Source organism: Patescibacteria group bacterium (genome assembly GCA_041662965.1).
Taxonomy (GTDB): domain Bacteria; phylum Patescibacteriota; class Patescibacteriia; order Patescibacteriales; family GWC2-42-12; genus JACPHD01.
In genome coordinates this window covers 113,734-170,247 of sequence record JBAZRI010000002.1, presented here as the reverse complement: position 1 = coordinate 170,247, position 56,514 = coordinate 113,734, and the positions used below count along the sequence as shown (strand labels likewise).

Sequence of the window (56,514 nt, the reverse complement as noted above, 5' to 3'; positions counted from 1 at the left end):
TTAACTACTACCCCCACCATAGGTATAGGTATCATACAAATTTTCAAATTCCAATTTTCAATTTTCAAAAATAAAATTAATCCTCCGCTAATAACTATTTAACTATTAATTCTAATTAAAATCTATGACCGAGCAAAAAGCCAAAGCCTTAATCGGCTTTAAAAAAACCAAAAGCCTCTTAGAAAAAATTATTCAAATGGTGCAAGCCGACGAATACTGCGTGAATATCATGCAGCAAAATCTGGCGGCCATCGGCTTACTGCGCTCCGCTCATGAGATGCTTATGGAAGGGCACTTAAACAACTGTTTTAAATCCGCCTTTGAAGCTAAAAATATAAAAAAACAAAAAGACATGACCGAAGAAATTTTAAAAGTAACTAAATTATTTAATAAATAAAAATATATTATGATGTACTATAATCAGTTTTTTCCCGGCCTGTTTATGCCATTTTTCATGATAATCGTTTGGATTATCATCATCGCCGGCATCGCGCTTTTAATTAATTGGCTAGCCAAGCAAAGCCGATCAAGCCGGACTGACGGCAATTCCGCCCTAAATATTTTAAAAGAACGGTATGCCAAAGGTGAAATTGACCAGAAAGAATTTGAAACTAAGAAAAAAGATTTAATATAACTAAATATGCCTAGTCTAAACAAATTCAACTTGCCTATAAAAGGCCTGCGCTGCCAGTCTTGCGAGATTCTGGTTGAAAACCGGCTTAAAGAAGTTGCAGGCGTAGTTAAAGCAGAAATCAGCCAGCGCCTAGGCCTGGCGGAAATTTATTATGATAAAGAAAAACCCGAGCTTAACCAAATCGCCGAAGCTATAAAATCAGCCGGCTACAGCCTGGGCGAAGAAGAGGCCAAAGGCTTAATCAGCAAAAACTTAGCCGACTATAAAGATCTGGGCATGGCTTTGCTTTTTTTACTCGGCCTTTATTTTTTACTTAAAGGCTTAGGCTTGGCCAATATTAATATTCTGCCTTCAGACAATGGCGGCGTTACAATGCCATTAATTTTACTCATCGGTTTAACCGCCGGCATTTCCACTTGCATGGCTTTAGTCGGCGGCTTGATTCTCGGGCTGGCGGTTAAACATAATGAACTTCACCCTGAAGCCAGCACAATCGAAAAATTCCGACCGCATTTATTTTTTAATTTAGGCCGGATTATTTCTTTTGCTTTTTTCGGCGGACTTTTAGGCTTATTGGGCTCTACTATAGAGCTCTCAAGCATGGCTTTGGGAATTTTAACCATCGCAGTCGGCTTGGTAATGCTAATTATGGGCTTGCAACTCATAGAAATTTTTCCTTGGGCGAACAAATTAAAATTAACTCTGCCTAAAAGTATCGGCCGCGCCTTGGGCGCGGGCGAAGATAAAAAAGAATACAGCCATGCCAACTCCATGATTTTGGGCGGCCTAACTTTTTTTCTGCCCTGCGGCTTTACTCAAGCCATGCAAGTATTGGCCGTAAGCACGGGCAGTTTATATTACGGCGCGGCCGTCATGGGTTTGTTCGCTTTAGGCACGGCGCCCGGGCTATTAGGCATCGGCGGCTTAACCTCAATAATCAAAAAATCCTTGGCTAAAAAATTCTTTAAATTTTCCGGCCTGGTGGTTATAGCTTTCGCCATTTTTAATATTTCCAACGGCCTGGGTTTAACCGGCTGGAATTTAACTTTTAGCCAAGCGCGAGATTTTAATGTTAACGACCCTAACGTCATTTTAGAAAACAATATTCAAATTGTTAAAATGAAGGAATTAGCTAACGGCTATTCGCCCAATAATTTCACTGTTAAGCTGGGCATTCCGGTAAAATGGGTGATAGACGCTGAGGCGCCTTATTCCTGCGCCGCCAGCCTGGTTATGGCAAAATATAATATCAGAAAAAATTTGGTTAAAGGCGAAAACATAATTGAATTTACGCCGCGCGCGGCCGGCCGCGTTCCTTTTTCCTGCTCTATGGGCATGTACACCGGAGCCTTTAACGTAGTTGAATAAATAATCACGCTGACCTTAAACATTTATATGAAAAAAATTATTCTAAATATAGCTAACATGCACTGCGCTTCCTGCGCGGCCAATATTGAACACAGCTTAAGAAAAACTAGCGGAGTCATTTCGGCTAACGTTAATTTTGCCACGGAAAAATTAAATTTAGAGTATGATCCGGATAAAGTCAGCCTGGAGGACATAAAAAAACAGATGAAAAAAATCGGCTACGAGGTATTTGACGGCACGGCCGAGGGTCATAATTCCGGGCCTAGCCAGGCCGAAGCTTCAACTAAAAAATTAAGAAAAATTTTTATTTTTTCCGCGCTTTTAGGCTTGCCGATTTTTTATTTGGCCATGGGCGAAATGTTCGCTCTGCCGCAGCCGCCATTATCTTTAAAAATGGAGATAGTTATTCAATTCGCGATTACGACGATTATCATGATCATAAATTACCCTCTCTATATATCCGGCCTGAAAAAACTGATTCAGCTAAACCCCAATATGGATTCTTTGATTGAAACCGGCACCTTGGCCGCTTATTTTTACAGCTTAACCATTTCTTTGCTGATTTGGTTTAAGCCTGATTATGCCGGCGACCATTTATATTATGAAAGCGCGGCTTTTATTTTAATTTTTATCACTCTGGGAAAATATCTTGAAGCCGTAACCAAAGGCAAAGCCGGCGCGGCCATAAAAAAATTAATCGGCCTGCAGCCTAAAGAAGCGACCATCATAAAAGATAATAAAGAAATAATAATTCCCATCTCTGAAGTTAAAGTCGGCGACATCATCCTGATTAAGCCCGGGGAAAAAATCCCTCTTGACGGCGTAGTAATAGACGGCCATACCAGCGTGGATGAAAAAACGATTACCGGCGAAAGCCTGCCGGTAGAAAAAAATATTGGCGACGAAGTTATTGGAGCTACGCTTAACAAAAATGGTAGTTTAAAAATTAAAGCCTTAAAGGTCGGCGGCGATACCATGATCGCGCAGATTATAAAAATTGTGGAACAGGCCTTAGCCACTAAAGCGCCAATTCAACTTTTGGCCGATAGGGTCGCTTTCTATTTTGTGCCAACGGTTATAGTTATAGCCGTAATTACTTTAGCTGCTTGGCTAATTTTAGGATATTCTTTTACTTTTGCCCTAACCGCCTTTGTTTCGGTTTTAATCATCGCCTGCCCTTGTTCTTTGGGCCTGGCCACGCCCACGGCCGTGATGATGGGCACCGGGCTGGCCGCGGCCAAAGGAATTTTAATTAAAAACAGCCGCGCTTTAGAAACCGCCAAACGCATTACCATGGTAGTGTTTGATAAAACCGGGACATTGACTAAGGGCGAGCCGGCCGTCACTGACATTATTGCCATCTCGAGCGGAGTGAAAAATCCATTAAATACTGACCGGATTCTCCAGCTCGCCGCCTCGGTTGAAAAAAATTCCGAGCATCCCTTGGCTGATGCCATAGTCAAAAAAGCCGCTAACAAAAAATTAGAGTTCATGCCGATACAAAATTTTATGGCCATACCGGGCAAAGGCGTCAGCGCTGAAATAAGCGGGCGAAATATTATTCTGGGCACGAGAAAATTAATGGTTGAAAATCAAATTGATATTTTGCCGATTGAAAATAAAACGGCCGAGCTGGAAAAACAAGGAAAAACCACCATGATTCTAGCCGTTGATAAAAATATCGCCGGCTTGATTTCACTAGCCGATACTTTAAAAGATAGCTCCCGCGAAGCCATCGCTAAATTAAAAAGCCTGAATAAAAAAATCGCCATAATTTCCGGAGATAACAAGCGAGTGGCCGAAGCTATTGCCAAAGAGCTGGGAATTGATTATGTTTTAGCTGAAGTCATGCCCGAGGATAAAGCCTTGGAAGTGAAAAAACTGCAAGCGCGAGGCGAAATCGTCGCCATGATCGGCGACGGCATTAACGATGCGCCGGCGCTGGCCAGCTCCGACCTGGGGATTGTCTTGGGCTCGGGCACGGATGTGGCCATGGAAACAGGCGAAATTATTTTAATTAAGGATGATTTAAGGGACGTAGCCGCGGCCATTGACTTAAGCGTTTTTACCTTAAAGAAAATCAAACAAAATTTATTTTGGGCGTTTTTCTATAATATTATCGGCATTCCGATAGCGGCCGGCGTTTTATATCCTTTGACCGGCTGGCTTTTAAGCCCAAGCCTGGCCGCCGCCGCTATGGCTTTTTCTTCCGTCAGCGTGGTTTTAAACTCTTTGTCCATGAAAAATTATAAAGCCTAGGCTCCTTTGTCATTCCCGCGAAAGCGGGAATCCATTTCCTTGGTATAATAAAACTCCCGGCGAAAATCGGGAGTTTTTTGTTATATTTTAAATATTAAAATAAAAATTTCGACACATCGGCTGACATACATAGAAATTACTGATACCTACTTTTTCAGTAATTTATTTAATTCCGAAATAATTTCCACTACTGATGAGGAATCTTTAGCTAAACGATCAGCCAGCGATAGGCTATATTGAGCGATATCATCCCTTTTAATATCGTGCCAAATAGGTAAAACAACTTTCTTATTTCGTTTTTCTTTTGCGAATAAACCGTTTAATTCATATTCTGTCCATTTCTTCTTGGCTAAAAAAGATTTTGACAGAACGACTAAACCATAAAGAGAATTTTTTAAACCATTGTCTATTGCCGGCCGTAAATCATCACCCCAACCAAGCTGAAAATCATCGTACCACACCTCAACGCCAGCCCTCCTAAGTTCTTCGGCTAGTTTTTCCACGAATGATTTATCTTCACTTGCGTGGCAAATAAAAACATCAAATTTTTTTGTTTTTTTAGCCACAACTCGTGAAACTGGAATTTTTTCTCCAAATTTAGGAACCACCCTATCTAAATTTGTACTTTTAGAAGGAACACCTAACTTGCTAAGTAATTCGGATTGCTGGGCTATTTTATCTTTAGTTTGCCCTATAGCCGTCCGGATAATTTGCTCTAAGTTTGAGTTATACTGATTAATCTGTTTATTTACATGCTCGGCCTGTTCAATTAAGTACTTAAGAATCCTATCTTTGTCCGCCTTTATCTTTTCCGCGTCATTATAAAAATTAATTATGTCAAAAACTATTTCCTTATCTTCTATCGCAACTTCCTCAGTCCACATAATTCTTGTGGAGGGCACACAATGCAATAAGCTTTCGTCTCCGTTAAAGGGTAGATGGAATGAAAAAACCTCTTTCGAATAACTTTTCCCTGGATCAACTAGAAAACCGGAGCCAAAATATTCTGATCGGATCATTTCTTCCCTCGTTGTAACCGTTAAATCATCCTGCCTGAATATTAATGCCTGAATTTTATATTTTTCTAGCTGGTCGGCAATATACTTTGCTTCATTTTCTGGGCGTGAAATCTTTACATTTATCTCAACATCTTTTTTAACACGAGAAAATTGCGCATCTAGTGTTGCGCCCAAATCATACTCATTAAATATTCTAAATCCTGACCTATTTACTAGCATAACATTTTTAATTTAAAACTAAATTATATTATAAATTATAATTTAACTTACCAACCTCTTCTTCGCAAACTTCTCAATATAATTAATTACCTCTTCTTTGGCTTCAGCTGGACTTTCCGCCACCCATCTGGCTAAAAGATATATTTCAGACTCCGTGGCCCTAAGCCATTTTTTATTCAAATACAAAAAAATTAAAAGCGTGGCGACAGCGATTCTTTTATTGCCGTTCTGAAAGGGATGGTTTTTAATCAAGAGATAAAATAAAATTGACGCCTTGCCGGTCAGGCCTTTATATAAAAACTTTCTTTCAAATTTTTGAAACGGCGAAGCCACGCAGCTTTCTAAGGCATGCGGAAATCTGGTTTCAAATTCCGGTATAGGCTCGTCCCAGTTCATCGTATCTTTGGCTAAGCGATGGGCAATATTTTTTATTTCTTTGACAGTAATCAATTTTATTTGCATAAATTATTCCTTGCCTAATAATTTTAAAGTCCCCCCATATTCGTTAATTACTTTTAAAACTCCTTTGGCGATTTCCTCTTTTAATTGTTCGGTTAAATCATTATTAAGCATAACGCCGGCATCTTCAGCGGCGATTATATAAATGTTTCCTATTTTTTCCGCTTTAATCTGCCCTTTTTTAATTCTATTAAAAACAGAAACTCGGCTGATTTTCAAAATATCGGCCAGCTCCTTAACTGTATAATATTTTTTATTATTAATTATTTTCATAAAAATCTATGTTAACCTACTTGCTAATTATATTCATAGGTTAACACATGTTAACCTACTTGTCAATGATTAACATAAACTTAATATAATAGCTAATATTAAATATAATATTTTAAATTAAAAAATAAGGCGGTTCGAAATTGAACCGCCTGTTGTTTGTTTTCACGCGAAACCGAGGCTATAGCCCCAGAATCTTTGCTACCGTTTCGGGTTTGCAGTTGCCCGCGTTGATGATGTTTTTCTCCAGGTTGGCGGCGGCCGAATCGGTAAACTTAAGGCCTGTGGCTGTGGAAACCACTACCACCCGCTCCCCCTTTTTGATCCAGCCTTTTCTGACGGCGTTTCTGACCCCTGCCAAGGCGATACCAGTCTGCGGGCAGACGAAATAGCCGTCTTTACCGCAGATGGCCACGGCCTCGTTTAAATCCTCTTCTTCAGCAACTTGCATGGCTCCTTCTGAATTGACAATCTCCCGCATAACCTTATTGCGAGAAACCGGATCACCGATTCTGGCGGCAGTAGCCGTAGTCTCACCCACTTCAACCTTTTGGTACAAATTACGCCATTGGTTCAGAAAGTTGGCATGCGCTCCAAAATTTCCTAGCCTAACCGAGCCCCAAGATTTGGCCAAAGGGTTAGCCGCTCTTGACTGGCAGCCGAGGATTTTGGTGTAATTCGGCATGCCGAATTCGGTCAAAAGCCTTAACGCTTTACCCACAGACGAACTGTTGCTACCGTTGCCGATGGGAACCGCGAACCAGTCCGGCAGCTTCCAGCCGAAATACTGCACCGTCAGGAAAACCGTGGCTTGATGGCCTTCAATTCTGGTGGAATTCAAACTATTAGCCGGGAACGCTCCGTAATCACGAACCAACTCCTGCATGACTTCCATGCAATCGTCAAAGCTTCCGGGCAAGGTTATGACCATGGCGCCGTGAACCAAAGGCTGAGCCAGTTGAACCGGCGTTACCTTGCCTTTCGGCAGAATCACAAAACACTTGATGCCGGCCGCGGCCGCGTATGCCGCCGCCATGGCCGAAGTGTCTCCGGTAGAAGCGCAACCGACCGCCTTGATGCCCATGGCTTTGGCCACGGACATCATGACCGTGCCGCCGAAATCCTTGAACGAACCGGTCGGCCCCAGACCTTCCAGAATGAGATGGAGATCGATGTCACCGCCGACCCAGTCCATTAAATGGCGCCCGGCCTTGACGATAGGAACATTGCCTTCGCCAAGAGAAACGATGTGCTTGTCGGGCAGATACGGCATTATCCATTCCTTGAACCGCCAGACCCCGGATTTCCTTTTCGGATCATCAGTATTACCCGCGCCCGTGGGATTGGCTCTGGCGTCGAAGATCACCACGAGCTCGTCCACAGTTTTACCTAATAATTTAAAATTGTGCATAACATCGAATAGACCGTCGCAACTCGGACACTTAAATTTTCTTTCCGCGAGCAAATACGCTGTTTGCCCGCAACTGATACACTGTAACCACGTCTGCGCCATCAAAAATTGAGTCTTCATGCTCCGTTCCTCCATTCCACGTAAAAATTGTTTTTAAAAAGGACATTCCGTTATCCGCAATCTGACTTTAAAATTTACATTGTTTTACACAAATAGTCAATATACTGCTTGCATCTGTTCAAAAGTCAGCTATAATACAATTATGATGAATTTAGAAAAAATCAGGCAAGATTTTCCAATATTCTCAAAATCAATCAACGGCCAACCGCCGGTCTATTTTGATAATGCCTGCATGAGCCTTAAGCCGCTTCAGGTAATTAAGGCTATGAACGAATACTACTATGACTATCCGGCTTGCGCCGGCCGCAGCGGCCATAAACTCGGCGAAACCGTGACTAAAAAAGTGGAAGCGGCGAGAATCGCCATGGCCGAATTTATCAACGCTAAACATGCCGAGGAAATAATTTTTACCCGCAATACCACCGAAGGCATAAACTTAGTCGCCCACAGCTTAAAATTAAACGCGGGCGATATAATCTTAAGCACGGATAAAGAGCATAATTCCAATTTAATCCCCTGGCAAATTTTATCTGAAAAAATCGGCGTCATCCATAAAGTCATAAAATCAAAGCCGGACAATACTTTTGATCTGGCTAAATTTGAGTCCGAGATGACCGACCGGGTTAAATTAGTCGCCATGGGGCAGACTTCTAATTTAGACGGCGTTACTATTCCGGCCAAAGAAATAATTAAAATCGCGCATCAGCATGGCGCCTTGGTACTCTTAGACGCGGCTCAATCCGCGCCGCACCAAAAAATTGATGTGGCCGGTTTGGACGTTGATTTTCTGGCTTTTTCCGGACATAAAATGCTCGGCCCGACCGGCACCGGCATATTATACGGTAAAAAACATTTACTGGAAAAACTGGAACCGTTCTTGGCCGGCGGCGATACGGTTGAATACTCTACTTATGACGGCCATAAATTTTTGCCCATTCCGGAAAAATTTGAAGCCGGACTGCAGGATTACGCCGGCATTATCGGCTTAGGCGAGGCGGCTGAATATTTAAAAAAAATTGGCCACGATAATATCGCCGCCGAGGAATATAAATTAAATAAATATATTACGGATGAAATAATTAAAATTCCCAAACTGAAAATTATCGGCCCAGCCGACCCGCGTTTAAGATCCGGCATCGTTTCCTTTTATATTGAAGGCATAGATTCGCACCAAATCGCCATACTCTTAGATGAAACCGCCAACATCATGATCCGCGCCGGCCAGCACTGCGTTCATTCCTGGTTTTATGCCCATGGAATTAAAACATCAGCTCGCGCCTCCTTGTATTTTTACAACACTATGGAAGAGGCGGAAATATTCGTTACCAGCTTAAATAAAATAATTAAAATATTATAATTGCCCCTATCTGTCATCCCGGACTTGATCCGGGATCCAGACGTAAACGGTGAAAACAATTAATTTATAATCGCCAGCGTAAACTCATCTTATTACGAGTCTAACCTGGATTCCGGCTCGTAGGCCGGAATGACAAAAATTTATATGTTCTGTATCCTCGCTTTAATCGTTTTCTCAATTTTAGGCGTCTTTAGCGCCACCCACCGCGCTTTAGCGCTAGAGGCTCTGGATTGCGTTTTTAGAAGAGTAACTTTCCGGCCCTGTAATACCGGCTTTAAGGAAAAAATGAAAAATAAAATCTTGGCGAAAATCTTAAATCGCTCTGATTTAGCCGCGCGGTTATTTAATAAACATTTTGAACTCTTGTCTTGGGTATTTTTTATTTTAATGATAGCCAGCACTTTCTGGATCGTTAAAGGCGGTTATAATTTTTATTTATACGGCAGCTGCAACGGCCTAAACCAATCGGGTTTTTGCGCTTTTGATCCGAGCGGCGAAAATAACAAAGTAACCGAGCTGAACGCCGTCGGCATCTGCAGCCCGGAAGCGCAAAATGAAAAAACTATAACGCTTTCGGGAGTGGATTTGTCCGGTTTTCCCGCAATCAGCACCGGTTCAAAAGACACTATTGTTTTTATCGGCTGTTATGAATGCGATTACAGCCGTAAAGCCTATCCGGAAATCCGCGAGCTGGCTAAAAAAGAAAAAACCAATTTAATTTTTGCCCATTACCCGGCCATAACCAATACCAATTATTTATCAGAAGTAGGCTATTGCGCTTACAACCAAAGTCAAGAAAAATTTTGGGCTTTAAATGACTATTTATTTACCGCGGACAAAACAAAACTGTCTGACCAAGCATTTATTAACCAGGCTCTAACCACTTTCGGTTTTAATGCCGATGAAATAAATCAATGCGTAAATAGCGCCGAAGCTAAAGCCGCGAATGAAAAGCAATTAAAAGAACTGCAAAAAACCGACCTTTACGGCACACCAACGATTTTCATCAACGGCCAAGTTTTCGTCGGCCCTAAGCCTTACCGGGTTTATAAAAGCGCCATCAAAAAATTCATTTTCTTTTAAAATAACGGCAATTTGATAAAACAAAAAACTCGGGCTTCGCGGCCCGAGCTTTTTGTTTATGGCGTAAAATTATAATTATATTTTTTTAGGGAAAAGCACCGAAAGCAGCATGGACGCGCCAAGGGCGAAAACGATGATGCTAAGCGAAACAAGCGAAGAAATAGAGAGGCCAATAATGCCGGAAAACATCTTTAAGCCGATAAAAAACAATATGAACGCCAAGCCTTTTTGCAAATGATGGAACCGGTGGAGCAAGCTTTCTATGAGAAAAAATAAAGCTCTTAATCCCATAATGGCGAAGATGTTTGAAGTAAAAACAATAAACAAATTTTGGGTTATGGCGAAAACCGCCGGGATAGAATCAACGGCGAAAATTATGTCGGTCGCTTCAACGATTAAAACGATCATAAAAAGCGACGTAAAATAAAACTGGCCGTTTTCTCTGATAAAAAACTGGCCGTTATGGTGGCTGGCGGTAAAAGGCAGAAATTTTTCGGCCAACTTAACGATTTTATTTTTGCTAAAATCAATATGCTCTTCATTTTTATCGCGCAAAAACTTTATGGCCGTATAAATTAAAATCGCGCCAAAAAAATATAATACCCAATAAAATTGATGGATAATATAAGCGCCGGCTGTTATAAAAATTCCGCGAAAAACTATCGCGCCCATAATCCCCCAGAACAAAGCCCGGTGATGATATTTTTCTTCTAATTTAAAGTAGCTGAAAATCAGCATGATGACGAATAAATTATCCACGGATAGCATCTCTTCGGTTAAATAGGCGCTTAAAAATTCCGCCGCCGAATCTCTTCCCAAATATAAAAAAACCAAAAAACCAAAGCTTAAAGCAACGGCTACCCAAAATAATGACTGCATTAACGCCGCCCTAAATTTTATCTTATGATTTTTCCTGTTAAAATAGCCAAGGTCTATGGCTAAAAAGCCGACGATAATAATACTGAATAAAATAAATAAATTTGTTTCAATCGGCGTAAACATAAAATAATTGCATTTTTATTATAGCGCTAAATTATATTAACCCAAGCGCCAAATAAATAAGTATGGCGCCGCCGATGCCGAAGAAAAAAGTTTTAATCTGATGATATCTAAAACTTTCGGGAAGCAGCTCATGAACTGCGATAAAAAGCATGGCGCCGGCCGCTAAAGACAAAAAAATAGGATTAAGATTTTTAAAAACAGCCAACAAATTAATGGCTAAAACTGACCCTAAAAAAGTAGCCAGCATTGAAAGCGCGGCGGCCCTGTAGCAAAAACCGCGTCCGCCGGATTTTGGCTGGGACATAGTCAGAATATAGCCTTCGGGAATATTATGGACAAAAGTAGCAATCACGACTAGAAAACCGAGTGAAGGAGAGCCGCTAAATGAACTGGGGATAGCGAAGCCTTCCGGAAAATCATGCAAAATCAAGCCGATAGCAATAAGATAAGACATTCGCGCCAAGCATTTATCTTTGCATTTTTTTATTTCTTGCACGGAATGCAAATGCGGAATAGCCCAATTAGCCAGCCAAATTACAAAAATTCCCAGCGCCACCCAAAAAAATAATTTCCCCGCGCTAATATTTTTGGCAGCAGCCGGAATCAATTCAAATATTGATATTAGAATCATCAAGCCGGCGGCAAAACTCGCGCTAAAAATAATATTCTTTTCTGTTTTCTTAAATAAGCTGCCCAAAAAAACTCCGGCCAAAGTGGCCAGGCCCGCGAAACCGGCTAAAAATAATATAGTTGTATCGGACATCTTAATATTTTTTAATTTTACTAAAACCCTAAGAAATTACGCATTCGGCGAGAATCGCTCTATGGTCGGAAATATAATCGCCTAAAGAAACTTTCGTGGCTTCAACGCCGCGGACCAAAAACCAATCCAATTTTAGATTAAACAGCTCCCAGCCGAACGGCGGGATGCACCAAGTTGATTTTAAAATGTCCGTTGCTTCGTGAAATCCGGCCCGGGCGGCAATATCAAGGAAAACGTACCTTTCGTCGCCATAAAAATACTTTCCATTTAAAAAAAGGCTCTCATTAGCCTCTTTGTGAAACCACTGGACGATTTTCCGCTTTGCCCCGGCCGGAGGAATTGTAGTATTAAAATCTCCGCAAATGATAACCGGACCGTCATGTCGGCGAGAATCCGCTAAAATTAATTTCAGCTGATCGGCTCTTTGTTTCGGCCCCGCGCCTAATATACCGAAATGGCAGTTGTAAATTCTAATAATTTTATTTTCAATTTGGATATCCGCCCAAAGCGCTTCTTCCAATGGTCTGTCTGCAAATTGCGGAAAAGCAATTTCACCGCTGGAAATAATCGGAAATTTGCTTAAAATAATATTATTATCGTTAACATTTTTGGGAAAAACACGGTCAAGCGCCCGCAACCTGTTAAAATTATTTAATTTTCCCCTAAGCTCTTGAGCCTCTTGAAAACAAAAAATATCCGCATCGGCTTTCCCAAGGATCGGGGTTACTTTGTTAAAATCGGTTTTTGTGTAATGTCTGGTTCCGTGGATATTCCAATTAAGTACGGAAAAAACCATATGATGCGTTTTAAAAGTAGCCCCTAGGAGAATCGAACTCCTGTTACCAGGATGAAAACCTGGTGTCCTAACCACTAGACGAAGGGGCCAAACTTAAAATAAAAAGCCCTCTAACGGACTAAAAAAATTATAATCTAAAAAATTAATTTAGTCAATTATTCCCCTTAAATAAAAGAGCGCCTTGATAACAAAGCGCTCTTTTATTTAGATTGTAAAAACTTCAATAAATGAAAGGGGGTTGAAATAAATTTCAAACCCCTTGTTTCTATTGGAGCGGCTAAACAAGCGGCTGAATTGATAAATTATTAAGGAACGTATTACTATAACATACCTAGATAATTATGTCAATGTTTATAAACTTAACAATAGTTTTATCTATTTATTTATGATAAAATTACAAATATGATAAAACATAATAAATCCGGCTTTACCTTAATGGAAATTTTAGTGGTGATAGGCATAATAGGCCTATTGGCCGCGGTTTCAGTTGTTTTTCTTACTCCGGCCTTAAAGAAGGGCCGGGATGCTAAGAGAAAAAATGATCTGGCGCAAATCGGGCGTTTTTTATCTTTATCCTGCTATCTGCCTGATGCCGGCGATGGCGAATATGATCTGACTGATATAATGGAAGAGTTTAAAATTAAATATCCGCAATACGCGAATTTTTTAGCGCGAACGCCTAAAGACCCGTCTAAAGGCGGCGACGCCCAATCTTATTATTTCTATAAAGTAATTGATGGCGGCAAAAAATGCGTTTTATACGCTAACCTGGAAAACAGCGGCGAGCAGGTTACTTTACCGTCGGTGTCCGCGCCAACGCCGGGCGGCGGCTCCGGAGTTTATGAAGCCGGCGCGGCTGGCTGGAATGGTACGGCTAAATTTTTTCAATTCTCAAATTAATAGTAAATAAAAAAACAGGATTTTATAAACCCTGTTTTTAAATTGCCTTATTTATTTCTTCTCTTCCTCTTTTTTTCCGCCAGGCCAGCCGCAGCAGCCGTCGCCGCTTTTTTTCCTCATCATATTCAGCCCGATCAGAATCAAAATCACCGGCCAAATCACCGACCAATTTAGCCAGGGCAGAAGATTTAAATTTTCCAAAAGAAAAATTAAACCGACAACAATCAATAACCATGGCATAAACATAAAATTATATTTAAAAAATTATAATGTCGTCATTTCTGACATTATTTTATCACCGGCAACCCGCCTAAATCTTCTTTTTCAATAGTCTGATAAAGAGGATTTTTTTTGAGTGCAGCCTCTCCATTATGCTCCACGACATAATAAGCGAACCCTCTCATTTTTTTCACCAGCTCATAGTCCGCGTGTCCGGGAAAACTGGCCGGGTCCCGATCTTCAAAATCTACCGGACTGTCGTCGGCCGTGGCAAAATATGTTTTTCCGGTATTGGCCAATAAATGCCCGAATTTGGCTGGCATGAATATGGTTTGGCCGGCTTTGACGATAATCGCCTTAAATTCAGAAACCACGCCGGGAATCATTTCTCCATTTTCATCCTCGGCTAATTTTTGCAGAAGCGCCACTCCTTCGCCATAAATGATTTCGTAAGTCTCGCTCAATTCGCCTACGTGATAGTGCCCATAGGTTTTTATATATTCCCCGGAGATTGTTCCCGGTTCCCAGACTGTTATGTTTTTCTGCTCAACTCCGCCTCTAATCATATAATAATGGATAGCCGGTCCGGCGCCGGCCGGATCCATTAAAACTTCTTTCATTTTTTCGTTGGTTCGCGAAGCATAATGCTTGGGAACGTTGTTAAAATCAATTATCATCTTTGTTTTTTATAAATAAATTATATTAACTAACGGATCCTTATTTTTTTAAATAAATTTTTAGCCGTCAAGGTTTATCATAAATTGAATTAACCAGATTGGTTAATTTTTTATTATTAATTTTACGCAAATATTGTTTTATTTTATTTTTATTTAACGGCTTTAAATTCATTTCTTCCGGATCAAATTTGGCATAACCGTTCAATGATAAATAAGCTAAATCAATCAAGGATTTTTCCGGATGAGCGGCCAGAATTTTATCTTTTTTTTCATAACCCCAAAAAAGGCTTTCTTGGAGATGATGATAAATTATAGGATTTCGGCAGGTTGCCAGATTTTTGCTTCTTTTTAAAGTAGCTAGGGTCAGGCCGGCCGGCTGCTGGCTTAAAATATTATATTTGGCCAAAATCCATTCAAAAGATAAATAACTGGGACGATAGCTGGCTATGGCTACCTCTTCCCAATTAATTATAGCATCAGGCAGAGCATACAGCCTATGGCTGGCTTTAATCAAGGCTTCGCTTTTTACCAAACGGCTAAGCGCGACTTTTAGGCTAGCGTCATTCAGGCCGCTTATTTTTCTAATATCAGCCAAAGAAAAATAACTCTTCGGTATTTTATTTATTTTTTTGATTAATTTTTCCATACAATTGCTTAATAATCGGATAATATTTCTTCGGTAAAAATACCTGCAATTCATTTTGAAATTCCCTGGCCGTATATCTCGGCAACCGGCTTGGCAAAATTAAATTAGCTTGCCCGACTTGGGCGATATACCATAAATCAAAAATATCACGAGCTTTTTTCCTGCCGATTAGAGCGTCCTCTTTTAGCCGTTTTAACTCGTTAAGCGTCGGTGTCAAAAGCAACGGCTCAAAAACGGAAATTAGACTTTTAATCAGCCTTAACTCGCTCTCTAACCTAACTTGGTTCTTCGGTTTGTGCGCCTCAATTTTTAAAGAAAAATTATACTTTAGCTTTTCATCTTTGACTAAAATCAAGGCAAACATTGTTTGGCGCTTATCTTTTATGTCTTTCAAGCTCCAATGTTCGTTTTGTTTTATCAGCCGGCCGATGAATTCCTTAAATTCGCCGAATGGCAATGGCTTAATCACTAAAAAATCCAGATCTTCGGAAAAACGCGGCGAACCATAGGCTAAACGCAAAGCCGTGCCGCCGTAAAAAAGCATTTTAGCGCTGATTTTATTTTTGGCTAATTCGTCCAGCACCGTCATTTCCGCTTCCTCGCGCAAAATTTGGTTAAATGATATCCCCAACTCTTTGGCTAATTTTACTAATTGTTCCTGATTCATAATAATGCATAAAAGTTAACATTTTTGTTAACTCTATTGTATCATGGAAAATTAAGCCGGTCAATTTTTAATTTTTTCCAAAACAAAATACAAATTTTCATCCCCTTCACCGGTCGCCAGCTCCGCGCGCCGCATTTCAACGATTTTAAATCCGGCCACTTGCGCCAGCATTTTTATATCCTCTTCCGCATAAGCATAGCGGGTAGCGAAATTCACGCCGTCTGGCGAATCGTAAATCGCGCCGCGGCGATAATTTTTTATCCCTCTGTTTTCCATCTCCCGCCCATACTCTTCCACCATTTTTTTATAGCCGCCCTTTTCTCTGTCGGGGATGTCAAAAATAAATTTTCCGCCCGGCCTTAGAATCCGCGCCGCTTCGCGGAATAATTGGACTTGGTCAACAATGGAATAATCATGCAAAATATTTCTGCCTAAAGAATAAACTGTACCAAAACTTTCGTCTTTAAACCCGGTCTGATGCCAATCGCCCTGCAATACCTTAGCTTCCGCATCTTGTTCTTTGATGATTTCTGTATGCCGTGCTGTAAAGTCAAAGCCGGTGATGTCATAGCCGGCTTTTTTCATTTCCAGCATCAGCCGGCCGGTGCCACAGCCTTCTTCTAAGACTTTTTCGTCTTTGCCGATCAGTTCTTGTAATAACTTCACTTCTCCGGCGTTCATCTCTTGATTAACTTTATAATCTTCAAACTTGATTTTTTCCTGATAGAACTTTTGCAGATTTTCAATGGCGATTTTATCGTGGTTGGGGGTAATTAATATTCGAGCAAACTTTAAATTTCTTAGAGCATACCTATCTTCATTTTCGCTAAGCTTAGCCAGCGCGTTATTCAGCTTCATTCTTATTTCTTCCGCGCTTATCAAATCAATTAAAAAAAGCATCATTTGTTGAATGTGTTCTGGAGAAAATTCCTTGGAAAAATCTTTGTCGAAGATTGTTTTTATAATTTGTTCCGCGCTATATTTTTTGTCTTTTCTTAAAATTTCCGATAACTCCTCATAAAAATATCCGAATCCATAATTTTGAAATATCAAGAAATTTGCCACAAAATCAATTGATTTTTTAGTGCCAGTTTTAATCAAATTATCAAGGCAAATTTTGTAGAAAGGATACTTTTCATTAAGTTGCTCCTTTTCTTTTTCAGATGTTAATTCTCCGCTTTTACCTAAAGCTAAATCTTTTCCTTCGCCAAACCATAAATAATCAATTTCATTTTTATGTTCCCTAATTCCTTCCGGCAAGTATGAGCTCCAATTCATGCCATAGTCAAAGACGTCGTTTTTTAACGCTTCTAGGCAAAAATCTTCTGTCAGAGCTTCAGACTTAGCCATTTTTTTCATCGCCACGGCTTTCATCTCTGAAAAATCGCCGTAATACAAATCTTCCACGATTTCATAAAAATCTTCAAAAGGTGGCCTAACGCCATGTTTTTCGGCAATTATTTTCCATTCTTGCGGTTGTCTTTTTTCAAGATCTTCTGTTTCGCTTATTTTCGTTGTATAAGCGTCGCTTTCAAATTTTTCCAGTGCCAAGTGTTTAAAAAAATTTTCAGCGATTGTTTTTTTATTAGACGGCAGGCTCTGAATATCCAGCAGGTTTTTTGCGATTACTAGGCCAGTTCCATAATCACTAGCTTTATTATAAAGACTTTCTAAATCATCTAAAGCCAATTGCCTATTTGTTAGTTTATCCTTAATAATAGCTTCTTTTATCTTAGAATCTTTTAGCCATAATTCATCAATTAATTTATCCATATCCAAAACGTCCCGCTTTTCCGGCGCTTTCGGCTGATTTAGATGATTTTCCATTGGATTCTCTAGACTCATATATTAATTTTATCACTTTATTGGAAAAGAAAAAAGGCAACTTTGTGGTAAAGTTGCCTGATAATGGTTTATTTCTGAGTACCCTCCGGGAAATGGCCAACATACTGCCATCCCCCTTCCGATTTCCACGCACTTCCCGTGGAAACCCAACAGTACTTCCCAGGACATCGGAGGTATTTTTTCCTCCAGAGATGCCCTTCCCAGGCTATCTCGTCGAAGTAGTCCCCTCCTACTTCGCCGACGAGAACTTTCTCCCGGAAGGTTGGTTTTCCAACCTCCCTTCTTTCAATGGCGCTAATTACAAGCCGCCATTGCTTCTCATCCAGCCCTGGGATATAGGGAGGATGAGAATAGTTTGCATACATCCCCCTTTTTCTGTCTGCGGACAGAAAAAGGGTTGTTATAAATTTATGGGCGGGCTCGAATGTCAAGCCCGTCGAATAAACTTTTTGCCCTTTTTTTGGCAGCCTAACAGGCCTGCCACCATTACAATTTTCACAGGAACAGTAATTGTTCCTGCCGTTTTCTCCATCATAAACTAATTCTCTTTCCATTTTTTCCTCCTTTCTCCCTTTAACGCCAGCGGAAATGGCAAACCGCGGACAGGGAATTTTGAATTGTTTTTCTTTCCAGCCAGTGTAGCTCCCGACCATCCCGCCTTGGCGGGACCGGGCCTTAACCGGAAAGTTTTTTCAACTGAAACGGACTGTCTGAAATTTTGGTAATTCCCAACATTCCGTTTCAGTTGAAATTTATTCAATTGTCAAAGTGCTAATTTAAAAAATGCCAGTTAGCTTAAACGCCCATTAACTATCGGAGAAGAGATTTTCTAATAGTTGGTAGGCCAGCTAACCGGCATTTTTTAAATCTCTTCTCCTTCCGGCTTGGTAAAAAGCCTGCTCCTGCTCCGATTATCTCGGAGCAGGGACCACTTTTTACTTAAGTATGCCCCGCGATTCCGCGGAGCTGGGAAACGTTTATCAAAGAAGCCTTATTATTTCTTTTCTTTCCCCGCTTATTCGGGGCCTCTTCTCCTTTTTTGCCCGATCGCGCTGATCGGGGAAAAAGAAGACTCAACACGGCCTTTGCCCTTGATTCCGTTTTACCCTGGTTTGGAGCGATTATTATGATTACATAATTTTCGCGCCGGTTTAAAGAACTTTTATTCAAGCTTTCTTAGCTTGATTTTACAGTATAACATAGCTTTAGAATATTGTCAAGTATTTCCGACTTTTCATATTATTTATCGGCTAATTTTAGCTTGAATAAATTATTTTAATTATTAACATTTTTGCTTATTTAAAACAAATATTAATAACAATTCTTGACATATTTCATTATTATGCTATAATTAAAATGTCGTCGGGAAATACCGACAAATTAAATAATATGCAAATAAACCAAGCCTTAAAACAGTTTGATCTAAACGACAAGGAAATCCAAGTTTATCTGGCAATGCTGGAATTGGGACAAGCCGGAGTACAAGAAATTGCCATTAAAGCCAATATCAAGCGCACCACGGCGTATGATATTTTAACGTCGTTAATCAGCCAGGGACTGATCGGACAGACGCAAAAAGGCAAAAAACGATTATTTTATGCTGAAGAGCCGGAAAAATTGTATAAATTATTGGAAGAAAAAAGGGAAAAACTAAATGACATTCTGCCGATTTTAAAATCACTTTACAATACGGCCGGATCCAAGCCAAAAATTAGATATTATGAAGGCGCTGAAGGCTTAAAAAACGTTTACCGCGACACTCTGGCTTATCAAGGCGAGATGATCGGTTTTGTCACGGGAAATATAATTCAACATTTAGGTCAGGATTTCGCTAACGAATATAAAGAAAGAAGAAAAAAAGCGTTAATTACCGTCAGGGTAATCGGGCCCGATACGGATGAAATCGTTGATTATAAAACAACGGATAAAGAGGATATTAAGCAAACTCGTTTAGTGCCCCAAAAAAAATTCCCTTTTTCCATAGAAATGAATGTTTATGGCAATAAAATCGCCCTTATGTCTTTTCGCGAACAAATGGGAATTATTATTGAAAGCAACGAGATTTCAACTAACTTAAAATTACTGTTTGAATTAGCCTGGCAAGGCGCGAAAAACGCATAATTTGCGATTTGATTTTAACTTAATTTTCTGTTAAATTAACCTCATCGGCCGTAAGCTGATTTCTTAATAAATTTAATTTTCCATTTTGATTTTTTAACTTTACATTTTTTATGTCCGGACACTCTAAATGGGCAACAACTAAAAGGCAAAAAGCCGTGGTGGACGCTAAAAAGGGCGCGATTTTTACTAAAATCGCCAAACTGATCACTATCGCGGCGCGCAAAGGCGGCGATCCGGAGGTTAATTTCAGTCTGCGCATAGCCATTGATAAAGCCAAAGCCATCAATATGCCCAAAGATAATATTGACCGCGCGGTTAAGCGCGGCACCGGCGAGTCCGGCGGCGCGCAGATTGAAGAATTTACTTACGAAGGCCTTGGCCCGGCTAAAGCGCAATTTATAGTAAAATGCTTAAGCGACAGTAAAAACCGCACGGCCGCGGAAATCCGCCATTTATTTTCTAAACACGGCGGTTCGCTCGGCGCGGTCATGTGGAATTTCACCCAGTGCGGAATAATTATGATTGATAATGAAAAAATAAAAAACAAAAAACTAACCGAGGAAAATTTTGAGCTGGAATTAATCGATGCCGGCGCCGAAGACATTAAAAAAGAAGACGAGGGTTTGATTATTTATACCGCGCCATTGGATTTTCAAAAAATTAAGCAATTTTTAGAAGCTAAAAACATTAAAACCGCATCAGCCGAAGTTGAATACGTGGCTAAAGAGCCGGCTAGCTTAAGTGATGAAGAAAAAATTCAATTAGAAAAATTTATTGAGGAGCTGGATAATAATGAAGATGTTTCTGATTACTACACAAACGCTAACTTATAAATCAAATGCCTATAAAAATTATTCTCGGCATCGACCCGGGCATCGCCGATACCGGCTTTGGCATCATTAAAAATGAAAACAATAAATTAACTTGCCTGGGCTATGGCTCCATAAAAACTTCGCCCAAGCTTAATCTAGCCGACCGCCTGGAAATAATAAATCTGGAATTAACGAAATTAATTAAAAAATATAAACCGGATCTAATCGCCATTGAAGAATTATTTTTTTGCAATAACGCTAAAACCGCGCTGATCGTCGGCCAAGCCAGAGGAGTAGTCGTCTTAACGGCCAAACTGAATAAAATTACCAGCGTGGAATTTACGCCTTATGAAGTAAAACAAGCCGTCTCCACCTACGGCCATGCCAAAAAAGACCAGGTGCAAAGGATGGTTAAAATAATTTTAAATCTTAAAGAACTGCCAAAGCCGGACGACGCGGCCGACGCCTTGGCCATCGCCGTCTGCGCCGTTAATTCCTCTCACATCTCATAACTCGTAACTCATAACTTAAAATGTCAAATTATTTGAGTTGCGAGATGTGAGCTACGAGTTACGAGATTTATTCTATGTCCAAACCGCTAAAAATCGTTTCCATTTCAGCCGAAGTTACCCCGTTTTCTAAAACCGGCGGCCTGGCCGACGTGGCTAAAAGCTTGCCTAAGGCCCTGAAAAGATTAGGTCATGAAATCATTATTATCACTCCGCTTTACGGCCAAATAACCGATGTCAAACAGCATAATTTAAAATTAATTCAAGAAAATGTCGACGTCTATTTAAATTCAGCCGATAAAATTCAGGTTAATTTTTGGCGAGGCTACTTGATGAAAAATCTGCCGGTTTATTTTATTGAAAATAAAAAATATTTCTCCGCCAGAAAAAGCATCTACGGCTCGGCCCATGAAAACGCGCGCTTTTTAGCTTTTGATGTGGCCGCGCTTAAGCTAATATCATTCCTTAAATTTGAGGCTGATATCGTGCATTGCCACGACTGGCATACCGGCCTTATCCCCTATTACTTAAAAACCGATTTCCAATATTCAAAAACCTTAAGCAAGGCCAAAACGATTTTTACTATCCATAATTTGGCTTTTCAGCTCGGCCATAGCTGGTGGGAAATACCCAATAAAAATAAAGATTACGGCCGCAGCCGCCTGCCCCACCTTGATGATCCTAAAATAGAAACCATTAATTTCGCCAAACGAGCTATTCTTTCGGCTGATATTATCAATACGGTCAGCGAACAATACCGCGAAGAAATTTTAACAAAAAAATTCGGCCAAGATCTGCACCGAATTCTCGGCAACCGCGGAGACAAGCTTTACGGCATCATTAACGGCATTGATTATAAAACTTATAACCCGGAAAACGACCAAGGCTTGTTTAAAAATTACGACTATAAAAAAACCCATCGTAAAAAATTAAACAAAGAATATTTGCAAAAAAAAGTCGGCCTGCGCCTTGACCGGGAAGCGCCGATTATCGCCCTGACTTCAAGAGTAACTTTTCAAAAAGGCATGGATTTAGTCTTGGAGATAATAGAGCCCTTGATTAAATTAGGCGTGCAAATCATAATTATGGGCGACGGCGATAAAAATTATATCACCGAACTTAAAAAATATAATAAAAAATACCCGAAAAAAATCGTTTGGCTGTCTTTTAAGGAAAACCAAAAGCTGGAAACGCTGATTTACGCCGGCGCCGATATTTTTCTTCTGCCGTCGCATCATGAGCCTTGCGGCATTAACCAGTTAATCGCCATGCGCTACGGCTGCATTCCGGTCGTGAGGCGCGTCGGCGGCCTATACGACACAGTGACTAATTTTAACCCCCGGACTAACCGCGGCACCGGCTTTAGCTTTACCGGCTTTGATAAATATTCTTTATTCGCCGCCGTTATCAGAGCTTTGGAAAACCGCCAGCATGAAAATACTTGGCGTGAATTAATAGTCAGAGTTATGCAGGAATCAAATAGCTGGGAAATACCGGCGAAAAAATACATCGCCTTATATCGAAAAGCGCTGAAAAACAGCAAATAACTTAAAAAATATTAATTTTAAATTTTGCATTGTCATTTTCCCCGCCCGCCATCGCTACGCTTAGGCGTTAGCGGGCGCGGCATTTTGATATTTACATTTTACATTTTGTATTATATGCCTAAAATAATCTGGATTAACTTTCTCCATTTTTACCAGCCGCCGACCGCCGACAACGAAACCATAGTTGAGGCGGTTGAAAAAAGCTATAAAAGAATAATCAGCGCCTTAAAGCGCAACCGGCAAATTAAATTTACTCTTAATATCGCCGGCTGTCTTTTAAGCAGGCTGGAAATTTTAGGCTATAAAGAACTGATTAACGATTTAAAAGCCATGGTCGCCCAAGGGCAGATAGAATTAACCGGTTCGGCCGCCTTTCATCCGATCCTGGCGCTATTGCCTGACGCGGAGATTATCAGGCAAATTAAAATTAACGAAGAAATTTTAAAAAAATATTTCGGCCGAAAATTTAAAGCCTCGGGCTTTTTTATCCCTGAAGCGGCTTACTCGGCCAGCGTCGCTAAAATAATAAAAAAATTAGGCTATGGCTGGATTATGCTTGATGAAATCAGCTCTGGCCTAAAATCAGACCGGCCTGACAATTCTCATCTTTATCTTGATAAAAATTCCGGCCTTAAAATACTTTTTCGCCAAAGGCAAAATTCACAAAAATACGCGCCGCAGGTGATTTTTAAATTAATAAAAAAATTAGAAGCCAAAACGGTTATTACGGCGACTGACGCCGAGCTTTACGGCTTAAGGCATAAGGATTTTAGCTATACTTTTGAAAAACTGTTGCATCGCCCGGAAATTAAAACCTTAACGGCCGGCGAATATTTAGCCAAATTAAAAGCGACAAAAAAAATCAGCCTACGCGCTTCGTCTTGGGAATCGGCCGAAAAAGAATTAAAAAATAATCTGCCCTATTTTCTTTGGCGCGACAAAAAAAATAAAATTCAAACCCTGCTTTGGCAATTAGCTAACGCCGCTATCGTTAATATTAATAAATACCCTAAAGACCAAAATTATTTTTGGTCAAGGCAGCATTTAGACAGAGGTTTGGCCAGCTGCACTTTTTGGTGGGCCAGCGCCCATGATTTTAGGCTTTACGGACCGCTTGCCTGGAATCCTGATGAAATAGAAAAAGGCGCCAACGAATTAATCAGAAGCGTCCGCGCTTTAAACGATCCGAGAACAAGGCAAGCTAAAATTAAAGCGGAAAAATTATACATAAAAATAAAACAGCTGATTTGGCATAAGCATTGGCATTATTATTGGCTTAAGCCAAGCGCAAAATAATTCTCCGCTATTCTTATTCTCAGCGGCTTAATTAATATCTATCATCATATGAATAAAATTTTACATCTTTTAGACCAGCAATACGTTTTGGCTTTATTTAAAAAAGAAATCTTGCCGAAATATCCGGAATTTTCCGCTATTAAGCAAATTAAAACTACTTTAATTAAAGACAATATCTGGGCTTCTACTTATCATGTGGTAATTGAATATCAAACTACTTTCGTTAATTCAAAAAACCAATCTGAAACTTTGCCGATTTACTGTACGGCCCATAGCGATGAACCGCGCCTTAATTCTTTTGAAGCTTTAACTTTCCTTTGGCAAAACGGCTTTAATAAAGGAAACTTAACCATTCCCCGGCCGCTTTTTTATTCGCCTGATTTTAACGCTTTTTTTTATCAAGGAGTCAGCGGGGAAAATCTTTATCAATCTATACGCCGGAAAGACGTGAAAACCGTAGAAGCCATCGCGGTTAAAGCGGCCGCTTGGTTTGCTAAATTGCATCATCTAAGCGCTACCGCTATTAAAGCAAAAAACTTCAACCCCTTAAACAGCCGGATTGAAACTATCATCCCGGGCATGGCCTACGCCATAGCTAAAGTGCAATCTCAAGAACCGCGCTATTTTGAAATTTGCCGCCGGGCTTACGAAACAATAAACCAAAAAGAAAAAGATTTTTTTTCGTCTACCGAGCGGCGCTGGCTGATCCATGGCGATGCCCATCCGGAAAATGTTATTATTATTGATAAAAATAAAATCGGCGTCATAGATTTTACCGACATCTGCCTGGCTGATTATGCCCGCGACCTAGGAGCCTTTTTGCAGCAGCTGGAATTTATGATGCTTCGTAAAATAGACAATCAGCTAGAGGTAGAAAAAATTAAACAGCTTTTCTTAAATAGTTACTTAAAAAATGCTAAAATAACCTTAGATGATAATCTGCAAAAAAGAATTAACAACTATTATAATTGGACTGCTTTGCGCACGGCGATTTTTTTCCTCTTGAAAGACAGGGCCGAGCCGGAGCGCGCCCATGGGCTCTTGATAAAAATCAGCCAAAATTTAAAATTAGACATTAAAATTTAATCTTATGCTAATTGACTTGCAGGTCCACTCAACTTATTCCGACGGCTATTTAACGCCTAGCCAATTGGCTGATTTTTTGTCGGCTAATAATATAAAAATCGCCTCCTTAACCGACCATAACACGGTCGGCGGACTTGATGAATTCAGGCGGGCTTGTGAAAAGAAAAAAATTAAAACTATTCCCGGAGTTGAGCTTTATGTTAAATTGGGACATAAAAAATTTAACCTCTTATGGTATAATTTTGATTTGCGCGACCCAGGCCTGCATAATCTTTTAAGAGAGAGCCAAGCCAGGCGCCGCCGGCAGATAAGAAACGCTTTAATAAAATTGAAACGGCGCGGCTTTAAAATTGACGAAAGCCGTCTCTTGGATAAATTTAACCACTATATTCCGCTTAACCGCCTGATTGACTGCATTTCTGAAATACCGGCCAATAAAAAACTAATCGTCAAAAAATTAAAAATCGCCAGCCCCAGCCAAGACGAAATATTAATTAAAATTTTTAAAAACCCGGCCTTCGCTAGAATCAGCGAAAGCTATATCGGGCTGAAACAAATTTTAAAATTAAAAAAAACCATCGGCGGACAATTAATTTTAAACCACCCGGGCAAGCATGCGCATCTTGATAGGAAATTTATTGCTAGCATTAAGCGGCTCGGCTTAGACGGCCTGGAAATTCTTACGCCGCACCATTCCCTGGGCGCGGTTATGCATCTAGGGCGCTTAGCCAGAGAATATAAATTAATTATGACCGGTGGCTCTGATTTCCATCGTTTTGAACCAGCGCCGGCCGGCCTGAATAGCTGCTATAATTATTTTAAAATTGACTCTAATTACTTAACCGATATTAAAAAAATAATCGGCTGACAAGATGAAACCACACCATCTAATTTTTGAAGGAGCCGAGCTGGCCGGAAAAAGCTGGCTGATGTCCGAAATTTATGACCGGCTTGAAGTAGAATACAATAAAAGCGGCTATCTTTTGGACGGCTGCCATTGGTTTAACTGTGATGTCGGCGTTTACGGATCTCGCCACGGCAAACCAATTATTGAGTCATACCTAAAAATTTTTACTGAATTAAAAGACAACAACCTATTGGTAGAAAAATTTCATTTATCAGACATTGTTTATAATCGCCTGCACCGTCAAAAAGAAATAAATTATATAAATATAGAGAAACAATTAAAAAAACTTGGGTTTAAAATAATTTTAATAACTCTGCCGCCTGATAAAAAAATAATTAAAGCGAGAATTAATGACCGCTTAAAACTTTGCCCGCATTATAAACGAATTTTACGCAAGCCGGATTGGTATATAAAACAGCAAAAAGAATATCTGAAAGAAGTTAAAAAAACTAACTTGCCTTACTTAATAATAGAAACTAAAAAACTGCCTGATAATAATTTAACTAATAAAATACTTAAATGGATCGGCGAAATAAAATAGCTAATAAAACAATAGAAGAATGCTATAAAAAATCCATTGCTTTACTTTTAAACAACTCCAATCGCTTTGGTATTTTAGCCAGCGCGCCGTCGGGTAGAGCTAAACGAAGAAGTTATTTAAGCATCTTCGGCCGAGATGCCGCGATCTGCTCTTTAGGCCTGGTGGCCAGCAAAAACTCTAAATTAATCACTATTGCGGAAAAAAGCTTAAAAAATCTAGCCGTTTATCAGGCTAATAATGGCCAAATCCCTAATTATATCAAGCCGGAAACTAAAACCGCTGATTTTTGGTACTTAGGCTGTATTGACGCGACTTTATGGTGGTTAATCGCCGTCAAATTTTTTGATAAATATTCTGGTAAAAAATTACTATTTAAAAATCAGCTAAAGCAAAATATAGCTAAAGCAATTTTATGGCTGAAAGCGCAAGAACATCAAAAATTTTATCTTTTACAGCAAAACGAAGCTAGCGATTGGGCGGATATCATGCCTAGATCCGGCTATACCCTTTACTCCAATGCCTTATGGTTTTGGGTAAAAAAATCATATAAATTAAAAAACGCTGATAAAACAAAGAAAAATTTTAATTTTCTTTTTTATCCTTGGCAAAAAATACCCTTAAACTATTTTAATGAAAATCATCGCGCTAAGAAATTAATTAACTATATAAAAAACGGCCGGAAAAAATTACCTCATTATCTTAGTTTTGTTAATTACTCTTTTTGGGGCGAAGAGACTGATGTTTATGCTAATCTGATCGCTTGCCTCTTTGATCTGCCGGATAAAATTTTAAAAGCTGAAATTATAGCTTACTTGCAAAAAGAAAAAAATAATTCACCTTTCCCTATTAAATCCTGTTTTAACTCAATTAAAGAAAATAGCAAACTGTGGCGGCCGTATATGCTAGAACATAAACAAAATTTTCCGGAACAATATCATAATGGCGGAATTTGGCCGTTCATCGGCTGTTTCTGGCCGATGCTTATTTATAAAAACGTCAACCCGGATAAAGCCTGGCAAGAATTAAAAAAAGTCGCTTACGCCAATAGCATAAATAATTGGCAATTCAATGAATGGTTTCATGGCTCGACCGGCAAGCCTATGGGTATGGCCGGCCAGTCCTGGAACGCCGGCATGTTTCTTTTAGCCTATCATTATCTAAATAACGAAATAAAAATCTGATGCCAAAAAAATCTAAAATAAAAATTTTGTTTCTCTCGGCCGAAGTCGCGCCCTTAGCTAAGGTCGGCGGTCTGGGCGACGTGGCCGGCGCTTTGCCTCAAGCCCTGATTAAATTAGGCGTGGATATAAGAATCTGCTTGCCTTTTTACGGCTTAATTAACCAAAAAAAATATCCGACTAAAAAAATTATTAACCGATTAGCCGTGCCGACCGGCGATAAAAATGAAACCATTGACGTCTGGCAAACTAGTCTGCCCGGAACAAAAATTTCTGTCTATTTAATAAAGCATAATTTTTTCAATTTTAAAAAAATATATTTAGGCAAGCCTGCCAACCGGCCCGACGACTTAAAACGATTCACCTTTTTTACCCGCGCCGCCCTAACCACGGCTAAAAAATTGAATTTTAAGCCGGATGTTATTCACGCTAATGACTGGCATACTGGTCTAACCGCTGATTTTATTAAAACCCTTAACCGGCAAAACAATTTTTTTGCTAAAACCAAAACTCTTTATACTATTCATAATCTGGCTAGCCAAGGCAAAGCCAAGCCGGAGATAGTCGGCTATGCAAAAATTGACCGAAACTTAGCCATTATTAAGGTTGACGCCGGAAACAACGACATAAATTTTATGGTTCAGGGAGTTTTAGGCTCTGATTTGGTAAATACGGTAAGCCCAACTTATGCCAAGGAAATTCTCGGACATTATCAAGGCGCTAATTTGGAAAAAATTCTTAAAAAAAGAAAAAGCGATCTTTACGGCATTTTAAATGGCATTGATACCGGATTTTTTAACCCGGCGACCGATAATTTAATCAGCCAAAAATATTCGCTGAAAAATTTAGATAAAAAAACCGCCAATAAGCTGGCCCTACAAAAACAGCTGGGCTTGCCGATAGATAAAAACATCGCTTTAATCGGCTTAATCTCCCGTTTAGTTTGGCAGAAGGGCTTGGATTTAATTACGGAAAATTTCAGCCGGTTAAATTGCCAATTTGTTTTTTTAGGCACCGGCCAACCGGAACTTGAACAACAGCTTTTAGCTTTAGCAAAAAAATTTCCGAGCCAATTCAGCGCCCAAATTAAATTTGACGAAAAATTAGCCCACTTAATTTACGCCGGCGCCGACATTTTTTTAATGCCGTCCCGTTTTGAGCCTTGCGGCCTTGGCCAGATGATCGCCATGCGCTACGGCACGGTGCCATTAGTCCGCGCTACCGGCGGCCTGGCCGATACAGTTAACGGCAAAACTGGTTTTAGTTTTAAAAAATATTCCGGCGAAAAATTATATAAGACTTTATGGCGGGCCTTAAAAATTTATTACGATCAACCGAAAACCTGGCGCCAACTTCAGCTTAACGGTATGCGGAAAGATTTTTCTTGGAAAAAATCAGCTAAAGAATATTTAAAACTTTACAAAAAATTAGCTAACGCAAAAAAATAAAATTTTTTATCCGCCTTGACAAAATACAAAATTTTTGCTACAATTATATTAGATAATACAAAATTATATTATCTAAAAAAATCCGCCTGCGCCTAAAGCTACGGCGGACAAGTAAAAACAAAAACAAAATGTCATTAGCAAAAAATCAGGCCAATTGTTTTAATTTAGAGCATATTGGCTGGAAAAACTACAATACGATAAAAAAGAAAGCAATGGAGCAGGAGTTCAGCTGGTCTGGACTTTTAATAAGCTTGTCCATTGCTTTTTTTATTGTAATCGTGAGCGCCTTTATTCTTAATTTTATTTTTAATTCGGTAGAGGCGAATAAAGCGCAAGCCAACCAAAATATTTATTATTTGGGAAAAACCGGCCAAATAGATTTGTCATCCAGATAAAACATTAAATATATTTATATAAACTGCGGTTAAAACAAATATATACCGCAATCATCGCACTTTAACAAAAACAATAAACTAGGAGGACTAAAAAATATATGTCATAACAACATATAAAAGCTGTGTTAATTAAACAGCCAAGAAGAATAAAAAAACAGAAATACTGCCTAATTAACACAGCTCCCTTTCCTGCTTTATCATCTATTTGGTAAGGCAAGCATGGGGAAAAACACCGCCAGAACTCTAGAGGCGGTGTTTTTTGTTATAACTATCCACTTTCTAACATCGGCTATTTATACTATAATATAATTACCATTGCATTTATTATTAACTATCAAACATTTCCTGGGGAGGCATGAAATGTCTAGAAAAAGAAAGCGCGACAAAGGTTTTCCAAGGAGAAAAAAACCGCCCGGCTATAAAAAAGGCTGGAGCGAACAAGGAAATCATCATTTAGTGGCAAAAAGCCGGGGAGGTAAAGACACTAAGGAAAATAAAAAAAGATTTAGCGGAAAATTCCATTGGTGTTTTCATCAAGTATTTGATACCTTAACCCCAGAAGAATCCCAGTTTTTCCTTTTTATTCTGCTTCAGGGCAAAAAAAGTAAATGGACATCTGGCGAAATAAACGCTTTGCAAACCTTAATTAAGAAGAACCGAATTGATGATGCTAAAAAACTGGGAGAATTGAAGATTGGCTTGCTAGTTTGGGGGTCGCCAAAAATAAAATCTATTACACCGGCGGCTAAAAGTACCTTAAGAAAGGAGGAAACCTGCCATGAGTATGCGCGCGCGATTTAATAACCTGGTTCTGACTTGGCAAAGGAGGTGATCCTAAAAATTTAAACCGCGGCCAAACGTGCCCTTTAGGGCAAATTCAACCATGCGCGGTTGCTATTTCATCTAATGTTTTGCTGGCAGAAACCATAATCATTTCTGCCAGCTTTTTTATTTAAATAAAATATTGTATAATAAAACTATAAATCACCCTCACCCTCTTTAATTAAAGAGGGCTTTAAATATTTATGTTTTTAGAAAAATTGGAAATTCAAGGCTTTAAATCATTCGCCAATAAAAATACTTTAACTTTCCCCGGCATACTGACGGGAAGCCAGCGCGGCCTGACCTCAATCGTCGGGCCTAACGGCTCGGGCAAATCCAATATCGCCGACGCGGTGCGCTGGGCTTTGGGCGAGCAAAGCATGAAAACTTTGCGCGGCAAAAAAAGCGAAGATATAATTTTTTCCGGCTCGGATAAAAAAGGCAAACTAAGCATGGCCGAAGTTTCTCTTTTCCTGAATAACGAAGACCATAAAGCGCCAATAGACTATTCGCAGGTAATTTTAACCCGCCGCATCTACCGCGACGGTGAAAGCGAATATTTAATTAACCAGGCTCGCGTCCGCTTAAGCGACGTGCAAATACTTTTAGCCAAATCAAATTTCGGCCAAAAAACCTACAGCGTTATCGGCCAGGGCATGGTTGAGGGCTTTTTAAACACTACGCTTTCCGAAAGGAAAGAATTTTTTGATGAAGCCACCGGCGTCAAGCAATTTCAAATTAAACGCGACGACTCGCTTAATAAATTAATAAGGAGCTACGAAAATTTAAACCAGGCCTCAATGCTGCTGTCGGAAATTGAGCCGAGGCTCAAAAGCTTAACTAGGCAAGTCAATAAATTAAAAAAACGCGGCGAGATTGAAGCTGAACTGAAAGAATCGCAAAAAAATTATTACAGTAAAATCTGGCATGAAATTAACTCTAAATTCAGCGATTACAATAATAAATTTTTAAACCTTGAGCGCGTTAGGCTGGAAAAAGAAAAGAAAAGCTCGTCTTTAAGCCGCGAATTAAGCCAGCTGGAAAAACAAAATCAAAATAGCGATGAATTCAACGGCTGGCAAAAAGAATTAAGTGAATTCTTGGGCCAAAAAGAAATTTTAACCAAACAGCTGGCTAAATTAGAAGCTGAATTGGAAGTTAAGCTTGAGGCTAGCGGCCAATTTGATTTGTCCTGGCTGATTAATAAAAGTTCGGAAATAGAGAAAGAAATTAAAAAATTAAGCGAAGAAGCTTTAGGCTTGGAAAAAAATGTTGAGCAGGAAAAGAAAATTTTAATTGATCTGGAAAAAGACAAAGAAGCGATAAATTTAAAAATTAACCGGCTTAACGACGAACTCTTAAAGCATGGCTCCAGCCTTAGCGGAGAAGGCATGGAAAAAATCAGCCAAGAATTAAAAAATTTAAAAAAATTATTAGATGAAATTTTTAATATGGACAATTTGGCTAATATTAAAACAATAATAGCGCAAACCCGTGAAAAAATTAAATTAATTTTAGATCTTTCCGGAGATATTTTAGAAAAAGAAAATTTAGAACAAGCGCAAAAAAATTTAATGGCCTTAACCGGCGACAAAGAAGCTATTATGGCGAAAATCAATGAAAGCAGTTTCCGCATTTCCGCGAGATCGGAAAGGGTTAAACTAATAAAAGAAAGAAAAGATCAGCTGGAGGCTGAACTCAACAGCATCAATAACAAGCTTAAATCAAATAAAGGCGCGGCCAATTTAAACGACAATAAAAAAGAGCAGGGTAACATAAAAAACAAGATTGAAGAATTAGAATTAAAAATTAACATTGTTAAAGAAAAGCTGAACTCATTCAACGCTAAAGAAAATGAACAAAGAGCCAAGCTTTTTTCATTGCAGAAAAATCTGCAAAATCTGCAAAATGAAATAAATGATTTAAGCCGCGAGCTTAATGAATTAAAAATAAATTCTACGAGGTTTGAAACGAAGCTGGAAGATTTAGAAATTGAAATTAGAAATAATTACGGCAATTTAAAAGAAATCATGGATAAAATCGTTAATGAACCGGTTAATATTGAAACAGCTTTGGAAAAAATTAATTCGCTCAAAAGGCAGATCGACCAAATCGGCGGAATTGATCCGGAAATTGAAAAAGAATATAACGAAACTAAAGAGCGTTTTGATTATCTGGAAAATCAAACCCATGATTTAAATAGCGCCGTCGGCTCGCTGGAAAAAATAATTAAAGAGCTCGACGCTATTATTAAAGAAAGGTTTGATAAAGAATTTAAAAATATTTCCGTGAAATTTGAAGAGTATTTTAAAATTCTCTTTAACGGCGGCACGGCTAAAATCGTCAAAGTTTTGACCGAAGAATTGTCTGAGAATAAACCTGAAAATAACCACGGCGAGAAAAATGAAAACAATATAATCGAGCCGGCGGCCGAGGCCGAGCGGATTGAAGATAAATTCGCGGCTAATTTAAAACGGATAAAATATTTGCAAAAATATAACGCTACCGGTTTGGCCGGCATTGAAATTTTAGCCACGCCTCCGGGAAAAAAAATAAAAGCTATTACTATGCTGTCCGGCGGCGAAAGAGCTTTAACCGCTATCGGCCTAATCTGCGCTATTATTAGCTGTAATCCGGCGCCTTTCGTAGTCTTAGACGAGGTTGACGCGTCGCTTGATGAAGCCAACTCGGAACGCCTCGCTAAAATTTTAGACGACCTATCGCATAAAACTCAATTCATAGTAATTACTCATAACCGCGCTTCCATGCGCCGCGCCAATGTTCTTTACGGCGTTACTATGGAAGAAAGCGGCGTGTCAAAATTATTAAGCATTAAGCTGGACGAAGTTAAAATGGTGGTAAAAAATTAGCCTTTTTGTCATTGCGCGGAGCTTGCGATGACATTATAATTTATGTCTTCAAAAATTCTCTCTGCCGCCGTAGTCGGACTTGACGCCGAGCTAGTTCAAGTTGAAGCTGATATTTCCAACAATCCTCTAGGAGCTTTTATAATTGTCGGCTTGCCGGACACGGCGGTTTCCGAATCGCGCGAACGGGTCAGAAGCGCGATAAAAAATTCCGGGCTGTATTTCCCAAAAAGAAAAGTCACGGTGAACTTAGCGCCGGCAGACTTAAGAAAGCAAGGCCCGAGCTATGACCTGCCTATTGCCATCAGTATTTTAGCCGCCACTAAAAAAATAAACTGCGAAGATTTTTCCGGCTTTTTATTCGTGGGCGAGCTGGCTTTAAACGGCGAGCTTAGGCCGGTTAACGGCATCTTGCCCATCGCCATCAAAGCTAAAAGCAAAGACCTAACCGCCATGTTTGTGCCAGCGGCCAATGCGGCTGAAGCTAAGCTGGTTAAAGACCTTGAGGTCATACCGGTCAATAATTTAACCGGGCTGATCGCCCACTTAGAAGGCAATGCGCCGATACCCGGCGCGCCTTACACGGAATTTAATTTTACCAACGCTAAAATTGATTTTGACATGGCCTATATTAAAGGCCAGGAACATGTTAAGCGGGCTATGGAAATCTCGGCCGCCGGAGCGCATAACGTCTTAATGAGCGGCCCGCCCGGGTCTGGTAAAACCCTGATTGCCCGCACCATGCCTTCAATCTTGCCGAATTTATCCTTAAAAGAGGCTTTAGAAATAACTAAAATTTACAGTGTAGCCGGAGAATTGCCGGCCGAAACCGCCCTAATGACTTCGCGGCCGTTTAGGGCGCCCCATCATACGGCTTCGGGAGTGGCTTTAGTCGGCGGCGGCACCTGGCCGCGGCCCGGAGAAATTTCTTTAGCCCATCGCGGCGTTTTATTTTTAGATGAGTTCGCCGAATTTACGCGCCAAGTGCTGGAAAATTTAAGACAGCCCTTAGAGGACGGCTCTATTCATGTCAGCCGCGCCGCCAGCAACTTAAGCTTCCCGGCAAAATTCATTTTAGTGGCCGCTTCCAACCCCTGCCCCTGCGGCTATATGGGCGACCGAGAAAAAAATTGCGTCTGTTCTTCGACGCAGATAATTAACTACAAGAAAAAAATTTCCGGCCCAATTTTAGACCGGATTGATTTGCATATTGAAGTGCCGAGAATAAAATTTGATAAACTGGCTTCGGACATAAACAGCGAGGGGTCGGCGGTCATAAAAAAACGGGTGGAAAGCGCCAGAATATTGCAAAATCAACGTTTTATGGACACTAATTTCATAACCAATTCGGAAATGACGCCGGAAGCGGTTAAACGTTTTTGCCGAGTTGACAATACTTCAACTAATCTACTGCATCAGGCTGTTGACCAGATGCACCTATCGGCCAGAGGCTATTTTCGCGTGCTTAAACTGGCCCGGACTATCGCCGATCTAGCCGGTGAAAAAAATATTCTAACGCCTCATATCGCCGAAGCGTTGCAGTATCGGCCGAGAATAGAATAAGGCACGGAGTATTTTAAAATAATGTTATTTATGTTATAATATTCTTAGTTATTAACTCAGTTTAATCAAAAATTTATTTTTAATTTTACATTGTCATTTTGCATTTTTATTTTTACATTTTGAACTTCTAATAAAATTTATGAAAAATATAAATAAAAAAATTATTATTTTATCTCTTGTCTTTATTTTCATAATGACTTCCGGCTTCGGCTGCGCGCTGGTCAATAAGCAAACTCAGGAAGCCATGAAGCCGATTACACTTACTTATTGGCGGGTTTATGACGGCGAAGACGCTTTTGAGGAAATTTTGGCCACTTATAAAAAACTGCACCCTTTTATCACCATAAATTACCGTAAATTGCGCTATAGCGAATATGAAAGCGAGCTTATAAACGCTTTAGCCGAAGACCGCGGGCCGGATATTTTTTCCATCCATAATACCTGGACAAAAAAATATTTAAGTAAAATCACGCCTATGCCGGCGACTATCACTATGGCCTACCCTATAGTCCGCGGCACCATAAAAAAAGAAGTTATTCCGGAATTAAGAACTACTAAAAGCTTGAGTCTAAATGACCTGAAAAATAATTTCGTTGACGCGGTTTATAAAGACGCGGTCGTTTCGGCTTTAGACGAAAAAACTAAACAATACGAAGACAAAATTTACGGCTTGCCGCTATCCGTTGACACTTTGGCTATGTATTACAATAAAGACTTATTTAATAACGCCGGCATAGCCGAACCGCCAACTTATTGGAATAATGAATTTCAGCAAGACGTTAAAAAAATGACTAAACAAAATGATAAGGGAGAACTTATCCAATCAGGCGCTGGGCTAGGCGGCACAAATAATATTGAACGCTCTAGTGATATTTTATCAATTTTAATGATGCAGAACGGAGCGGTAATGATGGATGATAGTGGTCAAGTGCTGTTTAATAAAATCCCGGAAACTTTTAAAGACCAAAAATACAATCCCGGGCTGGAAGCGCTACGCTTTTATTCTGATTTTGCCAATCCGGCTAAAGAAGTTTATGCTTGGAATAAAAATCTTGATAATTCCCTAAATATGTTCGCCCAAGGAAAATTAGGCATTATGTTCGGCTATGCCTACCATTTGCCGACTATAAAAGCGCAAGCTCCAAAACTTAATTTCGGCATAACCAAACTGCCGCAGATTGAAGGCAATACGCCGGTTAATTTCGCCAATTATTGGCTGGAAACCGTTTCCAGCAAAAGCAAATACGCTAATGAAGCCTGGGATTTTGTTCAGTTTGAAACTAAGGCCGATCAAGCTAAAACTTATCTGGCTAAAGCTAAAAAACCTACGGCTTTGCGCGCTCTGGTAAATGAGCAAATTGACGATTTGGATATCGGCGTTTTTACCGAGCAAGTTCTAACGGCTAAAAGCTGGTATAAAGGCGCTGATTCAAACGCTATGGAAAAAATATTCTCCGATATGGTTGACACGGTAGTATCAGCCCAAGATAAAATAGAAAATGCCATTAACTTAGCCGTTAGTAAAGTCGGGCAGACGGTTAATGCGCCAGCCAGCCAATAATAACCATTGTCATTGCGAGAAGCCCCGCCTTGGCGGGGCGACGAAGCAATCTCACAGACATATTCATTTATAAAATATAGCAACTATAATTTAATAAGTCATTCGCGAGATTGCCGCGCCCGCAACGTCAGCAAGCTGGCTTGCGCGGCGGGCGGGCTTCGCTTCTTGCAGAAGCTCGCAATGACAAAAAAATGAATGAAAAACATTTTTAAAATTTCTATTATACTTTTGCTGCTGATCAATGTTTTTGCTATCGGCATTTTAACTGTAAATGCTGAGTCGCTTTTAGATAAAACAAAATACAGTGAAGGCTGTATTGATTCTGGTAATTGCCAGCTAAATGATTTTACTAGAATTGCAGTCAGTATTTCCGGTATTATTTTAGGCATTGTCGGCTCGCTATCGCTTTTGGCTTTTGTGGCCGGCGGACTGATGATGATGCTTTCCGGAGGCAAAGCCGAAATGGTAGCTCGAGGCAAGCAGACTTTAATCGGCGCGGTTATCGGCCTAGCTATCGTTTTTACCAGCTATACCATTATATATTTTATTTTTAAGTCTTTAGGTATAACTGGTTCAAATTGGTTCACGTCTGGATGGTTTAAATAAACAACCAATGTCTCTATTTAAATCCAATAAAATCTATCTGGACTCCGAGATGGTTTCCGAACAACTAAGAAGCGCCCGGCAAGCCAAAAAACTAAAGCTCTCCCAAATTGCTAAAAAATTAAACATCAACGAAAAATATTTAACTGCTTTGGAAAAAGGCGAATACGATCAACTGCCTCACGGAGTTTACGGAAAGAACTTTTTGCGCGAATACGCGCTTTTTTTAGGCTTGGACTATAAAAAACTGGCCGAGGATTACGAAACTGAAACTAACATCATCGAGCCTAAAAGGCAAAAAGAATTATTTTCAAAACAGGTTGTAAAAAAACGCTATCTTTTAGCCATGCCTAAAATTTTAAAGAACGTTTTAATTTTTTTAATTATCTGCGTTTGCTTTATTTATCTGGGCTACCGCGTTAATAAAATAATCTCGCCCCCGTTGCTAATTATAAATAGTCCGGCGGCCGATTTAATCACCGGCCAAACTTCTTTGCAAATCACCGGCCAAACTGAAGCCGAAGCCAGCTTAACAATTAACGGCCAAACCGTCTTAACCGATAAAAACGGCGGCTTTTCCCAGACTATCAGCCTAAAAAATGGCATTAATATTATAACCATAACCGCCAACAAAAAGCAGGGCCGCGGCAGCACTGTCATTAGGCAGGTCTTGGTTAAATGACAAAAATTATTACTTTATTGCCAACCGATTTAAAATAGTCTATTATATAGATAATAGGGGGTTTTGTACCTCTTTTAATTTATTAAATTAATCATTAATATGGAAACTAAAATTAAGGCTGACAAAGACAAAAGCGAAGCTGAAGAAAAAATGCAGGCGGCCGAGACTGCCATAGAGCAAATCAAAGAAAAATACGGCGAAGGCGCGATTATGAGATTTGGCGACGCCAGAAAATCTGACGTTGATGCCGTACCTACCGGCTGTTTATCTTTAGATATTGCTTTAGGCATAAACGGCGTGCCGCGCGGCCGGATTATTGAGATCTTCGGCCCGGAAGCTTCGGGCAAAACCACTTTAGCCCAGCATATTATCGCCGAAGTCCAGAAACTTGGCGGTATCGCCGCTTTTATTGACGCCGAGCATGCCTTAGATCCGGAATATGCGGCAAAAATAGGCATCAACGTCAAAGAAATGCTAATCAGCCAGCCTGACACAGGCGAACAGGCCTTGGAAATATTGGAAACTTTAGTCCGCTCCAACGCGGTTGATGTCGTGGTGGTTGATTCTGTCGCCGCTTTAGTGCCGCAAAAAGAAATTGAAGGCGATATGGGTGATTCTCATATGGGGCTCCAGGCTAGGTTAATGAGTCAGGCTTTGCGCAAATTAACCGGCACCATTTCCAAAACTAAAACCGTGGTTATTTTCATCAATCAAATTAGGATGAAAATCGGCGTCTTTTTCGGTAACCCGGAAACCACGACCGGCGGCACGGCTTTAAAATTTTATTCTTCGGTCAGGATTGAAGTCAGGCGGGCGGCCCAGATTAAGCAAGGCGATAAAATTATCGGCAATCGTGTTAAAGCTAAGGTGGTTAAAAATAAAGTAGCCGCGCCGTTTCGCGCTTGTGAATTTGATATTATGTATAATGAAGGCATTTCTATCTCCGGCGATTTATTGGATACCGGCGTCGTTAACAATGTTGTAAATAAATCAGGCAATTCTTATAGCTATGGCGACATAAAATTAGGCGTCGGCCGGGAAAACGCCAAAAGATTTTTGCGAGCTGACAAAAAATTAATGAAAGAAATCAGAAAACGTATTTTATCTGAAGTAGAAGCGCGGGAAGTTGAAGCCTAAAAAATTAACAGTTATAAAAACTCATATAGTTAACAAAAAACAGAGGTAATTAAACCTCTGTTTTTTAAAATCCATTATTTAAATCTTACGCCCGGCTGACATATTCTCCAGTATCAGTGTTCACAATTACCATATCGCCTTCGTTTATGAACATAGGCGCGTTAATTTGCGCTCCGGTTTCAAGCTGAACCGTTTTAGTGACATTGCCGGCCGAATTGCCTTTAACCCCCGGAGGCGAGCTAGTTACCTTAAGGGAAATTTTGATGGGCAATTTTAAAGAAACCGGATTGCCTTGAAAATATAATATGTCAACATCCGTGCTTTCTTTTAAAAATTTCATCTTGCCGCCGATCTGCTCTAAAGGCAAATTAAACTGCTCAAAACTTTCATTATTCATAAAACAAGCCTCGGCGTCGGTTTTATATAAATAATTCGCTTGGTTGGTTTCGGTCTCGGCTTCTTCGGCCTTATCATTGCCTTGAAAAGTTTTTTCTATAACATTGCCATTAAGCAAATTTTTTAATTTAGTCTTTAAAACCGCCCCGCCCCGCCCCATCTTATGATGATCGGCTTTAATAACCGCGTAAGGCTCATCGGCAATTTTAAGCAAAGCGCCAATTTTAATTTCATTTAAGCTTAGCATAAAACTTTATTTATTAGTGAACGGCAAAATGGCCATAACTCGCGCGCGCTTAATAGAAATTGCTAATTTGCGCTGATGTTTTGAGCAGGTGCCGGTTCTTTTCTTGGGTAAAATCTTACCATAAGAATTTATAAAACGGCGCAGTAAATTAGCGTCTTTATAATCAATATCTTTGACGTTATTCGCGCAAAAATGGCATTTTTTTTCTTTTTTTATTGCATCTTCCATATAAATTATTCTATTTCATGTTATTAAAATGGTATATTTTCAACTCTAATTTCTTCTTCGCTCTCTTTGCTCTCGCCCATGCCGACGGCTTCTTCAACATCAATTACCGGTTCGCTTGGCAGCGGCGCTTCTTCCGAGCGGTTGATTGAACTGCCAGCGCCGGCGCGATCCAACATAATCATATTCTCGGCGATAATCTCCATGCGGTAGCGCTTAACTCCGTCCTGGCCGACCCAATCGCGAGTCTGCATTCTGCCTTCAAGGTAAATTTTTGAGCCTTTTTTTAAATATTGGCCGCAAATTTCAGCCAGTCTTCTCCAGGCGACAATGTTATGGAACTCCGCTTTATCCCTTTTTTGCCCTGATTGATCGGTCCAAACGTAATTGGTAGCGACGGAAAACGAAGCTACCGTCTGCCCGGTTGGCGTAGTTCTAATTTCCGGGTCTCGGGTCAAATTGCCAATGACCATGGCTTTGTTTAAATTCATAAATTTGCTTTTTAGGCTTCCGCCTTTTATCGGCGGATAACCGTAAATAATTTATCCCGAACAAGCGGGGTCCCGAACGCAAAAAGCGGCGGGAGAATTAATTATAATAATTTTTTATCAAATTAAAATTTAATGGCAGTAGGGCTTTGCCCGCTATTAAATTTTAATTTGATACTTTATATTTTTTGAAAATATTAAAAACTTTTTCTAAAAAAGTTTTTAAAGCTTTATAATAAATCGTCGGTTTCTAAAATTTTATCAAGCTTTTCATCCAAATCTTTTAAATCAACTTTTTCTTTATCCGTTTCTTTAATTTTCTCTTTAACCTCTTTTTCTTCTTTAAGGTTCCTGGCCGCGATTTTCTCGGCAATTTTTTTATCCTGGGCAATCTGCTCCGCGGTTTTTACCGTCTTGGTAATAATCTGATGCCTTAAAACTTCATTCATCAGGCGCAAAGCGCGGTCAACATTAATTAAATTTTCTCCGGCCAAATCAAACTCGGCTAAAAGATAATAGCCGTAGCGGAAGCCTTTAATCGGATAAGACAATCTTTTTTTGCCCAAATCTTCAGCCAAAGTTATTTTTCCCTGATTATTTACAATCAAAGAATTTACTTTGGCTATAATTGGTTTTACCTCGTCTTCGCTGAACTTGTTGGAAATTATGTAGAGCAATTCGTAATGAGGCGTCTCGCCTGATTTTACTTTTGACATAAATTTTACTAAAAAATCCCAAGATATTCTCGCGGCTTAAAAGCCAATCATGGGATTGAGAATACCTTTAGTCCGGAATTATCCGGACTGCCCGCGAAGCGAGCGTGGGAAAGGTTAAATAATATTAATTTGTATTTACACCTTAACACAGCTTTTTTAAAATTGCAAGGGTTTAATTCTTATGCTAAGGTTTAATCAAATACGAAAAATATGAAATATTTCTTCATTTTAGGCTCTAACCCGACTCTTTCCCTGGCTGAACTGGCGGCCATTTTTCATGATGGCCGACTTTCATTGGTTCAAAAAAATATCGCGATTTTAGAAATTAGCCAAGAAATAAAGGCTAAAATTATTAAAAAAATAGGCGGCGTCATAAAATTCGGAGCTGTTCATGGCGAGTTATTTTCATTCAATCCTAAAGATATTTTAAAATCCATGGCCAGTTTTTCCAAGCCGGAAAAAAGCGAGTCAAAATTTAATTTTGGCATTTCTTTTTACGGCAAAGCCAAGATTAACATAAAAATTTTAGGCATGGAATTTAAAAAACTGCTTAAGCAGGCGGGCCTAAACAGCCGCTGGGTTATAAGCCGCGAGCCGACTTTATCCAGCGTTGTTGTAGAACAAAACAAATTGACCAGCGACCGCGGCGTGGAAATCGTCATGATTGAATTTAATAAAAAATTATTTCTGGGAAAAACCATAGCCGTCCAGCCGTTTAAAGAATTATCCTTCCGCGATTACGGCCGGCCGGCGCGCGACGACCGTTCCGGCATGCTGCCGCCTAAGCTGGCGCAGATTATGATAAATCTGGCATTAGCCCCCTCTCCTTCTAAAGGAGAGGGCGGGGGTGAGGTTACCATTTTAGATCCGTTCTGCGGTTCGGGCACGATTATCACCGAGGCTCTGCTGATGGGATTTAAGAATATAATCGGCGCGGACATCTCAAATAGAGCGTTAAATGATACAAAAACCAATTTTGTCTGGATTCAATCTAACTTTCAAATTTCAACTTTAAACTTTAAACTTTTTAATGCCGATGCAACTCAAATTTCAAAAAAAATTGCGCCAAATTCGGTTAACGCTATTATCACCGAGCCATATTTAGGCCCGCAAAATAGCGGATTTGAAATCGCCAAAGTAGTTAAAGAACTTGAACAGCTTTATTCAAAAAGCTTAAAGGAATTTAAAAAAATTTTAAAGCCCGCCGGCCGAATCGTTATGATCTGGCCGGTGTTTAAGGTAAACCACTTGTCATTGCGAGGGAGCGCCAGCGACCGAAGCAATCTCACGGACTCGGTTCCAAGAAAAACTCTCAACCCCGATATAGTTGGCCTAAAAATCGTCAACCCTATTCCGGCCAATCTGCAAAAAAATATTTTTCTAAAATTAACCAGCCGCGAAACCATGGTTTACGGCCGTGAAGAGCAGAGAGTCTGGCGGGAAATAGTAATATTAGAAAAACAAAATTAGCTTGATTTTTGTTGTAAAATTAGGTAAAATAAAAATAAGGTTCGTATATAACTTGTTGGGCGAAATATCTGATTGCTCTACCATTAAACACGTATGAAAAAAGCGCTTTTAATAATTGATTTACAGCAGGACTTATTTAAAGAAGGTTTGCTTGCAGAACACCGGCAAAAGTTGGCAGCTTCTGTAAACGAGCTGGTTGATGTTGCCCACGAATTGAATGTTCCTGTTATTTGGGTTCGTCAAGAATATAAAGCTGACCTTTCGGATGCGCCTCTTTACAACAAAAAAAATAATAAACCAACAACTATTGAGGGAACCGAAGGTTGCCAACTTTTGCCTGAACTTCATCGAAAAAAAGACGACCATGAAATCATTAAAAAAAGGTATAGCGCTTTTTTCAATACTGGTTTACATAATCTCCTTGGGCGGCTGGATATTGATACTTTAGTTATCACCGGCATCAACACTATGACATGCGTTCGCACTACCGCCATAGACGCATATCAACATGATTACGAAGTTATTCTCGCCCTAGATGGTGTTGACGCCTATGATGTCGAGCAGCATGAAAATTCTATCAAATATTTGCAGTATGCAGTCGCCCGAGGAATGCATAATAATGAGATTGCGGAGTTGATGCGATCGCAATCAGATACAACGCCTAACACGCGATAAGCGAAATTAAAACTTCGCCTATCGCGGATACGTTATATGAAATTATGAAGACAAAAATAATAATTTCCTTGGCTTTTTTAATCTCATTCCTGTTTTTAGCAAATTCGGCTTCGGCGTACACTGCAATCAAAAGAGGCGTGGCCCACGGCACATTTATGCTCCAAGGCTACAGCGGGCTGGAAACGCCGGGCACTCTGACGTTTTATAATTTAGGCAGTATGGCCGAAGAGTCTTCTCTGTCATATGTTGATGATGCCTTTATCTCTACGGATGAAAAAGGCTATTACGATTATGTCACCCTTAAAGGAAAATTTTCCGGCGGACCGAACGGCGTAGCGACGTTCACTACGGCTGAAGATTTCACGTTCAGCGTGCCGTTAAAAGACGGCCGTATTTTTGAATTGAGTATCCCGGGAGTACAAGTCCATATGACCGTGAGCGATCCGTCTATTTTCGTATCCGAAGACGAATATGTTCCTGAAGAATATGACCCCGATGCTCCGCTGGAAGATTCGGGCGTTAAGATAAGCCATCGCAACGGCCAGGTGGAAATTGCCTGCCCCCCTGATTTTGACAGCTGGGATGTTTTAAAGCCGGGGAGAATTATTTACGCGCATTGCCATATTAAAACAGCCGAAGACAGCACGGTAAATCTTGATTTTCCGGACATGACGACTTTTAAAATGCGCCCGGAAACAGAAATTGTGATTGACGCCATTCCGAAGCAAAGCAAGATAGGTTTATTATTCGGCGGAATCTGGGCTAATGTTAAAAAAATGGCTAAAGATGGCACCATGGAAGTTCACGGAAGCCAAGCCGTAGCAGGCATTAAAGGCACAACTTTTATAATGGAAGAAAACGAAGCCGGGACAAAACTAAAAGTTATTGAGGGGGTAGTCGCTTTTACCGCCAAAGCCAATAACGAATCCCGCGATATCGCGGCCGGGCAAGAGGTAACCGCGGCAATCGGCAGGCTTGGCGAAACCGTCAAATTTGATATTGAAGCGGACAACGCGCTTTGGGCTATGCCGGCGGCAAATAATGAAATGAAAACTGACGAAGCCGTCGCGAAAACTACCGGAACCACGAAAACAAAATTTATAATCGGCGGCCCAATCGCGGCCCTGCTGATAATCGTAATTTCCGTCTTGGTAATAAAGAAAAAATAAATTCGTATATAGCTAGCCGGCTGAAATAACTAAAATTTTTATATAAATATGAAAAATAATATTAATAAAAAATTATATTGGTCGCCAAGAATATTAGCTATTTTATTCATAATATTTTTAGCGTTAATGTCATTGGATGTTTTTTCACTCGGATTAAATTTTTGGCAAACAATAACAGCCTTGTTAATCCATAATATTCCGGCCTTTATCTTATTGGCGATTCTATTGGCCTCTTGGAAGTATGAAATTATCGGAGGAATTGCTTTTATCCTCGCGGGAATTTTCTATATCGCTATGATTTTAACGACCATTATCACGGCAGGCTTTGAATGGTATTATTTATCCTGGGCCGTGCAAATTTCCGGAATTGCTTTTCTAACAGGGGCGCTATTTCTCGTTGGCTGGTTTAAAAAAACAAAAAATAATTCTAAAATATAAATAATTTTGATTACGCCCAATAATACTTTTTATATAATATCGCACTTTTACAAAATATTTTTCAGGAACTTACCACTATAGAATAAATTGAAAGGCGAAAACCAACGTTCATTTCTTACTAATGAAAAGGAGAAATAAAGATGGCCAAGAAAAAAATTGAACCGATTCGCTTTAATCTTAGAAAGTTTGAAATCTCAAGAAAACGTATGAAAATAATGGCTAGTGGCCAATCATCAATGGAGGAGGCATACAGAATGCGCTTGAAAGTTGACCCAACTCTTGCTAAGACTATCGGCCTTAGCGAACGATATTATAGGTTACCAAAAAAACAAAAAGGAGGTAAAAAATGAATTATAAATTTAAAACAGCTCGTCAGTCTAAAAGAATGTTCATTGATAAAATACGCGTGGACAAAAACGGCCAGTTTCAATTACTTTCTCGTTCCGGCAAAGTAGTGTACGCTATACGTAGAAATTCACAGGCAATGCGAGTAAACTCACGCATAGAAACAACTCAATACGGTGATGCCTATAAAATAATATTCGACCATGCGAGTACACCATCTCCGCCAGAGCTTCTCATCGAATGCATGTTAGCAAATAAACTAATATTCGGTGAAATAAAAATATAATTTTAAATAAAATAAAAAATAACCGCCGGAGTTAATTAAACCCGGCGGCTTTTCTTTTTATAAAAATAAACTTAATTTATCAAAAAATTACAAACATCTCTCCGCCTACGCTAAAGCTTCGGTGGACAAGCGTCTCGCGTTAATTTATAAGGAAATTACAAACATCTCCGTCCTGGACGATATATTCCTTGCCTTCGGTCTTGATCCAGCCTAGTTCGCGCGCCTTAGCTTCGCTTCCGGCTTCAATAAATTTCTGCCAATTAATAACTTCGGCGCGGATAAAGCCTTTGGTAAAATCCGTATGAATTACTCCGGCCGCCTGCGGCGCTTTAGCGCCCCGGCTAACCGTCCAAGCCCTGGTTTCATCCGGACCGGTAGTTAAAAAAGTTATTAAGCCTAAAGCTTCATAAGAAGCTTTGATTAATTTGTCCAAACCGCTTTGGTCTAAGCCTAATTCTTTAATATATTCCGCCTGCTCGTCTTCGGGCAAACCGGCGATTTCTTCTTCTAATTTAGCATTGATTTTAATGACTCCGCCGCTCCAATTTATCTCCCTCTCCTTGCCAAGGAGAGGGTTAGGGGTGAGGTCATCCTTAATATTCAAAGCGTAAATTATCGGCTTAATCGTTAACAGCCCTAAATTCTTAACTTCTTTTTTTTCTTCATCGGTTAATTCAAGCTCGCGCGCGGCTCGGCCGGCTTCAAGCTGGGCTTTTAATTTTTCCAATAGCGCCTTTAAGGCGATCATCTCTTTATCGCCGCTCTTAGCTTCCCGCGCAACCTTATCCAATCTTTTTTCCACGATGGCCAAATCGGCAAAAATCAATTCCAGATTGATGGTTTCCCGGTCGCCTTCGGGGTCAATTTTGCCGTTGACATGAATAATATTATCATCTTTAAATTCGCGCACCACTTCTAAAATAGCATCGCATTCTCTGATGTGGGATAAAAATTGGTTGCCTAAGCCCTCGCCTTTTGACGCGCCCTTAACCAAGCCGGCAATATCAACGAATTCAATATAGGTCGGTATGATTTTCTTAGGCTTTGAGATAATCGCCAGTTTGGCCAATCTTTCGTCCGGAACTTTAACCACGCCCACGTTCGGATCAATGGTGCAAAAGGGATAATTGGAAGCTTCGACTTTTTTCTTGGTCAAAGCGTTAAATAAGGTTGACTTGCCGACGTTAGGCAGACCGACGATGCCGATAGATAAAGACATAATTTATTATTATTATTATGATTACTCCTTGAATTTAGCAGAGATTAAAGAATTTTACAAATTATTTTAATTTAACGACCGGCCACGCCTGTAAAAATAATAAAAAAACCGCAGTTAGCATAAACTAACTGCGGAGCAGATGTTATTCTGAAAAAAACTCAATAGGGCGAAACCCATACTGGTTTACTACGCGGTTTGTCCATTGATTATCAGCTGGAGCTAAAATTAAGGTTGAGCGAATTTGGCTCGGATCCTGAAAGGACGAGAATTGGCCGACGTTGATAACCATGCGGCCATCATTATCTACCGGCTTAAAAATACTGTAAGCCGGCGGCGTAGACATTAAAATCCCTTCCTTGGTGCATGGCCTGTCCTGATAAATCTCAAACAGGCGCAATGCCGGCTCTCCTTGATCATATTCTTTGCGAGCGAAACGCACATAAGGCAACCAATGGATCCACTCCGTTATCTTTTCCCCATTGGCTAAAACAAATCCGATCGGTAAATCTTTAGACTGTGAAATTGACAGATACAGCACCCGTGAAGGCCCTCCGGGAAATTTATAGAAAAGATTCTCCTTAATATCATTTTCATCCATAAATCCGCTTTCAATGAAATTTTCCTCATAACCTCTTTTGCCCATAAAAGTAGCAAAACGCTTCATTTGGCCATGAGAGCTTGTATCACTAAAAAAAATCTTCTCTCCCGTAATTAAAATCTTATCTAAATTAATCTCCGACATATCATCAGGTAAATCAATAACATAGCACCCGGCGCTGCATGCCAAAAATAATTGCCGATTAATGTAATTAACGATGACTGAAAAAATTGGAATCCCTCGTCGGACACAAGTAATGGCCGAGGAACCGCCAGTGACCCACACTGGTTTCCCAAAATTTTTTTCCCATTTCTCTTGAAATTGCGGATCTTTTATAACGCTTAAAACTGTTCGGCTCCTGTCTTCCTCTTTTTCTAAAGATTCTTTTATTTGAGCTGATCGGTCAGTAGGATCACTTATGAATAAAGTGCGAAAACGGCGATGGTCATTATAATCATTATAATTTTTAAGTTTGCCTTTTTCACTTTCGCCGATTTCTTCGGTGATGACCACGCTGAATCTATCATAATCCCTAAGAGTTTCAATAATAGTGATTTCGGGCATAGCGTCCATGCCTAAAGTATCGCTTTTGCCATATTTGAGGATTGGCCTTAGCGCTTCCTCAACGGTCGATTGCCAAAGAGCACGAGCTGCCGCTAAAACAGCTCTAATAGCCGCGTTACAATGAGATTTCTCTACGCCTTGCATGATATTTTTCTCCTTTTCTTTTTAAAATTTATAAGAACAAAAAGTCATCATAATATTATTCTTTTTTCATAAAATAGTCAATCTCTGGTAAATAACTAGATCGCCTTATTTTTAGCCTATCGGCTTCTTTTTTATCTTCCAAAAATAGAAGAAATAAGCTAAAATGAAAGTATATGAGAAATGACCAAATAAAATATAAAGATAAAGAATTGATGAAAATTTTAGACATAGACTTAAAGACCTTGAATAGATTTAAACAAATCCGGCGAGAGACTATGGCCGAGGCGAAAAAATTAAGCCAAAGAAAGAATAAAAAAATAAAAGTCCTGGGCATTTCCGGTTCGGCCAGAGATGCTGTGGATATGTCTCAAGAAGATTCTAGCTCCGGAGAATTATTAAAAAAATGCCTGAAATTTTGCGCGAATTTCGGCGCTAAAACCGAATTTATCCAATTAAAAAAATATCATATCAAACATTGCAAAGCCTGCTATTCCACGGTAAATACCCAATGCCATTTTTATTGTTCCTGCTACCCTAAAAATACCCCGAAAGGCGACGATATGACTAATATTTTATACGACAAGCTTCTCTCCGCCGACGCCATAATTTTTGCCACGCCGGTCAATAATTACGCTATGTCAACCCTGATGAAAACTTTTATAGATAGAACGATCAGTTTGGACGGAAGCTTAAAGCCGGCCAGCCCCGGCACGCCGAAAGATAAAGAGTTGAATATTAAGCATATGAAGTTTGTTGAGTTAACGGCGGATAATAATCTGCCCGGCAGCGGCATGCTAAAAAGATTTATGGGTAAAACCGCCGGATTTATCATCACCGGACATGAAGAGGGCGCCTCATTGGCGCTATCAAGCTTTTATATGTACCTTAACGGGTGCGGCATGATTTTCCCGCCGTTTAATTATGTATATGCCATGTCCTCCGTCTGTAATTCAACTTATCAAGACAAGCCGCTGGTAACCAATAAATGTTACGAGGAAGAGGTAAAATTTCTGGCGCAAAATATAATTAATTCAGCTAAAATCGCGAGGGATCGCAAGCCCGTTGACTGGAAATACGATTATAGCGCCAACTAACGACTGAATATGCCAAAAATTTCTAATACCAAGGAAAATTTCGCTAAATGCCTTTGCGCCGGCTGCCCGACTTACCAGGCCGATAGCTGCGCCAAGGAAAATAAGGAAAAACTTTACTGCGCTACCGGCAAATCAAATTGCAGCCTAGTTAATAAAGGCTGTATTTGCGGCGCCTGTCCGGTCTGGTCGGAAAATAAACTGACCAAGGGTTATTTTTGTTTAAAGGGCGAAGCAATTTAACTGAATATTTATAATTACTAATTTTATGAAAAAAATTATTAGTTTAGCGGTAATTTTAGTCGCCATATTATTTACCGGCGGCTGCAGCCTTTATGGGAATAATCAAACCGGCGCGCCTAATACGGCTCCGGCCCCGACAACCACCGAGCCATCAGCGGCCCAAGGCAATATCAACGCGGTCAATATAGAAAATTTTTCTTTTACTCCCGGCGCGCTTAACGTTAAAAAAGGCGAGAGCGTAACTTGGGCTAATAATGATCCGGAGCCTCACGCGATTAAATCCGCCGGCTTTAGCTCCGAAATCTTAAATAAAGGGCAGAGCTTTTCTTTTACTTTTAATCAAACCGGAACTTTTAAATATTTTTGCTCCCTTCATCCTTCTATGACCGGAGAAATAATCGTAAAATAATATGATCCATAATATCGCTTACACATTAATATTAGGCAAACCGCTGATAATGTACGGCGGCATCTTAACCTTTTCGCTTTTATTATTTACAGCCACCGTGGGCGCTTTGAATTTTAAAGGCATTGCCGTAATCCCCTTTAAATGGCACCCGCGTCTGGCCATTGCCACTATTATAGCCGCGCTTATCCACGCCCTCTTCGGACTTTCCATTTTTTTTAATTTCTGATTTAGCTGTTTTCTATTCTACAAAATAAAAAAGAGCCGAAGGGCTCTTTTTTATTTTGCGGAGCGGACGGGACTCGGACCCGCGACCTCTGCCGTGACAGGGCAGCGCTCTAACCAGCTGAGCTACCGCTCCAAATTTTTAAGTCGCTCTTTACCACAACCTGATTTCCAATATTTTTCCCTTTGTCTAGCTATAATGCTTTCCGACTGTTCTTCTATTATAATAACATTAAATTTGCCTCGATTTTTTGTTGATTTAGTTTTATTTCTTCTATGCTCTTCTATCCTGCGATTTAAATTATTAGTCATGCCTACGTAAATTCTACCATTTATAAATTCAAGAGCATAAATAATATACATACGTATTATTACGCCGTAACGGGGGCAGCGCTCCCTGCCTGCCGGCAGGCAGGTAACCAGCTGAGCTACCGCTCCAACTATAAACAAAAAGTCTCTGGCGAGACTAAAATTATCCTAACAAATTAAAGGTTTTAAGTCAATCTCTATCAGGTGCCTTAAAAACTTAACTTATGCCAATTTTTTTGTATAAAACTTTATCTTAAAAATTTACCCCGCCATCATTAAATATTTTTTTACCATTTTTTCCTTTTTTAAAATCGTTTTCATTTCTAAACATCTCTACGGTCAAAGCCGTTCTGGGGAGTACGAAGTCAAGATGGGAAACTGCTTCTTCTAATCCTTCTACTCCCTCTTCTCCGTGCTTAGAATCTCCAAAAGCCAAGTGCATTGTGCCAAAACGTTTTTCCGCCTCAACCGTAGGCGTCGCCGGAGCTCCAGGATCTTCTTCTTTTACTATATAACGAGCTTTGCTGTTTGCACCAAAACCTATTTCGGAAATCCGAAAAACATTCCAAACATTATCGCCTTCTTCAATTTGTTTACCGGCTTTTTTTTCTAAATATTTTCTCATCTTTTCGGCAGATCTCCCGCCGGAAATATTAATAATTACTCCGTCTTTTATTATTAGTCTAACTAATTCATCAACTCCTTGTTCATAAGAAATATCTGTTTCAAGAGCTGGTAAAACCAAAATGCCATTAACATTATTCTCTTGAGGAGTGGTGTAAACCTCTCCGCTGGGCATATTATCCCATTGTCCTGGCTGGTCAATTAACCCGGTTTCTTTTGCCCAACGGCGGCTATGAAACGACGGCAACCCAACTTTTAAATCTGTGCCGTAACGGGAAGTTATATGAAACCCGACAGCTTCTTTTAAAACTGCTTCCATTCTGTTTAATCTTTCTTGCAACTCCTGAAAATTTTCTGAAAGCGTTCCGTTTTTAGAAAAAATATCAGGCTCGGCCTCGTATAAGGCAACCATTCTATTGCCATATTCCTTAATATCGTCATAAACTTCGCCAGTAGCTTCATGCCCTTCGCCTGTAACATTTATCACTACCTCGACCTCTTTAAGCAGGTTGTTAATATCCTCACGCTTAGTATAATCATTTATCAAAATTTCTTGCCACTCAGAGCCAATTTTATCAACGGCTTGCTTCAAAATTTCCAGAGTCTCGGGGTTAGTTTTACTGTCAACTAAAAAAAGCGCTCTCTCTTCCGATTTAACAGCCACAAAATTACGGAGCGCGCTCTCTGCGTTTTTAATATATTCCGGGGGAATTTCTTTGCGCTCTTCTTTTTTTATTATTCTAATTTTTCCTTCAGGATTAAACGTCATAAATCTAAGTTATACATAATAAAATTTCTGCTACTTAGCTCTCTGCCTTAACGCTTCAAATAAAATTATGGCCGTGCTGACCGAGACGTTAAGCGAATCAATTTTGCCGCTCATTTTTATTTTTATCTTTTCGTCCGCGGCTTTAAGCCAAGCTTCGCTCAACCCTTTGTCTTCCGCTCCCATAACCATGGCGCAACCCTGATTATAGCTTGCCTCGGTGTATTCCCTTTTAGCTTCCGGCGTGGTGGCAAACATTTTAATTTGCCAACTGCGGCAAAATTCCACGGTTTCATCGATTGTGCTTAAAGCTGTTGGCACGGTAAAAACCGTGCCCTGACTAGCGCGAATGACATTAGGGTTATAGATGTCAGTATTAGCATCATTAATTATCACCGCGTCGGCTCCGGCCGCGTCGGCCGTGCGTAAAATCGCACCTAGATTACCCGGCTTTTCTATGGCTTCTAAAATAATGATTAACGGCTTAGCGCTTAATTTTATAGCGGTTAATTTTTTTTGCCTGGATTTCGCCACGGCTAAAAATCCGTCCGGGTTTTCCCGGTAAGCTATTTTAGCAAAAACTTTTTTTGCCACTTCAATTAATTTTTCTTCGTCAAACTCTAGCTCTTGCTTTATATAATCCTGGCAATAAAAAATATTCTCAATTTCAATACCGCCTTTTAAGGCTAAACTTATTTCACGCCAGCCCTCAATTAAAAATAAGCCCTGCTCTTTACGCTCCCGGCTGGACTCGCGCAATTTAACTAAATTTTTTATTTTTTCATTTTGCAAACTGTCAATTTTTATCATACTTATTAAAGATAACAGCTTCACGGATATTTGCAATTTTCGTGCGAGGACTGTCTGAGCCAGAGTAATCTCTGGCGAGTCCCGCAGTAGAAAATTGCGAGTATCCGTGAAGCTGACTGCCGTAAATAAATTATACTTTTTTCTTTTTTTCTTGAAGATAAACGAGGTATGAATAGCCAACCGTCCCCGCAAGCAATATTACCATCATTATTATAAAAATCGGTAATTTCCAGCTAACAGGTAAAAAGATTTCCGCTATCATAAGCAGGCCAGCCAAAATAAACATCTTGCCGCCGAAACGATGAGTTTTATTCCAAACTTCTTCGCTCGACATAGTCCAGGGCGTGCGTATGCCCATAAACCAATTGCGTTTAATTTTGGCCATATAATTACCGATAACTATAAATAATAAACCAATTAATCCTGGTGTAATCACGCCTACCGGCAAATTATAGCCCAGCCCGTTTAGACCAACAACAAAATAGATAACAACTATCAAGGCTATAATTAGACTTTTAAAAATATGGTAGATTTTACTAAATTGTTCATAGCGTTCTTTTTTCGGGTCCAAATAGGGGATTAGCAAAAATAAAACATACATGCCGATTATCATTGAGGGAAAAACAACGGCCTGGGTTTGGCCCGATCCGTAGCCGTCAACCTCGCCGGCGAAATTCCAATGGATAGCAACACGTTCCGGCAGATTATTATAAAAATATACGGAAGACGCTAAGGCTAAAATAATTAAAAGTAAAGGGATAAATTCTGTTTTGATTGTTGGCTTGATTGGGTTGGCCATAAATTTTAATTCGCATAATCGCGATTTATATAATGCGAGTCTGCTCTATTTTTATTTTTTAAAAAATTTCACTAATTTTTCCGCCATCTCTTCAAAAACGCTTAGATTTAAAGAATAAATTATTTCCTGGCCGCGCCTAAGGCTGGTTACCAAATCAGCCTGCTTTAAAACGTTTAAGTGATGAGACAATGAAGGCAAAGTCATGTCAAAATTTTTCCCCAGCTCTCCGGCGGCCAAGTCTTTTTTCTTTAAAATTTCTAAAATTTTACGCCTGGTCGGATCGGATAAAGCCTGCAAAGTTATGTTTAAAGTCATATAAAAAGATTTAGATACTTAGACAACTATCTAAATTATATCATACTTGTTATTTTTGTCAAGCCTGCCCGCCTTTGGTGGGTTTACCCGCCTTTGGTGGGAGCATAAAAGGCAACACCCCTCTCCGGCCAAGCCGGGAGGGGTGCAGAAGGGATCCGTTATATAATATCCAGTTACTTATTAATAAACTATGTATCTCTAAATTACAATAATTTATCTTTTTGACCGCCGGCCGCCTGATTGTTTTTATCTTTATCCGATTCGTCTTCGGTTTTATTTTGCTCTCGGCGCTCTTTAACTAACTCGCGGTTAACCCATAGCAGCCAACCAACCACTCCGACTAAAAATAGAATAAACAACACTAAGCTTAATCTTAATTTTCCCTGGTTTAATTTGCCTTCATCAATCATGCCTTGGCCGGTTTTTGCTTTTTCTCCCGTATTATCTCCAATTAAATTTTTTATTTTTTCTAGGCTGGCCTCGTCTTGCTGGCTTAATTTTTTGATAGCATCCGTCTGCTCTGCCTGATCCGCCGCCGGTTCATCTAAATTTTCTTCAATCACGCCTGAGCTTTCGGAAATAATCGGCGCCTCGGGATTAATTTCAACTATCTCTTTAGGCTCTTCAATCTTAGCAACCGTATCGCTTTTTTCTTCTTGCGCCGACTGAGCGATGGCCGAATCCCTGGTTGAAAAATAAACTATATTTGACCACTGGCTTTGCTTGCCGCGCTTATCAACCGCCACGGCATAAACTAAATGATCACCTCTATCTAAAGACTCAACCGGTTTAAAAGCGAAACTAGCCGTACCGCTCGGATGATTTTTTACTTTAAATTCTCCGCCGTATTTCTTATCAATATAAATTTTAATTTTAGAATCATTCTTCGCTAAACCGACGATAAAAGGCCGGCTAAGTGAAGTATTTTTATTAACCGCCGGCCTTAGCATAGTCGGCGCCGGCAGAGGCAATTCAATATTAAAACGTAAAACTTCCGACATCCGGCTAACTCTGCCGGCGCTATCTTCGGCTATAGCATAAACATTATGCCAACCGCGGCTTAAATTTAAAAACGGCTGATAGGCGAAATTGGCGGTATTGCTTTCATTATTTAAAATTTCAGTCTTGCCGTTATAAATACCGTCAATAAAAATTTTAACAAAACTGCCACCTTTGGTTAAGCCGATAATTAAAGGCTTGACTTTAGCCGTAACCGTTGTTTCGTTTGGCGCAATTAAAGTCGGCGCCGGCAGTAAATTAACCGTGAATTTTACTTCGGCCGACGGCGCTGATAAAACTAAGGAGGTTTTATCCTTGGCCACGACCATGACTGTATGCGTGCCATCGGCTAATTTTTGACCGCCTTTATATTGAAAATTAAAATTAGACCCGGCTTGGTCAAAAATAATTTCAGCCTCAATCTGCCCGACAAAACTGCCGTCTAAATAAATTAAAACTTCGCTGCCGGCCGGAGCCGACCCGGCTACAATAAAATTTTCCGCGCCAATTAATTTAATTATTTTTGGCATTGCCACTTCGGCTCGCGCTTCAGCCGAAAAAATTATAACAAAAAACAAAACGAGGCCTACGCATAACAAACTTTTTAATGCTTTCATGATGTTTAAAATTTATTATTACAGCCTCCTTAAATTTAAATTTTTCTATTATAGGGCTAAAGGGATTAAACCAGCTAAGCCAATTTTTCCTTTTAGCCCTAATTAGAAAATTTTGAAAAATTTTACCGCATCTCCCTCCTAACAAAAATTATTTGCGGTAATTTCAGTTTAACCATCGGAGCTTAAGCCAGTCAAGTGTATTATAAGTTGATAAAATGTTATTAAGCGCTGATAAATTGTTAATAAACAAGTGCATAAGCCGGACATGGCTGGCAAAACCCATTAAAATAATCTAGATTACATCTTTATAATGCTTTATCTTGGCTGTTTTTTTAATCTGGTCGATATCCACAGTAATTAAATCAGCCCTGATCTCTTCAACATATAAATTATTATTGCTAATATACATTTCCATTCCCCGCCTGAATCTTTCAAGCTTAGTAAATTGAAAAGCATTTTCCGCCGGCCCATAAAATTGGCTGATTCTGGTTTTTACTTCAATAAAGACGATTTTATCATCATGCGAAGCTATGATATCAAGCTCCTGATAACTTAATTTAACATTAGCGTCAATAATTTTATAACCATGCCTAACTAAATAATTTTTGGCTAATGCCTCGCCAAATTCTCCTATTCTTTGGTTATGGGTCATAATTAAATTAAAAAAGAGCTGTTAAACAGCTCTATATAAAAATTACCATCATCAATTTACGGAATATATTTTTTAAATTCTTTTTCTTTTTCCAGCTGCGCCCTTTTCCCAGGTATTTTCATGATAATTCTAAAAATAAAAAATAGCCAAGTCAACATACTGATCGCCCAGAGAAGAAACCAAAAGCGAGAGGATAAAAACGGCACCATTTCATAATTAAAAAAGGTTAACAACAAACCGATAATGGCATTGCTTAAGAAAAAAATGTACAAGCTGTTCCAGAAAGAAGCATATAGGCCGTTAGACCATCTTTTTTTAATAACCCCGCTGGCTATGGATAGAATAATCAATAAAAAAATTAAGCCTAAAACTATTTTAAGTGACAGGCCGATAAAGGCGCCTGGCCTGGCGCTAAACCAAAAATTCCAGGTTAAAAAATTCCCCATATTTATAATAAATTTCTTATAATTTTACGTAAACCAAGCCGTAATGATAAGGCCCAGCTTCAAATTCCTCCTCCGGCCTTAACCCGAGTTTTTTAGCCGCGTTGTCAACTAATTCTTTTTTTACCCTTTCCTCTGTCGGCGGCCCGAACGGCGCGGCAACATTTTTCCATTCAACAATAACTAACTTGCCATTTTTCTTCAATAGCCTAATTGATTCCCTTAAAATCTCCGCTCGCTTATGCGATTGATATAAAGTATTAATCAATAACCCGACGTCTAAGCTGCCGGCTTCAATTTTAGTAGCGCCAAATATTTCTAAATTACTCCAAATTGTTTTAATATTAGCTAAATTTTCCGCGCGCGCCCGCTTGCTAACCGTTTCTAAGGCAGTCCTTAAAATATCCACGCCATACATAACTCCTTTTTTTCCTATTAGCTTGGCT

62 protein-coding genes and 2 tRNA genes (1 of these 64 only partly in view) are annotated in these 56,514 nt (G+C 39.7%); 34 read left to right on the top strand and 30 right to left on the bottom strand.

The window, feature by feature from the left end; translation table 11 throughout:
• Nucleotides 1–124: 124 nt before the first annotated feature.
• The 4 genes from WC639_02255 to WC639_02240 are packed head-to-tail and all read left to right on the top strand — an operon-like array spanning nt 125 to nt 4,261.
• The gene (locus WC639_02255) at nt 125–397 is read left to right on the top strand and encodes a metal-sensing transcriptional repressor (GenBank protein ID MFA6306598.1); all 273 of its coding nucleotides are present in this window, start codon (nt 125–127) and stop codon (nt 395–397) included.
• A gap of 9 nt (nt 398–406) precedes the next feature.
• Complete coding sequence (locus tag WC639_02250) at nt 407–634, top strand: SHOCT domain-containing protein (GenBank protein MFA6306597.1); 228 nt, start codon at nt 407–409, stop codon at nt 632–634.
• A gap of 6 nt (nt 635–640) precedes the next feature.
• Nucleotides 641–2,002, top strand: a complete 1,362-nt coding sequence (locus WC639_02245; GenBank protein ID MFA6306596.1) for a sulfite exporter TauE/SafE family protein — start codon at nt 641–643, stop codon at nt 2,000–2,002.
• Nucleotides 2,003–2,029: 27 nt separating this feature from the next.
• Nucleotides 2,030–4,261: a heavy metal translocating P-type ATPase gene (locus tag WC639_02240; GenBank protein ID MFA6306595.1), complete on the top strand. Its 2,232-nt coding sequence runs from the start codon at nt 2,030–2,032 to the stop codon at nt 4,259–4,261.
• Between the two features lie 146 nt (nt 4,262–4,407).
• Here the strand turns inward: WC639_02240 and WC639_02235 are convergent, their stop codons facing one another.
• The 4 genes from WC639_02235 to thrC all read right to left on the bottom strand — a co-directional run bounded on the left by WC639_02235 (nt 4,408) and on the right by thrC (nt 7,639).
• Nucleotides 4,408–5,499 carry a toll/interleukin-1 receptor domain-containing protein gene (locus tag WC639_02235; protein ID MFA6306594.1) on the bottom strand — a complete coding sequence of 364 codons (1,092 nt, stop codon included), beginning with the start codon at nt 5,497–5,499 and terminating at the stop codon, nt 4,408–4,410.
• A gap of 42 nt (nt 5,500–5,541) precedes the next feature.
• Nucleotides 5,542–5,961: a type II toxin-antitoxin system death-on-curing family toxin gene (locus WC639_02230; protein ID MFA6306593.1), complete on the bottom strand. Its 420-nt coding sequence runs from the start codon at nt 5,959–5,961 to the stop codon at nt 5,542–5,544.
• Nucleotides 5,962–5,964: 3 nt separating this feature from the next.
• A complete protein-coding gene (locus WC639_02225; protein MFA6306592.1) occupies nt 5,965–6,231 on the bottom strand; it encodes a helix-turn-helix domain-containing protein in 267 nt (88 codons plus the stop codon).
• Nucleotides 6,232–6,409: 178 nt separating this feature from the next.
• Nucleotides 6,410–7,639, bottom strand: coding sequence for a threonine synthase (thrC, locus tag WC639_02220; protein ID MFA6306591.1), 1,230 nt, complete (start codon nt 7,637–7,639; stop codon nt 6,410–6,412).
• 262 nt (nt 7,640–7,901) lie between these two features.
• Between thrC and WC639_02215 the strand changes: the two genes are divergently transcribed.
• Nucleotides 7,902–9,116: an aminotransferase class V-fold PLP-dependent enzyme gene (locus WC639_02215; GenBank protein ID MFA6306590.1), complete on the top strand. Its 1,215-nt coding sequence runs from the start codon at nt 7,902–7,904 to the stop codon at nt 9,114–9,116.
• A gap of 144 nt (nt 9,117–9,260) precedes the next feature.
• The gene (locus WC639_02210) at nt 9,261–10,199 is read left to right on the top strand and encodes a thioredoxin domain-containing protein (GenBank protein ID MFA6306589.1); all 939 of its coding nucleotides are present in this window, start codon (nt 9,261–9,263) and stop codon (nt 10,197–10,199) included.
• Nucleotides 10,200–10,274: 75 nt separating this feature from the next.
• On the opposite strand, the gene WC639_02205 is transcribed toward WC639_02210, so the two are convergent.
• The 4 genes from WC639_02205 to WC639_02190 all read right to left on the bottom strand — a co-directional run bounded on the left by WC639_02205 (nt 10,275) and on the right by WC639_02190 (nt 12,849).
• Nucleotides 10,275–11,201 (bottom strand): TerC/Alx family metal homeostasis membrane protein, encoded by a 927-nt coding sequence (locus tag WC639_02205; GenBank protein ID MFA6306588.1) that lies wholly within the window; start codon nt 11,199–11,201, stop codon nt 10,275–10,277.
• A 31-nt stretch (nt 11,202–11,232) separates the two neighbouring features.
• On the bottom strand, nt 11,233–11,964 hold the full coding sequence (locus WC639_02200; protein MFA6306587.1) for a ZIP family metal transporter: 732 nt from the start codon (nt 11,962–11,964) through the stop codon (nt 11,233–11,235).
• 28 nt (nt 11,965–11,992) lie between these two features.
• On the bottom strand, nt 11,993–12,760 hold the full coding sequence (locus WC639_02195) for an endonuclease/exonuclease/phosphatase family protein (GenBank protein MFA6306586.1): 768 nt from the start codon (nt 12,758–12,760) through the stop codon (nt 11,993–11,995).
• Between the two features lie 17 nt (nt 12,761–12,777).
• Nucleotides 12,778–12,849, bottom strand: a tRNA-Glu gene (locus WC639_02190).
• A gap of 313 nt (nt 12,850–13,162) precedes the next feature.
• Here WC639_02190 and WC639_02185 point away from each other — a divergent pair.
• The gene (locus tag WC639_02185) at nt 13,163–13,660 is read left to right on the top strand and encodes a type II secretion system protein (protein ID MFA6306585.1); all 498 of its coding nucleotides are present in this window, start codon (nt 13,163–13,165) and stop codon (nt 13,658–13,660) included.
• 51 nt (nt 13,661–13,711) lie between these two features.
• Here the strand turns inward: WC639_02185 and WC639_02180 are convergent, their stop codons facing one another.
• From WC639_02180 to WC639_02155, 6 genes are all read right to left on the bottom strand, one after another.
• The gene (locus WC639_02180; GenBank protein MFA6306584.1) at nt 13,712–13,906 is read right to left on the bottom strand and encodes a DUF5668 domain-containing protein; all 195 of its coding nucleotides are present in this window, start codon (nt 13,904–13,906) and stop codon (nt 13,712–13,714) included.
• 41 nt (nt 13,907–13,947) lie between these two features.
• Nucleotides 13,948–14,556 (bottom strand): glucose-6-phosphate isomerase family protein, encoded by a 609-nt coding sequence (locus WC639_02175; protein MFA6306583.1) that lies wholly within the window; start codon nt 14,554–14,556, stop codon nt 13,948–13,950.
• A 67-nt stretch (nt 14,557–14,623) separates the two neighbouring features.
• Nucleotides 14,624–15,202 (bottom strand): hypothetical protein, encoded by a 579-nt coding sequence (locus WC639_02170; GenBank protein MFA6306582.1) that lies wholly within the window; start codon nt 15,200–15,202, stop codon nt 14,624–14,626.
• A complete protein-coding gene (locus WC639_02165) occupies nt 15,174–15,869 on the bottom strand; it encodes a nucleotidyl transferase AbiEii/AbiGii toxin family protein (protein MFA6306581.1) in 696 nt (231 codons plus the stop codon). The genes WC639_02170 and WC639_02165 overlap by 29 nt, the downstream gene beginning before the upstream one ends.
• A 60-nt stretch (nt 15,870–15,929) precedes the next feature.
• Nucleotides 15,930–17,714, bottom strand: coding sequence for a class I SAM-dependent methyltransferase (locus WC639_02160; GenBank protein MFA6306580.1), 1,785 nt, complete (start codon nt 17,712–17,714; stop codon nt 15,930–15,932).
• Nucleotides 17,715–17,782: 68 nt separating this feature from the next.
• Nucleotides 17,783–18,367: a hypothetical protein gene (locus WC639_02155; GenBank protein MFA6306579.1), complete on the bottom strand. Its 585-nt coding sequence runs from the start codon at nt 18,365–18,367 to the stop codon at nt 17,783–17,785.
• A 736-nt stretch (nt 18,368–19,103) separates the two neighbouring features.
• On the opposite strand from WC639_02155, the gene WC639_02150 reads away from it, so the two are divergent.
• From WC639_02150 to recA, 18 genes are all read left to right on the top strand, one after another.
• The gene (locus WC639_02150) at nt 19,104–19,835 is read left to right on the top strand and encodes a helix-turn-helix domain-containing protein (protein ID MFA6306578.1); all 732 of its coding nucleotides are present in this window, start codon (nt 19,104–19,106) and stop codon (nt 19,833–19,835) included.
• Between the two features lie 110 nt (nt 19,836–19,945).
• On the top strand, nt 19,946–20,668 hold the full coding sequence (locus WC639_02145; GenBank protein MFA6306577.1) for a YebC/PmpR family DNA-binding transcriptional regulator: 723 nt from the start codon (nt 19,946–19,948) through the stop codon (nt 20,666–20,668).
• Nucleotides 20,669–20,673: 5 nt separating this feature from the next.
• Complete coding sequence (gene ruvC / locus WC639_02140; protein ID MFA6306576.1) at nt 20,674–21,159, top strand: crossover junction endodeoxyribonuclease RuvC; 486 nt, start codon at nt 20,674–20,676, stop codon at nt 21,157–21,159.
• Between the two features lie 74 nt (nt 21,160–21,233).
• A complete protein-coding gene (locus tag WC639_02135) occupies nt 21,234–22,703 on the top strand; it encodes a glycogen/starch synthase (GenBank protein MFA6306575.1) in 1,470 nt (489 codons plus the stop codon).
• A 114-nt stretch (nt 22,704–22,817) separates the two neighbouring features.
• Entirely contained in the window at nt 22,818–23,999 is a 1,182-nt protein-coding gene (locus tag WC639_02130; GenBank protein ID MFA6306574.1) for a polysaccharide deacetylase family protein, read from the top strand.
• Nucleotides 24,000–24,047: 48 nt separating this feature from the next.
• Nucleotides 24,048–25,085 (top strand): phosphotransferase, encoded by a 1,038-nt coding sequence (locus tag WC639_02125; GenBank protein MFA6306573.1) that lies wholly within the window; start codon nt 24,048–24,050, stop codon nt 25,083–25,085.
• 4 nt (nt 25,086–25,089) lie between these two features.
• Nucleotides 25,090–25,953, top strand: coding sequence for a PHP domain-containing protein (locus WC639_02120; protein MFA6306572.1), 864 nt, complete (start codon nt 25,090–25,092; stop codon nt 25,951–25,953).
• A 4-nt stretch (nt 25,954–25,957) separates the two neighbouring features.
• Nucleotides 25,958–26,533: a hypothetical protein gene (locus WC639_02115; protein ID MFA6306571.1), complete on the top strand. Its 576-nt coding sequence runs from the start codon at nt 25,958–25,960 to the stop codon at nt 26,531–26,533.
• A complete protein-coding gene (locus tag WC639_02110) occupies nt 26,512–27,714 on the top strand; it encodes a glycoside hydrolase 100 family protein (GenBank protein MFA6306570.1) in 1,203 nt (400 codons plus the stop codon). The genes WC639_02115 and WC639_02110 overlap by 22 nt, the downstream gene beginning before the upstream one ends.
• Nucleotides 27,714–29,159: a glycogen/starch synthase gene (locus WC639_02105; protein ID MFA6306569.1), complete on the top strand. Its 1,446-nt coding sequence runs from the start codon at nt 27,714–27,716 to the stop codon at nt 29,157–29,159. Before WC639_02110 ends, WC639_02105 begins: the two co-directional genes overlap by 1 nt.
• Before the next feature lie 128 nt (nt 29,160–29,287).
• On the top strand, nt 29,288–29,554 hold the full coding sequence (locus WC639_02100) for a hypothetical protein (GenBank protein MFA6306568.1): 267 nt from the start codon (nt 29,288–29,290) through the stop codon (nt 29,552–29,554).
• A 360-nt stretch (nt 29,555–29,914) separates the two neighbouring features.
• Nucleotides 29,915–30,355: a hypothetical protein gene (locus WC639_02095; GenBank protein ID MFA6306567.1), complete on the top strand. Its 441-nt coding sequence runs from the start codon at nt 29,915–29,917 to the stop codon at nt 30,353–30,355.
• A gap of 224 nt (nt 30,356–30,579) precedes the next feature.
• Nucleotides 30,580–33,246 carry an AAA family ATPase gene (locus WC639_02090; protein MFA6306566.1) on the top strand — a complete coding sequence of 889 codons (2,667 nt, stop codon included), beginning with the start codon at nt 30,580–30,582 and terminating at the stop codon, nt 33,244–33,246.
• Between the two features lie 42 nt (nt 33,247–33,288).
• Complete coding sequence (locus tag WC639_02085) at nt 33,289–34,806, top strand: YifB family Mg chelatase-like AAA ATPase (protein MFA6306565.1); 1,518 nt, start codon at nt 33,289–33,291, stop codon at nt 34,804–34,806.
• A gap of 139 nt (nt 34,807–34,945) precedes the next feature.
• A complete protein-coding gene (locus WC639_02080) occupies nt 34,946–36,367 on the top strand; it encodes an extracellular solute-binding protein (protein ID MFA6306564.1) in 1,422 nt (473 codons plus the stop codon).
• 195 nt (nt 36,368–36,562) lie between these two features.
• Entirely contained in the window at nt 36,563–36,973 is a 411-nt protein-coding gene (locus tag WC639_02075; protein ID MFA6306563.1) for a hypothetical protein, read from the top strand.
• Between the two features lie 7 nt (nt 36,974–36,980).
• Complete coding sequence (locus WC639_02070) at nt 36,981–37,652, top strand: helix-turn-helix domain-containing protein (GenBank protein MFA6306562.1); 672 nt, start codon at nt 36,981–36,983, stop codon at nt 37,650–37,652.
• 99 nt (nt 37,653–37,751) lie between these two features.
• A complete protein-coding gene (recA, locus tag WC639_02065; protein ID MFA6306561.1) occupies nt 37,752–38,789 on the top strand; it encodes a recombinase RecA in 1,038 nt (345 codons plus the stop codon).
• Between the two features lie 85 nt (nt 38,790–38,874).
• On the opposite strand, the gene efp is transcribed toward recA, so the two are convergent.
• From efp to rpsF, 4 genes are all read right to left on the bottom strand, one after another.
• A complete protein-coding gene (gene efp, locus WC639_02060; GenBank protein MFA6306560.1) occupies nt 38,875–39,432 on the bottom strand; it encodes an elongation factor P in 558 nt (185 codons plus the stop codon).
• Nucleotides 39,433–39,438: 6 nt separating this feature from the next.
• A complete protein-coding gene (rpsR, locus tag WC639_02055) occupies nt 39,439–39,660 on the bottom strand; it encodes a 30S ribosomal protein S18 (protein MFA6306559.1) in 222 nt (73 codons plus the stop codon).
• Between the two features lie 23 nt (nt 39,661–39,683).
• The gene (locus WC639_02050; protein MFA6306558.1) at nt 39,684–40,148 is read right to left on the bottom strand and encodes a single-stranded DNA-binding protein; all 465 of its coding nucleotides are present in this window, start codon (nt 40,146–40,148) and stop codon (nt 39,684–39,686) included.
• A 227-nt stretch (nt 40,149–40,375) separates the two neighbouring features.
• Nucleotides 40,376–40,861: a 30S ribosomal protein S6 gene (gene rpsF / locus WC639_02045; GenBank protein ID MFA6306557.1), complete on the bottom strand. Its 486-nt coding sequence runs from the start codon at nt 40,859–40,861 to the stop codon at nt 40,376–40,378.
• 210 nt (nt 40,862–41,071) lie between these two features.
• Between rpsF and WC639_02040 the strand changes: the two genes are divergently transcribed.
• From WC639_02040 to WC639_02015, 6 genes are all read left to right on the top strand, one after another.
• The gene (locus WC639_02040; GenBank protein MFA6306556.1) at nt 41,072–42,331 is read left to right on the top strand and encodes a methyltransferase domain-containing protein; all 1,260 of its coding nucleotides are present in this window, start codon (nt 41,072–41,074) and stop codon (nt 42,329–42,331) included.
• Between the two features lie 93 nt (nt 42,332–42,424).
• Entirely contained in the window at nt 42,425–43,006 is a 582-nt protein-coding gene (locus tag WC639_02035; protein MFA6306555.1) for a cysteine hydrolase, read from the top strand.
• Nucleotides 43,007–43,050: 44 nt separating this feature from the next.
• Nucleotides 43,051–44,175, top strand: a complete 1,125-nt coding sequence (locus WC639_02030) for a FecR family protein (GenBank protein MFA6306554.1) — start codon at nt 43,051–43,053, stop codon at nt 44,173–44,175.
• A 48-nt stretch (nt 44,176–44,223) separates the two neighbouring features.
• Nucleotides 44,224–44,613: a hypothetical protein gene (locus tag WC639_02025; GenBank protein MFA6306553.1), complete on the top strand. Its 390-nt coding sequence runs from the start codon at nt 44,224–44,226 to the stop codon at nt 44,611–44,613.
• 140 nt (nt 44,614–44,753) lie between these two features.
• Complete coding sequence (locus WC639_02020; GenBank protein MFA6306552.1) at nt 44,754–44,963, top strand: hypothetical protein; 210 nt, start codon at nt 44,754–44,756, stop codon at nt 44,961–44,963.
• On the top strand, nt 44,960–45,244 hold the full coding sequence (locus WC639_02015) for a hypothetical protein (protein ID MFA6306551.1): 285 nt from the start codon (nt 44,960–44,962) through the stop codon (nt 45,242–45,244). Before WC639_02020 ends, WC639_02015 begins: the two co-directional genes overlap by 4 nt.
• A 139-nt stretch (nt 45,245–45,383) precedes the next feature.
• Here the strand turns inward: WC639_02015 and ychF are convergent, their stop codons facing one another.
• Entirely contained in the window at nt 45,384–46,463 is a 1,080-nt protein-coding gene (gene ychF / locus WC639_02010; protein ID MFA6306550.1) for a redox-regulated ATPase YchF, read from the bottom strand.
• Between the two features lie 142 nt (nt 46,464–46,605).
• The gene (locus tag WC639_02005; GenBank protein MFA6306549.1) at nt 46,606–47,769 is read right to left on the bottom strand and encodes a hypothetical protein; all 1,164 of its coding nucleotides are present in this window, start codon (nt 47,767–47,769) and stop codon (nt 46,606–46,608) included.
• 173 nt (nt 47,770–47,942) lie between these two features.
• Here WC639_02005 and WC639_02000 point away from each other — a divergent pair, with 173 nt between their 5' ends.
• The 3 genes from WC639_02000 to WC639_01990 are packed head-to-tail and all read left to right on the top strand — an operon-like array spanning nt 47,943 to nt 49,512.
• Complete coding sequence (locus WC639_02000; protein MFA6306548.1) at nt 47,943–48,863, top strand: flavodoxin family protein; 921 nt, start codon at nt 47,943–47,945, stop codon at nt 48,861–48,863.
• A gap of 9 nt (nt 48,864–48,872) precedes the next feature.
• Entirely contained in the window at nt 48,873–49,103 is a 231-nt protein-coding gene (locus WC639_01995) for a DUF2769 domain-containing protein (GenBank protein MFA6306547.1), read from the top strand.
• Nucleotides 49,104–49,128: 25 nt separating this feature from the next.
• A complete protein-coding gene (locus WC639_01990) occupies nt 49,129–49,512 on the top strand; it encodes a cupredoxin family copper-binding protein (protein ID MFA6306546.1) in 384 nt (127 codons plus the stop codon).
• A 284-nt stretch (nt 49,513–49,796) separates the two neighbouring features.
• Here WC639_01990 and WC639_01985 read toward each other — a convergent pair.
• The 10 genes from WC639_01985 to WC639_01940 all read right to left on the bottom strand — a co-directional run.
• Nucleotides 49,797–49,870: transfer RNA gene (locus WC639_01985), tRNA-Asp, on the bottom strand.
• The gene (locus WC639_01980) at nt 49,861–50,097 is read right to left on the bottom strand and encodes a GIY-YIG nuclease family protein (protein ID MFA6306545.1); all 237 of its coding nucleotides are present in this window, start codon (nt 50,095–50,097) and stop codon (nt 49,861–49,863) included. The genes WC639_01985 and WC639_01980 overlap by 10 nt, the downstream gene beginning before the upstream one ends.
• A gap of 199 nt (nt 50,098–50,296) precedes the next feature.
• Nucleotides 50,297–51,436, bottom strand: coding sequence for an aminopeptidase (locus WC639_01975; protein ID MFA6306544.1), 1,140 nt, complete (start codon nt 51,434–51,436; stop codon nt 50,297–50,299).
• Between the two features lie 30 nt (nt 51,437–51,466).
• Nucleotides 51,467–52,243: an RNA methyltransferase gene (locus tag WC639_01970; GenBank protein MFA6306543.1), complete on the bottom strand. Its 777-nt coding sequence runs from the start codon at nt 52,241–52,243 to the stop codon at nt 51,467–51,469.
• Between the two features lie 130 nt (nt 52,244–52,373).
• Complete coding sequence (locus WC639_01965) at nt 52,374–53,042, bottom strand: SdpI family protein (GenBank protein ID MFA6306542.1); 669 nt, start codon at nt 53,040–53,042, stop codon at nt 52,374–52,376.
• 51 nt (nt 53,043–53,093) lie between these two features.
• Entirely contained in the window at nt 53,094–53,357 is a 264-nt protein-coding gene (locus WC639_01960; GenBank protein MFA6306541.1) for an autorepressor SdpR family transcription factor, read from the bottom strand.
• A gap of 203 nt (nt 53,358–53,560) precedes the next feature.
• Nucleotides 53,561–54,886: a LapA family protein gene (locus WC639_01955; protein ID MFA6306540.1), complete on the bottom strand. Its 1,326-nt coding sequence runs from the start codon at nt 54,884–54,886 to the stop codon at nt 53,561–53,563.
• Nucleotides 54,887–55,265: 379 nt separating this feature from the next.
• The gene (locus WC639_01950; GenBank protein MFA6306539.1) at nt 55,266–55,625 is read right to left on the bottom strand and encodes a YraN family protein; all 360 of its coding nucleotides are present in this window, start codon (nt 55,623–55,625) and stop codon (nt 55,266–55,268) included.
• Between the two features lie 56 nt (nt 55,626–55,681).
• On the bottom strand, nt 55,682–56,071 hold the full coding sequence (locus tag WC639_01945; GenBank protein ID MFA6306538.1) for a hypothetical protein: 390 nt from the start codon (nt 56,069–56,071) through the stop codon (nt 55,682–55,684).
• Between the two features lie 16 nt (nt 56,072–56,087).
• Nucleotides 56,088–56,514 carry the 3' portion of a methyltransferase domain-containing protein gene (locus WC639_01940; GenBank protein ID MFA6306537.1) on the bottom strand. It continues 128 nt past the right edge of the window, so the window shows 427 of its 555 coding nt (coding positions 129–555); the start codon falls outside the window, past its right edge; its stop codon occupies nt 56,088–56,090.

Excerpts from the sequence above, each read along its gene's own strand:
- WC639_02225 (MFA6306592.1), bottom strand. The coding sequence starts at position 6,231 with ATGAAAATAATTAATAATAAAAAATATTATACAGTTAAGGAGCTGGCC.
- thrC (MFA6306591.1), bottom strand. The coding sequence starts at position 7,639 with ATGCACAATTTTAAATTATTAGGTAAAACTGTGGACGAGCTCGTGGTG.
- WC639_02110 (MFA6306570.1), top strand. The coding sequence starts at position 26,512 with ATGGATCGGCGAAATAAAATAGCTAATAAAACAATAGAAGAATGCTAT.
- WC639_02115 (MFA6306571.1), top strand. The coding sequence starts at position 25,958 with ATGAAACCACACCATCTAATTTTTGAAGGAGCCGAGCTGGCCGGAAAA.
- WC639_02210 (MFA6306589.1), top strand. The coding sequence starts at position 9,261 with ATGTTCTGTATCCTCGCTTTAATCGTTTTCTCAATTTTAGGCGTCTTT.
- WC639_02200 (MFA6306587.1), bottom strand. The coding sequence starts at position 11,964 with ATGTCCGATACAACTATATTATTTTTAGCCGGTTTCGCGGGCCTGGCC.
- WC639_02255 (MFA6306598.1), top strand. The coding sequence starts at position 125 with ATGACCGAGCAAAAAGCCAAAGCCTTAATCGGCTTTAAAAAAACCAAA.
- recA (MFA6306561.1), top strand. The coding sequence starts at position 37,752 with ATGGAAACTAAAATTAAGGCTGACAAAGACAAAAGCGAAGCTGAAGAA.
- WC639_02050 (MFA6306558.1), bottom strand. The coding sequence starts at position 40,148 with ATGAATTTAAACAAAGCCATGGTCATTGGCAATTTGACCCGAGACCCG.
- WC639_01970 (MFA6306543.1), bottom strand. The coding sequence starts at position 52,243 with ATGATAAAAATTGACAGTTTGCAAAATGAAAAAATAAAAAATTTAGTT.
- efp (MFA6306560.1), bottom strand. The coding sequence starts at position 39,432 with ATGCTAAGCTTAAATGAAATTAAAATTGGCGCTTTGCTTAAAATTGCC.
- WC639_02250 (MFA6306597.1), top strand. The coding sequence starts at position 407 with ATGATGTACTATAATCAGTTTTTTCCCGGCCTGTTTATGCCATTTTTC.
- WC639_02235 (MFA6306594.1), bottom strand. The coding sequence starts at position 5,499 with ATGCTAGTAAATAGGTCAGGATTTAGAATATTTAATGAGTATGATTTG.
- ruvC (MFA6306576.1), top strand. The coding sequence starts at position 20,674 with ATGCCTATAAAAATTATTCTCGGCATCGACCCGGGCATCGCCGATACC.
- WC639_02185 (MFA6306585.1), top strand. The coding sequence starts at position 13,163 with ATGATAAAACATAATAAATCCGGCTTTACCTTAATGGAAATTTTAGTG.
- WC639_01945 (MFA6306538.1), bottom strand. The coding sequence starts at position 56,071 with ATGGGGAATTTTTTAACCTGGAATTTTTGGTTTAGCGCCAGGCCAGGC.
- WC639_02245 (MFA6306596.1), top strand. The coding sequence starts at position 641 with ATGCCTAGTCTAAACAAATTCAACTTGCCTATAAAAGGCCTGCGCTGC.
- WC639_02120 (MFA6306572.1), top strand. The coding sequence starts at position 25,090 with ATGCTAATTGACTTGCAGGTCCACTCAACTTATTCCGACGGCTATTTA.
- WC639_02025 (MFA6306553.1), top strand. The coding sequence starts at position 44,224 with ATGAAAAATAATATTAATAAAAAATTATATTGGTCGCCAAGAATATTA.
- rpsF (MFA6306557.1), bottom strand. The coding sequence starts at position 40,861 with ATGTCAAAAGTAAAATCAGGCGAGACGCCTCATTACGAATTGCTCTAC.
- WC639_02135 (MFA6306575.1), top strand. The coding sequence starts at position 21,234 with ATGTCCAAACCGCTAAAAATCGTTTCCATTTCAGCCGAAGTTACCCCG.
- WC639_02020 (MFA6306552.1), top strand. The coding sequence starts at position 44,754 with ATGGCCAAGAAAAAAATTGAACCGATTCGCTTTAATCTTAGAAAGTTT.
- WC639_02040 (MFA6306556.1), top strand. The coding sequence starts at position 41,072 with ATGAAATATTTCTTCATTTTAGGCTCTAACCCGACTCTTTCCCTGGCT.
- WC639_02240 (MFA6306595.1), top strand. The coding sequence starts at position 2,030 with ATGAAAAAAATTATTCTAAATATAGCTAACATGCACTGCGCTTCCTGC.
- WC639_02205 (MFA6306588.1), bottom strand. The coding sequence starts at position 11,201 with ATGTTTACGCCGATTGAAACAAATTTATTTATTTTATTCAGTATTATT.
- WC639_02215 (MFA6306590.1), top strand. The coding sequence starts at position 7,902 with ATGATGAATTTAGAAAAAATCAGGCAAGATTTTCCAATATTCTCAAAA.
- WC639_01980 (MFA6306545.1), bottom strand. The coding sequence starts at position 50,097 with ATGTATATTATTTATGCTCTTGAATTTATAAATGGTAGAATTTACGTA.
- WC639_02095 (MFA6306567.1), top strand. The coding sequence starts at position 29,915 with ATGTCTAGAAAAAGAAAGCGCGACAAAGGTTTTCCAAGGAGAAAAAAA.
- WC639_02015 (MFA6306551.1), top strand. The coding sequence starts at position 44,960 with ATGAATTATAAATTTAAAACAGCTCGTCAGTCTAAAAGAATGTTCATT.
- WC639_02005 (MFA6306549.1), bottom strand. The coding sequence starts at position 47,769 with ATGCAAGGCGTAGAGAAATCTCATTGTAACGCGGCTATTAGAGCTGTT.
- WC639_01990 (MFA6306546.1), top strand. The coding sequence starts at position 49,129 with ATGAAAAAAATTATTAGTTTAGCGGTAATTTTAGTCGCCATATTATTT.
- WC639_02170 (MFA6306582.1), bottom strand. The coding sequence starts at position 15,202 with ATGGAAAAATTAATCAAAAAAATAAATAAAATACCGAAGAGTTATTTT.
- WC639_02035 (MFA6306555.1), top strand. The coding sequence starts at position 42,425 with ATGAAAAAAGCGCTTTTAATAATTGATTTACAGCAGGACTTATTTAAA.
- WC639_02070 (MFA6306562.1), top strand. The coding sequence starts at position 36,981 with ATGTCTCTATTTAAATCCAATAAAATCTATCTGGACTCCGAGATGGTT.
- WC639_02100 (MFA6306568.1), top strand. The coding sequence starts at position 29,288 with ATGTCATTAGCAAAAAATCAGGCCAATTGTTTTAATTTAGAGCATATT.
- WC639_02125 (MFA6306573.1), top strand. The coding sequence starts at position 24,048 with ATGAATAAAATTTTACATCTTTTAGACCAGCAATACGTTTTGGCTTTA.
- WC639_01950 (MFA6306539.1), bottom strand. The coding sequence starts at position 55,625 with ATGACCCATAACCAAAGAATAGGAGAATTTGGCGAGGCATTAGCCAAA.
- WC639_02180 (MFA6306584.1), bottom strand. The coding sequence starts at position 13,906 with ATGTTTATGCCATGGTTATTGATTGTTGTCGGTTTAATTTTTCTTTTG.
- WC639_02195 (MFA6306586.1), bottom strand. The coding sequence starts at position 12,760 with ATGGTTTTTTCCGTACTTAATTGGAATATCCACGGAACCAGACATTAC.
- WC639_02090 (MFA6306566.1), top strand. The coding sequence starts at position 30,580 with ATGTTTTTAGAAAAATTGGAAATTCAAGGCTTTAAATCATTCGCCAAT.
- WC639_02175 (MFA6306583.1), bottom strand. The coding sequence starts at position 14,556 with ATGATAATTGATTTTAACAACGTTCCCAAGCATTATGCTTCGCGAACC.
- WC639_02000 (MFA6306548.1), top strand. The coding sequence starts at position 47,943 with ATGAGAAATGACCAAATAAAATATAAAGATAAAGAATTGATGAAAATT.
- WC639_01975 (MFA6306544.1), bottom strand. The coding sequence starts at position 51,436 with ATGACGTTTAATCCTGAAGGAAAAATTAGAATAATAAAAAAAGAAGAG.
- rpsR (MFA6306559.1), bottom strand. The coding sequence starts at position 39,660 with ATGGAAGATGCAATAAAAAAAGAAAAAAAATGCCATTTTTGCGCGAAT.
- ychF (MFA6306550.1), bottom strand. The coding sequence starts at position 46,463 with ATGTCTTTATCTATCGGCATCGTCGGTCTGCCTAACGTCGGCAAGTCA.
- WC639_02130 (MFA6306574.1), top strand. The coding sequence starts at position 22,818 with ATGCCTAAAATAATCTGGATTAACTTTCTCCATTTTTACCAGCCGCCG.
- WC639_02030 (MFA6306554.1), top strand. The coding sequence starts at position 43,051 with ATGAAGACAAAAATAATAATTTCCTTGGCTTTTTTAATCTCATTCCTG.
- WC639_02150 (MFA6306578.1), top strand. The coding sequence starts at position 19,104 with ATGCAAATAAACCAAGCCTTAAAACAGTTTGATCTAAACGACAAGGAA.
- WC639_01960 (MFA6306541.1), bottom strand. The coding sequence starts at position 53,357 with ATGACTTTAAACATAACTTTGCAGGCTTTATCCGATCCGACCAGGCGT.
- WC639_02145 (MFA6306577.1), top strand. The coding sequence starts at position 19,946 with ATGTCCGGACACTCTAAATGGGCAACAACTAAAAGGCAAAAAGCCGTG.
- WC639_02085 (MFA6306565.1), top strand. The coding sequence starts at position 33,289 with ATGTCTTCAAAAATTCTCTCTGCCGCCGTAGTCGGACTTGACGCCGAG.
- WC639_02160 (MFA6306580.1), bottom strand. The coding sequence starts at position 17,714 with ATGAGTCTAGAGAATCCAATGGAAAATCATCTAAATCAGCCGAAAGCG.
- WC639_02165 (MFA6306581.1), bottom strand. The coding sequence starts at position 15,869 with ATGAATCAGGAACAATTAGTAAAATTAGCCAAAGAGTTGGGGATATCA.
- WC639_01955 (MFA6306540.1), bottom strand. The coding sequence starts at position 54,886 with ATGCCAAAAATAATTAAATTAATTGGCGCGGAAAATTTTATTGTAGCC.
- WC639_02080 (MFA6306564.1), top strand. The coding sequence starts at position 34,946 with ATGAAAAATATAAATAAAAAAATTATTATTTTATCTCTTGTCTTTATT.
- WC639_01995 (MFA6306547.1), top strand. The coding sequence starts at position 48,873 with ATGCCAAAAATTTCTAATACCAAGGAAAATTTCGCTAAATGCCTTTGC.
- WC639_02230 (MFA6306593.1), bottom strand. The coding sequence starts at position 5,961 with ATGCAAATAAAATTGATTACTGTCAAAGAAATAAAAAATATTGCCCAT.
- WC639_02075 (MFA6306563.1), top strand. The coding sequence starts at position 36,563 with ATGAAAAACATTTTTAAAATTTCTATTATACTTTTGCTGCTGATCAAT.
- WC639_02105 (MFA6306569.1), top strand. The coding sequence starts at position 27,714 with ATGCCAAAAAAATCTAAAATAAAAATTTTGTTTCTCTCGGCCGAAGTC.
- WC639_01965 (MFA6306542.1), bottom strand. The coding sequence starts at position 53,042 with ATGGCCAACCCAATCAAGCCAACAATCAAAACAGAATTTATCCCTTTA.
- WC639_02155 (MFA6306579.1), bottom strand. The coding sequence starts at position 18,367 with ATGGTCGGGAGCTACACTGGCTGGAAAGAAAAACAATTCAAAATTCCC.